This is a genomic window from Mucilaginibacter sp. P5_A6 (assembly GCF_056400585.1).
In genome coordinates this window covers 1-57,671 of record NZ_JBFUKZ010000014.1, presented here as the reverse complement: position 1 = coordinate 57,671, position 57,671 = coordinate 1, and the positions used below count along the sequence as shown (strand labels likewise).

The 57,671-nt window shown below is 42.6% G+C and carries 59 protein-coding genes (1 of these 59 running past the window's edge); 43 read left to right on the top strand and 16 right to left on the bottom strand.

The features are described 5' to 3' along the window. The 11 genes from AC1DO4_RS15910 to AC1DO4_RS15860 form a co-directional block, all read left to right on the top strand. A protein-coding gene (locus tag AC1DO4_RS15910) for a beta-ketoacyl-[acyl-carrier-protein] synthase family protein (protein ID WP_477417501.1) crosses the window boundary here: on the top strand, window positions 1–332 show its end. 886 nt of this gene lie to the left of the window's left edge; 332 of the gene's 1,218 nt are visible here — the last part of the coding sequence; its start codon lies beyond the left edge, outside the window; the stop codon is at window positions 330–332. Window positions 333–345: 13 nt separating this feature from the next. Next, the gene (locus AC1DO4_RS15905) at window positions 346–603 is read left to right on the top strand and encodes a phosphopantetheine-binding protein (protein ID WP_477417499.1); all 258 of its coding nucleotides are present in this window, start codon (window positions 346–348) and stop codon (window positions 601–603) included. A 68-nt stretch (window positions 604–671) separates the two neighbouring features. Further along, complete coding sequence (locus AC1DO4_RS15900; protein ID WP_477417497.1) at window positions 672–1,094, top strand: hotdog family protein; 423 nt, start codon at window positions 672–674, stop codon at window positions 1,092–1,094. Between the two features lie 18 nt (window positions 1,095–1,112). Next, window positions 1,113–1,784, top strand: a complete 672-nt coding sequence (locus AC1DO4_RS15895; RefSeq protein WP_477417495.1) for a hypothetical protein — start codon at window positions 1,113–1,115, stop codon at window positions 1,782–1,784. A 113-nt stretch (window positions 1,785–1,897) separates the two neighbouring features. Beyond that, window positions 1,898–2,323 (top strand): acyl-CoA thioesterase, encoded by a 426-nt coding sequence (locus tag AC1DO4_RS15890; protein WP_477401725.1) that lies wholly within the window; start codon window positions 1,898–1,900, stop codon window positions 2,321–2,323. A 139-nt stretch (window positions 2,324–2,462) separates the two neighbouring features. Then, a complete protein-coding gene (locus tag AC1DO4_RS15885; RefSeq protein ID WP_477417493.1) occupies window positions 2,463–3,713 on the top strand; it encodes an NAD(P)/FAD-dependent oxidoreductase in 1,251 nt (416 codons plus the stop codon). 5 nt (window positions 3,714–3,718) lie between these two features. Beyond that, window positions 3,719–3,976 carry a phosphopantetheine-binding protein gene (locus tag AC1DO4_RS15880; RefSeq protein WP_477417491.1) on the top strand — a complete coding sequence of 86 codons (258 nt, stop codon included), beginning with the start codon at window positions 3,719–3,721 and terminating at the stop codon, window positions 3,974–3,976. 173 nt (window positions 3,977–4,149) lie between these two features. Then, window positions 4,150–4,791 carry a flexirubin biosynthesis/transport protein LolA2 gene (lolA2, locus tag AC1DO4_RS15875; protein ID WP_477417489.1) on the top strand — a complete coding sequence of 214 codons (642 nt, stop codon included), beginning with the start codon at window positions 4,150–4,152 and terminating at the stop codon, window positions 4,789–4,791. Continuing rightward, window positions 4,754–5,386: a flexirubin biosynthesis protein LolB2 gene (gene lolB2, locus AC1DO4_RS15870; RefSeq protein WP_477417487.1), complete on the top strand. Its 633-nt coding sequence runs from the start codon at window positions 4,754–4,756 to the stop codon at window positions 5,384–5,386. Before lolA2 ends, lolB2 begins: the two co-directional genes overlap by 38 nt. Continuing rightward, window positions 5,387–5,752, top strand: a complete 366-nt coding sequence (locus AC1DO4_RS15865; protein WP_477417485.1) for an ApeI family dehydratase — start codon at window positions 5,387–5,389, stop codon at window positions 5,750–5,752. Continuing rightward, complete coding sequence (locus AC1DO4_RS15860; protein ID WP_477417483.1) at window positions 5,749–7,194, top strand: cation:proton antiporter domain-containing protein; 1,446 nt, start codon at window positions 5,749–5,751, stop codon at window positions 7,192–7,194. The genes AC1DO4_RS15865 and AC1DO4_RS15860 overlap by 4 nt, the downstream gene beginning before the upstream one ends. Here AC1DO4_RS15860 and flxY read toward each other — a convergent pair. Further along, complete coding sequence (flxY, locus tag AC1DO4_RS15855; protein WP_477417481.1) at window positions 7,175–8,476, bottom strand: flexirubin biosynthesis putative acyl-CoA ligase FlxY; 1,302 nt, start codon at window positions 8,474–8,476, stop codon at window positions 7,175–7,177. The two genes, AC1DO4_RS15860 and flxY, sit on opposite strands and share 20 nt — an antisense overlap. Then, the gene (gene acpS, locus AC1DO4_RS15850; protein ID WP_477417479.1) at window positions 8,473–8,847 is read right to left on the bottom strand and encodes a holo-ACP synthase; all 375 of its coding nucleotides are present in this window, start codon (window positions 8,845–8,847) and stop codon (window positions 8,473–8,475) included. Before acpS ends, flxY begins: the two co-directional genes overlap by 4 nt. 307 nt (window positions 8,848–9,154) lie before the next feature. On the opposite strand from acpS, the gene AC1DO4_RS15845 reads away from it, so the two are divergent. Continuing rightward, window positions 9,155–9,310, top strand: a complete 156-nt coding sequence (locus AC1DO4_RS15845) for a lmo0937 family membrane protein (RefSeq protein WP_477417477.1) — start codon at window positions 9,155–9,157, stop codon at window positions 9,308–9,310. Window positions 9,311–9,516: 206 nt separating this feature from the next. Here the strand turns inward: AC1DO4_RS15845 and AC1DO4_RS15840 are convergent, their stop codons facing one another. After that, complete coding sequence (locus tag AC1DO4_RS15840; protein ID WP_477417475.1) at window positions 9,517–10,563, bottom strand: hypothetical protein; 1,047 nt, start codon at window positions 10,561–10,563, stop codon at window positions 9,517–9,519. Between the two features lie 370 nt (window positions 10,564–10,933). On the opposite strand from AC1DO4_RS15840, the gene AC1DO4_RS15835 reads away from it, so the two are divergent. The 9 genes from AC1DO4_RS15835 (at window position 10,934) to AC1DO4_RS15795 (ending at window position 20,454) form a co-directional block, all read left to right on the top strand. Continuing rightward, window positions 10,934–11,989 carry an AAA family ATPase gene (locus tag AC1DO4_RS15835; RefSeq protein WP_477401711.1) on the top strand — a complete coding sequence of 352 codons (1,056 nt, stop codon included), beginning with the start codon at window positions 10,934–10,936 and terminating at the stop codon, window positions 11,987–11,989. A gap of 196 nt (window positions 11,990–12,185) precedes the next feature. After that, entirely contained in the window at window positions 12,186–13,067 is an 882-nt protein-coding gene (locus AC1DO4_RS15830; RefSeq protein ID WP_477417473.1) for a DUF58 domain-containing protein, read from the top strand. Continuing rightward, window positions 13,064–14,026 (top strand): hypothetical protein, encoded by a 963-nt coding sequence (locus tag AC1DO4_RS15825; RefSeq protein ID WP_477417471.1) that lies wholly within the window; start codon window positions 13,064–13,066, stop codon window positions 14,024–14,026. The genes AC1DO4_RS15830 and AC1DO4_RS15825 overlap by 4 nt, the downstream gene beginning before the upstream one ends. Then, window positions 14,023–15,027 (top strand): vWA domain-containing protein, encoded by a 1,005-nt coding sequence (locus tag AC1DO4_RS15820; protein WP_477417469.1) that lies wholly within the window; start codon window positions 14,023–14,025, stop codon window positions 15,025–15,027. Before AC1DO4_RS15825 ends, AC1DO4_RS15820 begins: the two co-directional genes overlap by 4 nt. Window positions 15,028–15,030: 3 nt before the next feature. Beyond that, the gene (locus AC1DO4_RS15815; RefSeq protein WP_477417467.1) at window positions 15,031–16,071 is read left to right on the top strand and encodes a vWA domain-containing protein; all 1,041 of its coding nucleotides are present in this window, start codon (window positions 15,031–15,033) and stop codon (window positions 16,069–16,071) included. Beyond that, on the top strand, window positions 16,068–16,829 hold the full coding sequence (locus tag AC1DO4_RS15810) for a tetratricopeptide repeat protein (protein ID WP_477417465.1): 762 nt from the start codon (window positions 16,068–16,070) through the stop codon (window positions 16,827–16,829). Before AC1DO4_RS15815 ends, AC1DO4_RS15810 begins: the two co-directional genes overlap by 4 nt. An 18-nt stretch (window positions 16,830–16,847) precedes the next feature. Next, window positions 16,848–18,683: a BatD family protein gene (locus AC1DO4_RS15805; RefSeq protein ID WP_477417463.1), complete on the top strand. Its 1,836-nt coding sequence runs from the start codon at window positions 16,848–16,850 to the stop codon at window positions 18,681–18,683. Between the two features lies 1 nt (window position 18,684). Further along, on the top strand, window positions 18,685–19,446 hold the full coding sequence (locus tag AC1DO4_RS15800) for a tetratricopeptide repeat protein (RefSeq protein WP_477417461.1): 762 nt from the start codon (window positions 18,685–18,687) through the stop codon (window positions 19,444–19,446). Between the two features lie 321 nt (window positions 19,447–19,767). Further along, complete coding sequence (locus AC1DO4_RS15795; RefSeq protein WP_477417459.1) at window positions 19,768–20,454, top strand: SIMPL domain-containing protein; 687 nt, start codon at window positions 19,768–19,770, stop codon at window positions 20,452–20,454. Window positions 20,455–21,024: 570 nt separating this feature from the next. On the opposite strand, the gene AC1DO4_RS15790 is transcribed toward AC1DO4_RS15795, so the two are convergent. Then, on the bottom strand, window positions 21,025–21,246 hold the full coding sequence (locus AC1DO4_RS15790) for a hypothetical protein (protein WP_477417457.1): 222 nt from the start codon (window positions 21,244–21,246) through the stop codon (window positions 21,025–21,027). Window positions 21,247–21,453: 207 nt separating this feature from the next. On the opposite strand from AC1DO4_RS15790, the gene ypfJ reads away from it, so the two are divergent. From ypfJ to AC1DO4_RS15715, 15 genes are all read left to right on the top strand, one after another. Beyond that, on the top strand, window positions 21,454–22,326 hold the full coding sequence (gene ypfJ, locus AC1DO4_RS15785) for a KPN_02809 family neutral zinc metallopeptidase (protein WP_477417455.1): 873 nt from the start codon (window positions 21,454–21,456) through the stop codon (window positions 22,324–22,326). Between the two features lie 409 nt (window positions 22,327–22,735). Further along, entirely contained in the window at window positions 22,736–23,173 is a 438-nt protein-coding gene (locus AC1DO4_RS15780; protein WP_477417452.1) for a very short patch repair endonuclease, read from the top strand. A 25-nt stretch (window positions 23,174–23,198) separates the two neighbouring features. Further along, entirely contained in the window at window positions 23,199–24,431 is a 1,233-nt protein-coding gene (locus tag AC1DO4_RS15775) for a DNA cytosine methyltransferase (RefSeq protein ID WP_477417450.1), read from the top strand. Continuing rightward, entirely contained in the window at window positions 24,418–26,574 is a 2,157-nt protein-coding gene (locus tag AC1DO4_RS15770) for an ATP-binding protein (RefSeq protein WP_477417448.1), read from the top strand. Before AC1DO4_RS15775 ends, AC1DO4_RS15770 begins: the two co-directional genes overlap by 14 nt. Beyond that, a complete protein-coding gene (locus AC1DO4_RS15765; RefSeq protein WP_477417446.1) occupies window positions 26,571–27,848 on the top strand; it encodes a hypothetical protein in 1,278 nt (425 codons plus the stop codon). Before AC1DO4_RS15770 ends, AC1DO4_RS15765 begins: the two co-directional genes overlap by 4 nt. Further along, window positions 27,848–28,609, top strand: a complete 762-nt coding sequence (locus tag AC1DO4_RS15760; RefSeq protein WP_477417443.1) for an HNH endonuclease — start codon at window positions 27,848–27,850, stop codon at window positions 28,607–28,609. Before AC1DO4_RS15765 ends, AC1DO4_RS15760 begins: the two co-directional genes overlap by 1 nt. 94 nt (window positions 28,610–28,703) lie before the next feature. Further along, window positions 28,704–28,946, top strand: coding sequence for a hypothetical protein (locus tag AC1DO4_RS15755; RefSeq protein WP_477417441.1), 243 nt, complete (start codon window positions 28,704–28,706; stop codon window positions 28,944–28,946). A 97-nt stretch (window positions 28,947–29,043) separates the two neighbouring features. Continuing rightward, window positions 29,044–29,358 carry a hypothetical protein gene (locus AC1DO4_RS15750; RefSeq protein ID WP_477417439.1) on the top strand — a complete coding sequence of 105 codons (315 nt, stop codon included), beginning with the start codon at window positions 29,044–29,046 and terminating at the stop codon, window positions 29,356–29,358. A 198-nt stretch (window positions 29,359–29,556) separates the two neighbouring features. Continuing rightward, window positions 29,557–29,814 (top strand): acyl carrier protein, encoded by a 258-nt coding sequence (locus AC1DO4_RS15745; protein ID WP_477402563.1) that lies wholly within the window; start codon window positions 29,557–29,559, stop codon window positions 29,812–29,814. After that, complete coding sequence (locus tag AC1DO4_RS15740) at window positions 29,815–30,693, top strand: LpxL/LpxP family acyltransferase (RefSeq protein WP_477417437.1); 879 nt, start codon at window positions 29,815–29,817, stop codon at window positions 30,691–30,693. Window positions 30,694–30,729: 36 nt separating this feature from the next. Further along, window positions 30,730–31,857, top strand: a complete 1,128-nt coding sequence (locus tag AC1DO4_RS15735) for a beta-ketoacyl synthase N-terminal-like domain-containing protein (RefSeq protein WP_477417435.1) — start codon at window positions 30,730–30,732, stop codon at window positions 31,855–31,857. 57 nt (window positions 31,858–31,914) lie between these two features. Next, entirely contained in the window at window positions 31,915–32,571 is a 657-nt protein-coding gene (locus AC1DO4_RS15730; RefSeq protein WP_477417433.1) for a hypothetical protein, read from the top strand. Beyond that, complete coding sequence (locus tag AC1DO4_RS15725) at window positions 32,568–33,773, top strand: beta-ketoacyl-[acyl-carrier-protein] synthase family protein (RefSeq protein ID WP_477417431.1); 1,206 nt, start codon at window positions 32,568–32,570, stop codon at window positions 33,771–33,773. Before AC1DO4_RS15730 ends, AC1DO4_RS15725 begins: the two co-directional genes overlap by 4 nt. A gap of 1 nt (window position 33,774) precedes the next feature. Next, window positions 33,775–34,818, top strand: a complete 1,044-nt coding sequence (locus tag AC1DO4_RS15720; RefSeq protein WP_477417430.1) for a beta-ketoacyl synthase chain length factor — start codon at window positions 33,775–33,777, stop codon at window positions 34,816–34,818. Next, window positions 34,812–35,594, top strand: coding sequence for a polysaccharide deacetylase family protein (locus AC1DO4_RS15715; RefSeq protein WP_477417428.1), 783 nt, complete (start codon window positions 34,812–34,814; stop codon window positions 35,592–35,594). Before AC1DO4_RS15720 ends, AC1DO4_RS15715 begins: the two co-directional genes overlap by 7 nt. Window positions 35,595–35,621: 27 nt before the next feature. Here AC1DO4_RS15715 and rpiA read toward each other — a convergent pair whose 3' ends face one another. Then, a complete protein-coding gene (gene rpiA, locus AC1DO4_RS15710; protein WP_477417426.1) occupies window positions 35,622–36,314 on the bottom strand; it encodes a ribose 5-phosphate isomerase A in 693 nt (230 codons plus the stop codon). 247 nt (window positions 36,315–36,561) lie between these two features. On the opposite strand from rpiA, the gene AC1DO4_RS15705 reads away from it, so the two are divergent. The 3 genes from AC1DO4_RS15705 (at window position 36,562) to AC1DO4_RS15695 (ending at window position 38,808) form a co-directional block, all read left to right on the top strand. Beyond that, a complete protein-coding gene (locus AC1DO4_RS15705) occupies window positions 36,562–37,605 on the top strand; it encodes a DUF4097 family beta strand repeat-containing protein (RefSeq protein ID WP_477417424.1) in 1,044 nt (347 codons plus the stop codon). 228 nt (window positions 37,606–37,833) lie between these two features. Continuing rightward, window positions 37,834–38,067: a hypothetical protein gene (locus AC1DO4_RS15700; protein ID WP_477417422.1), complete on the top strand. Its 234-nt coding sequence runs from the start codon at window positions 37,834–37,836 to the stop codon at window positions 38,065–38,067. A gap of 45 nt (window positions 38,068–38,112) precedes the next feature. Further along, on the top strand, window positions 38,113–38,808 hold the full coding sequence (locus AC1DO4_RS15695) for a Crp/Fnr family transcriptional regulator (protein WP_477417420.1): 696 nt from the start codon (window positions 38,113–38,115) through the stop codon (window positions 38,806–38,808). Between the two features lie 8 nt (window positions 38,809–38,816). Here AC1DO4_RS15695 and AC1DO4_RS15690 read toward each other — a convergent pair whose 3' ends face one another. From AC1DO4_RS15690 to AC1DO4_RS15670, 5 genes are all read right to left on the bottom strand, one after another. Beyond that, window positions 38,817–39,398 carry an HPP family protein gene (locus tag AC1DO4_RS15690; RefSeq protein ID WP_477417417.1) on the bottom strand — a complete coding sequence of 194 codons (582 nt, stop codon included), beginning with the start codon at window positions 39,396–39,398 and terminating at the stop codon, window positions 38,817–38,819. Window positions 39,399–39,486: 88 nt separating this feature from the next. After that, a complete protein-coding gene (locus tag AC1DO4_RS15685) occupies window positions 39,487–40,377 on the bottom strand; it encodes a hypothetical protein (protein WP_477417413.1) in 891 nt (296 codons plus the stop codon). A gap of 56 nt (window positions 40,378–40,433) precedes the next feature. Beyond that, a complete protein-coding gene (locus AC1DO4_RS15680) occupies window positions 40,434–41,654 on the bottom strand; it encodes a family 16 glycosylhydrolase (RefSeq protein ID WP_477417411.1) in 1,221 nt (406 codons plus the stop codon). Window positions 41,655–41,741: 87 nt separating this feature from the next. Beyond that, window positions 41,742–43,616 carry a glycoside hydrolase family 30 beta sandwich domain-containing protein gene (locus tag AC1DO4_RS15675; RefSeq protein WP_477417409.1) on the bottom strand — a complete coding sequence of 625 codons (1,875 nt, stop codon included), beginning with the start codon at window positions 43,614–43,616 and terminating at the stop codon, window positions 41,742–41,744. Window positions 43,617–44,084: 468 nt separating this feature from the next. Continuing rightward, window positions 44,085–45,995, bottom strand: a complete 1,911-nt coding sequence (locus tag AC1DO4_RS15670) for a 7TM diverse intracellular signaling domain-containing protein (RefSeq protein ID WP_477417407.1) — start codon at window positions 45,993–45,995, stop codon at window positions 44,085–44,087. Between the two features lie 455 nt (window positions 45,996–46,450). On the opposite strand from AC1DO4_RS15670, the gene modA reads away from it, so the two are divergent. The 3 genes from modA to AC1DO4_RS15655 are packed head-to-tail and all read left to right on the top strand — an operon-like array spanning window position 46,451 to window position 48,528. Continuing rightward, window positions 46,451–47,227 (top strand): molybdate ABC transporter substrate-binding protein, encoded by a 777-nt coding sequence (gene modA, locus AC1DO4_RS15665; RefSeq protein WP_477417405.1) that lies wholly within the window; start codon window positions 46,451–46,453, stop codon window positions 47,225–47,227. Window positions 47,228–47,242: 15 nt separating this feature from the next. Beyond that, the gene (gene modB / locus AC1DO4_RS15660) at window positions 47,243–47,914 is read left to right on the top strand and encodes a molybdate ABC transporter permease subunit (protein WP_477417403.1); all 672 of its coding nucleotides are present in this window, start codon (window positions 47,243–47,245) and stop codon (window positions 47,912–47,914) included. Beyond that, window positions 47,911–48,528 carry an ATP-binding cassette domain-containing protein gene (locus AC1DO4_RS15655; RefSeq protein WP_477417401.1) on the top strand — a complete coding sequence of 206 codons (618 nt, stop codon included), beginning with the start codon at window positions 47,911–47,913 and terminating at the stop codon, window positions 48,526–48,528. Before modB ends, AC1DO4_RS15655 begins: the two co-directional genes overlap by 4 nt. A gap of 3 nt (window positions 48,529–48,531) precedes the next feature. On the opposite strand, the gene pnuC is transcribed toward AC1DO4_RS15655, so the two are convergent. Together pnuC and AC1DO4_RS15645 are read right to left on the bottom strand one after the other, a co-directional pair. Then, window positions 48,532–49,155: a nicotinamide riboside transporter PnuC gene (gene pnuC / locus AC1DO4_RS15650; RefSeq protein WP_477417399.1), complete on the bottom strand. Its 624-nt coding sequence runs from the start codon at window positions 49,153–49,155 to the stop codon at window positions 48,532–48,534. 97 nt (window positions 49,156–49,252) lie between these two features. Next, a complete protein-coding gene (locus tag AC1DO4_RS15645) occupies window positions 49,253–50,194 on the bottom strand; it encodes an NADP-dependent oxidoreductase (RefSeq protein WP_477417397.1) in 942 nt (313 codons plus the stop codon). A gap of 88 nt (window positions 50,195–50,282) precedes the next feature. Here AC1DO4_RS15645 and AC1DO4_RS15640 point away from each other — a divergent pair, with 88 nt between their 5' ends. Then, window positions 50,283–51,134, top strand: coding sequence for an AraC family transcriptional regulator (locus AC1DO4_RS15640; RefSeq protein WP_477417395.1), 852 nt, complete (start codon window positions 50,283–50,285; stop codon window positions 51,132–51,134). Between the two features lie 220 nt (window positions 51,135–51,354). Here AC1DO4_RS15640 and AC1DO4_RS15635 read toward each other — a convergent pair whose 3' ends face one another. From AC1DO4_RS15635 to AC1DO4_RS15620, 4 genes are all read right to left on the bottom strand, one after another. Beyond that, window positions 51,355–54,216 carry a M16 family metallopeptidase gene (locus AC1DO4_RS15635; protein ID WP_477417393.1) on the bottom strand — a complete coding sequence of 954 codons (2,862 nt, stop codon included), beginning with the start codon at window positions 54,214–54,216 and terminating at the stop codon, window positions 51,355–51,357. A gap of 79 nt (window positions 54,217–54,295) precedes the next feature. Next, window positions 54,296–54,772: a DUF2059 domain-containing protein gene (locus AC1DO4_RS15630; protein ID WP_477417391.1), complete on the bottom strand. Its 477-nt coding sequence runs from the start codon at window positions 54,770–54,772 to the stop codon at window positions 54,296–54,298. A 3-nt stretch (window positions 54,773–54,775) separates the two neighbouring features. Continuing rightward, window positions 54,776–55,891, bottom strand: a complete 1,116-nt coding sequence (locus AC1DO4_RS15625) for an acyltransferase family protein (protein ID WP_477417389.1) — start codon at window positions 55,889–55,891, stop codon at window positions 54,776–54,778. A gap of 315 nt (window positions 55,892–56,206) precedes the next feature. Beyond that, window positions 56,207–57,671: PIG-L family deacetylase (locus AC1DO4_RS15620; protein WP_477417387.1), on the bottom strand; the 1,465-nt coding region annotated here is incomplete at its 5' end.

Sequence of the window (57,671 nt, the reverse complement as noted above, 5' to 3'; positions counted from 1 at the left end):
TCAACGCACATGCTACCTCAACCCCCGCAGGTGATGCCAGCGAGGCAAAAGCCATACACGAAGTGTTTGGATTGAGCAAGCCTTTGGTAAGTTCCACCAAATCGATGACTGGGCATGAATGCTGGATGGCAGGTGCAAGCGAAATAGTATATTCTATGCTGATGATGCAAAATTCCTTCATCGCGCCAAACATTAACTTCGAGAACCCGGACGAAGATTCGGCCAGGTTAAATATCGCAACAACTACTATCGAGAAAAATTTTAACGTATTTTTGTCTAATTCTTTTGGTTTTGGGGGCACAAATTCGTCCCTTATTATTAAAAAATATTGATTAACCTAACCTTATGCAATTTTTAGAGATCATAGAAAAAACAAATGCTTTTTTAGCCGAAGAGTTTGAGATCGACGTAGAAAAGATCTCTCCGGAAGCAAACCTTAAAGATACCCTTGAGCTTGACAGCCTGGATTACATTGACCTTGTGGTTGTAATTGAAAGCAATTTTAGCTTTAAGGTACAGCCCGAAGATTTTGTTGGCATCGTTAACTTCCAGGATTTTTACGAATACGTAGATACCAGGGTAAACGCTAAGGAACTGGCATAATAACCAATTGGTACCGAATATTAAATGACCGGCATTAATTAAAAAACTATTAAATCTACCTTAACCATATGTTTATTCCTCCTGCCAATACACCTGATCTTATCCCGCAAAAATTTCCATTTGTGATGATAGATGATTTGACCTGGACGGACGAAAAAAGCAGCCGCACAACATTTTGTGTAAAGGCTGATAACGTACTGGTAGAGGATGGCGAATTTAGCGCAGGCGGACTGGTAGAAAACATAGCGCAAACAGCAGCTGCAAGGGCCGGTTATCTTGCCCAAAACCAGGAAAAACCCGATTCGATAGGCTATATAGGGGCCATCAAAAACCTTGAAGTGTTTTCATTGCCTAAAATAAACGATACCTTAGAAACAGAAATTATTATTGATAATCAGATATTTGATGTTACGCTGATATCGGGAAAAGTAAAATGTGGAGAAAAAACACTGGCCCAATGCCAGATGAAAGTATTTATAATTAAACAATAAATAAATTAAAATCTACAAATGAAACCTACAAAAAAAACATGGCTGATAGCCTTTTTATTAACAGCAGTAAGCAGCTTACCTGCTGTAGCCCAAAGTACGAAAGCAGACATTTTTTCGGGCAGCGCCAGAATTACCTGGTTAGGTATTGATTTTACACAAACCAAATTTATAGGAACCGCTAACGCCAAAGTATTTGGTATTGGTAAAAGAGAAAATAATGGCGATGTAAGCCCGGAGGAATTCAGAGATGATTATACTTTAGGGTGGAACCGCCTGTTTGTAAACGAGCAAAAAAAATATGATGTGGCCGAGTCTATTCATCACAGTTCGGTTGATTATGCCATTGACGTAGCCAAAACTTCAAATGCTAAAGCAAAATTTGATAAACTTTATTCTGATAACCCAAGTGATTTTAAATTAATAGACGAGGCAAAGATAGCGTCGGTTGTAAAAGATTATGATTTTCAGAATCATGAAGGTATTGGTTATATATTTTTTGTGAGCGGTATGAATAAGGGAATGGACAAGGCAGGTGTTTGGATAACTTTTATTGATATGAAAGCAAAAACAGTATTACTTACCAAATACTATGAAGGCAAACCGGGTGGCTTTGGTCTTAAAAATTACTGGGCAAAAGCCTTTTTAAACGTAATGAAAGACGTAAAATATGATTACAAAGGCTGGAAATAACAAACCCGGTTTGTGGGAGTAAAATGAATTGGCGCTCTGTAAAAGTGCCAATTCATTTTTTTATAAAACAAGTACCGGGATAAATACTTATCACCGTAACTAAAAAAGATAAATTGCAAAAAACACTGATACATGCCACCGAGATAAGCGTGAAATTTAGCGAGGTAGACTCGCTGGGCATTGTGTGGCACGGGCACTATGTACGTTATTTTGAAGATGGCCGGGAGGCTTTTGGAAAAGCATACGGTATAGACTACCTTACAGTTTACAACAACCAATACGTAACACCAATTGTAAAAATTGATTGTAATTATAAACAGGTTTTGCGGTACGGAGATAGCGTAATTATTGAAACAGAATATGTACCCAGCGAAGCCGCCCGCCTCAATTTTAACTATCGGCTGTTAAACGCGGTTACCGGTGAGGTAGTGGTAACAGGCTCAACCGTGCAGGTATTTTTAAACCGCGATAATTTTGTGCTTCAATTAACCAATCCCCCGTTTTTTGAGGAGTGGAAAAAGAAACATTCGCTTGCTTAATTGGTATTATTATATTTAAAGGATTTAACAACCGCCATACTAACCTTAAATATATCATAAATAACATAAACGCTTAGGGTTTTAATTGACAAGCCAACAGCAATACTAACAATAAACAAACGCTAAAGAATTTAAATAAATGAATACGGAAAAAGTTGATGTGTTGGTAATTGGCGCTGGTCCGGCTGGTACAGTGGCCGCCTCTATTGTGAATAAGGCCGGTTTCAAAGTTAAAATTGTTGAAAAGCAAAAATTCCCCCGCTTTGTGATTGGCGAAAGCCTGCTACCCCGTTGTATGGAAGCATTAACCGAAGCGGGTTTTGTTGAAGCTGTGGAAGCAAAAGGCTTCCAGAAAAAATTTGGGGCAAAGTTTGTGAAAAATGGCGTGATCTGCGATTACTACTTTTCTGATCAGTTTACCGATGGCTGGAACTGGACCTGGCAGGCACCACGCGCCGACTTTGATAAAACCCTGGCCGATACCGTTGAAGCAATGGGCGTGCCCGTGCATTATGAAACTACCGTTACCGGTATTAAATTTAACGGATCGGATTCGGTTACCACTGTTGAGGATATTAATGGCAACCAAACACAAATAGAAGCCCGTTTTATTATAGATGGCAGCGGGTATGGCAGGGTGATACCTAAGTTGTTCAACCTGGAAAGGCCATCCAACATGTCGGAACGGAAAGCGTTGTTTGCACATACCAATGATATTAAGCGCCATTTGGGCGATGAACCAAACCGGATAACTATAGTAGTACATAAACCTGGTGTGTGGGTATGGGTTATTCCGTTTTCAAACGGGATCACTTCATTAGGCTTTGTAGGCAACCCGGAGTTTTTTGACCAATACCAGGGCAATAACGACGAAGAAAAGCTACGAAGCATTATAGCGTCTGAACCTTACCTGAGTGACAGGTTTGAGGGCGTTGAATTTGTTTTTGATCCTAAAATATTGCAGGCATGGAGCAGTACCACCGATACCTTTTATGGTGATGGCTTTGTGCTTACTGGTAATGTAACTGAGTTTTTAGATCCCATCTTTTCATCGGGTGTAACGCTGGCCACTGTATCCAGTCAAAATGCGGCACATTTAGTTATCCGCACCTTAAACGGCGAAACTGTTAACTGGGAAAAAGAGTATACCGAAAAGGTAATGCAGGGAGTAGATGTTTTTCGCTCCTATGTTAATGCCTGGTACGAGGGTACGCTGGATACTATCTTCTTTGCGGGGTCATTCGTGCCCGAAATAAAAAATATGATCTGTTCTGTTCTGGCGGGATATGTTTGGGATTTGGATAACCCATATGTTAAAAACCATAATAAAGCGTTAAGGAACTTAGCAAGAATTATTCAGCTAAGGGATCGGATTGATCAAAAAGTATAATAAAAATGGACAAATTAATAAATGATCTGAAAGTACAGATCATAGACCAGTTAAACTTACAGGATCTTAAACCAGAGGATATCGGCGATGACGAGTCGCTGTTTGCCGATGGCCTGGGTTTAGATTCTATTGATGTTTTGGAGCTAATAGTGCTGATGCAATCAAACTATAAAATTAAACTTTCGAAGGCCGAGGACGGACCAAAGGTTTTTCAATCGGTACGCACCATGGCCGCCTATATTACAGCTAACCAGGCTGCATAAATTAGGCACGAATATTTGTAGCAGTTTACAATTAAAACGAATTTCCCCAATTTTTTAAATAACAATGAATAGTAAAATTCGTTCTGACTTTTGTAATTAGTGCTTGTTCAAAAAATTAGCGTCAATTCGTTCCTATTTGTGAAATTCGTGTCTATTTAACTTCGATTTTAATTGTGAAAATCCATAAAGTACTTATAACGCTTGCTATATCATTGGCTGCATTAACCGCAAATGCCCAGCATCCAGGTTATACCCAGCTTACCGATCTATCCAGGTTTAAAGAACAGTTTACAGCCACGGCTCAAAAAACCACCAGCATCAAAAGTGATTTTGTGCAGGAAAAAAACCTTGGTATGCTGGCCGAAAAGATCACATCGAAGGGGAAATTCTGGTTTAAAAAAGACAACATGGTGCGGATGGAATATACTCAGCCATCCAAATACCTGATGATCATCAATAAGGACAATATCCTGGTAAAGGATGAGCAGAAAGAGAATAAAATCAATGCCGGATCAAACAAGCTCTTTAGGCAGATAAACAGGATAATTGTTGATTGTGTGCAAGGTTCTATCCTGGGCAATCCCGATTTTAAGGTTAAGGTATTCGAGAATAAAAGTAATTACCTGGTTGAGCTTTCTCCGTTATCAAAAGGGATCAAAGACTTTTTTAAAAGCATCAATATCTCTGTTGATAAAAAGGATAACTCGGTAAGTAATATCGATATGCAGGAACCATCGGGCGATAATACCACCATTCGTTTTATAAATAGAGAGATAAATGTCAACCTCCCGGATGCGCTTTTTGCTGCTAAGTAGTTGCCTGCTATTGCTGGTTAGCTGCTCTTCGGTTTATAAAAACCTGGAGCCCACAACCGGCAATTTTAACCACGTCTACAAATTCATGCCCCGGTTTTCGGTTGTACTGTACAAAGCACAGATTGATGTTACCAGCCATCATTTGAGCGGCCTGCTGCTGATGAAGGTTATGCCCGATAGCAGTACCCGCATTGTGTTTTCTAACGAGATGGGCGTAAAATTTTTTGATTTTGCATTTTTGAAGAACGGGAGCTTTAAAGTGTATTCAATTGTTCAGCAAATGGATAAGGGGCCGGTGATAAAAACCCTGATGAAAGACTTTGATTTAATACTGATGCGCCAGCAGGGCAGTCATGAACGTTATATGCTGAAAGATAATGCCCACGTGTATTATGTATTGCCTCAGCAAAAAGGAGCCAACTACTATATCACCAACATGGCCGGGGACTCCCTGTTGCGGATGGAAAAATCATCAAAAAGGAAACCCGTGGCGGGTGCCACTATGATGAACTATAAAAATGGTGTACCCGACAGCATCAGTATTGACCACAAAAACTTTAAATTTACCATCGGTTTAAAAAAAACAGAACGATAAATGCTCCGGGAATCCTTTTTTCAGTTTACAAACCCGCAAACAGACGGTAATACTTCAAAAACTACCATCACGCTGAATGCCGCACACCAGATTTTTGAAGGGCACTTTCCCGGGCAGCCTGTGGTGCCGGGTGTTTGTATGATGCAAATGGTTAAAGAAGTATTGGAACACATCCTGGACACAAAAACCAAATTGGTAAAGGCCGGAGATATGAAGTTTTTAGCCATACTAAACCCACAGGTAAACAGTATGGCCGAGATGCAAATAACCCAAACAGCAGTTGACGAAAGCACCCTTAAAGTAGATGCGCTGATTCAATACGAAGCCGCCACATTTTTTAAATTTAAAGGCGTTTTTACAAAATGAAGAAATTCAGAAGCGTGCTATTCTATATTGCCCTTATCGGGATATTCTCCTTTATAATTTATTGGCTTTTAATACATGGCAAGGATCTTGAGCAAGGTCGTCATGTGGTCTTGCTTAAAACAAGCACCAAAAGTTCTGCGAGTCAGCTTATGGATAGTTTGATGCACAACTTAACCGGTCCGCTGGCTATATTACTGGCGCAGATAGCGGTTATTATTGTTGCCGGCAATATAGCAGGTTGGGTATGCAGTAAACTTGGGCAGCCTCGTGTAATAGGTGAAATTTTTGCAGGTATCGCTTTAGGCCCATCGTTAATTGGCCGGTTTTTTCCGGGGTTTTCACATGCTTTATTCCCCGTCCAATCCTTAGGAACTTTGCAGTTTTTGAGCCAGGTTGGCCTTATCATATTCATGTTTGTGATAGGTATGGAGCTTGACCTTGGCGCCATCAAAAACAAAGCGAAAGACGCGTTGGTGATTAGCCATGCCAGTATCATTATCCCTTTTACCTTAGGCGTAGGTTTAGCCTATTTTATTTACCGGTCATTAGCGCCTGCAGGCGTCCCGTTTTTTTCATTCGGCTTGTTTTTAGGGATTTCCATGAGCATTACAGCCTTCCCGGTATTGGCCCGCATTTGCCAGGAAAGGGGTATCAACAAAACACGCCTTGGCGCTTTGGTTATCACCTGCGCTGCTGCCGATGATATTACCGCATGGTGTATACTTACCATAGTTATAGCTGTTGTTAAAGCCGGTTCGGCTATGAGTTTTGTATACACCGTATTAATGGCTATTACCTACGTGCTTTTTATGCTGAAAGCCGTAAAACCATTGTTGAAGGTGATTTACAGCCGCAATATTAAACCTGGTTATCTGGGAATCCCGGTATCAGTGTTTTTTTTAACGCTCATCGTATCAGCTTATACAACCGAGGCCATCGGCATTCATGCCCTTTTCGGGGCGTTCATGGCCGGTATTGTAATGCCCGGTAATATCAACTTCAGGGAAGTGTTTATTGAGCGGATAAAAGATGTTTCCCTGTTTTTGCTGCTCCCGTTATTTTTTGTATTTACCGGTTTGCGTACACAGGTAGGCTTGTTAAATGATGCTTATTTATGGAAGGTATGCGCAATGGTGACTTTAGTTGCCATTGCCGGGAAATTTGCAGGCAGCGCACTTGCCGCCAAATTTGTGGGCCAAACCTGGAAAAACAGCCTGAGTATAGGCGCGTTGATGAATACCCGGGGATTGATGGAACTGATTGTGTTGAACATCGGCTTTGACCTTGGTGTGCTCAACAAAGAAGTATTTGCCATGATGGTGATTATGGCGCTGGTAACCACCTTCATGACCGTGCCTATTTTGGATCTGATCAATAAGGTGTTTGGTAAAACCAAGGAGGACGAAGTACCTCAACCCACCACTATTTCCGGCGATCAATAAATTTAAATGGTTTCCGGCCCGATTCTTTGTACTGCATTTGCTGGATCTCATCATACTGCACATAGGTAACATGAGGACTCACCCGCAACCTTGCCTGTAGATTGGCCCGGATCTTCCGGTCGCACTCATCGGTATAATTAACAGGAAGGATATGCAGCAGTACTTCGTCCATTCCTATCTCGTTTGAGTAAACCTCGGCCACAAAATCCAGGATCTCTTCCATTCCGTTTAACAGATCAAAAAGGGAAGGCGGATAAAGCGTGGTCCCTTTAAATTTGATCATTTGTTTTTTACGGCCGATTATAGGCGATAACCGTAAAGTTGTACGCCCGCATTTGCAGGGTTCATCAAAATATTGACAAATATCGCCGGTTTTATAACGCAAAAGTGGCATCCCTTCAACACCTAAGGTTGTAATAGTTACCTCGCCCGGTTCGCCTGGAGCAACCTGCTGATTTTGCTCATCAAGCAATTCTACAATCAGTAGTTCGGGCTGGTGATGGCCTCCTTTGCCTTGTCCGCATTCTGTAAACGCTGTTTGCATTTCGGTAGAGGCATAAGTAGAATAGAGCTTGATGTCCCAGGCATCTGTTATTTTTTTGCCGAGAATATTCAAAGAAAAATCAGTATTCCGAATGTTTTCGCCAATACAAATAGCCTTTTTGACGGTGCTTGCATTGATATCGATATTGTGCTCTCCGGCGTATTGGATCAGCTTGTAAATAAACGATGGCACTGCAACAATAGCAGTTGGCTTTAATCTTAAAATAGTATCCCATTGTAACGAAGGTACACCTGGCCCCAGCCGGATTATGCCTGCGCCTATCATACGGATGCCTGAGTAATAAGCCAGCCCGGCCATAAACTGCCTGTCGAGTGTAAGCATCAGCTGGTATACATCATCGGGCCTGCCATCGGCACAAATAAACGAGCTGTATTCGTTATAGGTAAGTCGCTGCAGATCGTTCTCGGTAAGTGCAACAGTGACAGGGCTGCCCAGGGTGCCCGAAGTAGAGCTGTATTCGATGATTTTATCGCGGCTTACGCACATAAAATCATCATTACGCATCTGCAGATCCTCCTTAACCGTAGTAGGGATCCGTGTCAGGTCATTAAGCGTTTTTATATCGGCAATATTGATATTGTTAGCGGCAAACAGCTCTTTATAAAAAGGAGAATTCTGGTTAAGGTAAACCAATAATTGCTGCAGCTTTTGTTCCTGCATGGCAACTATCTCTTCTTTTGACTGATGTATTGGCGTATGTGCTGGTTGCGCTGTCACTTTTCTATAATTACGATGGCTGATGCTATTGTTTTAAGGTGGGTTAATGATACGGAAATTTTTAATGGTCCCTGCTCTTTTAATAATTCGGCAGTTTGCCCAATTAATGTAAGTTCGGGTTTTCCATCAGCATTATTGCTTATCTCTATCTCGTTAAAAGCAGTTCCGTTTAACCAGCCGGTACCCAGGGCCTTAAAAAACGCCTCTTTCGCCGCAAACCTGCCTGCATAATGCTGGTATTTATCGGCCTTAAGCTCACAATAGCTAATCTCTTTTGCAGAGAATACCAGTTCACGAAAGCCGCTTTCTTTGGCAATTTTAATGGCCACGCGGTCAACTTCTATCATATCTATCCCAACACCGGCAACCATCAGTTTTTATCAGGTTAAGTTTATTTATAATGCAGCGTAATCTTATTCATGATTACAACGTCATCTGCAAAAATAATATTTGCTTTGTATTTTGAAGGATATATTTAGGTACAGGATCATTTTCGCTGGCTGAGACAATATGCGTGTATGCCTGCGTTAACTCTTCCCGCCCAACGTCTCCATAATGGATACGTTACTGTACATTACACAGGGCGGCTAACGGGTCCCGGTTAACTTTTTAAAACATTTTCCCGTCAACAGGTATTATATATACATCTATGAAATCATTAACTAAAAACAAATTACCATGAACTCACTATTGTATATAATTGCCGTTATCCTGATAATTGGCTGGGCAATCGGCGTGTTTTTAACCTCTGTAGGCAGCCTCATCCATATATTACTGGTGATTGCTATAATTGCCGTATTGTTAGGTATCATCAGAAGGCCGACAGCTATTTAAGCCGAAGAAAAATATAGTTCCAACATTGGGGCTTGCTTAGTCCATTGGCAACCGTACCGGTCACAAAAGCCGCCCTGTTGCAAGCCGTTGCCGAAGCAAAAAAGCGCTGGCTAAAAAAGCCCCTCACTATATAAACAAACATTAAGCCGCTACGCAAACACGTAGCGGCTTAATGTTTTGCCCGGATTGCAATGTTGTATTAATGATTAAAACTCCACGTAAGCCAAAACTGTGTTTTGCTTCTTACTCCCATTGGCATCGGTAATAACCAAAACGCCTTTACGATATAGTGTTAACCCCTCCCAGTTATTCTTATTTCCGGGGAAAGTAGCCACCTGTTCCCATTTGCCGTCTCTTCGGTTTTTGAGCCTCATAATGCGGGCATAAGTGGTTTTAGATGATTGTAAATATCCGGCATCTTTAACCAAACTATCCCGCAGATCGGGGATAGTGTTTTTTATATTTTCTTCCTGGTGGTTGAGTTTGTCGTTATCCAGGTAGTATTTATAATCGCCGTTCCAGAAGTAGTTGATACCATAAATTGCATCTTTAGCACCAGCAGTAATATCTGTTACCCTGAAATATAGCTGAGGGGTCTTAATTGCTTCCGGCTGATTGGCAAATGAGGTATCAATTACATAGCCCTGCCCGCCGGCGGGCATCCCGTTATATTCGTAATAAGCAAGCAGCTTTTTTTTGTTGGGCAGCCAGGTAACAGCCTCAAAGCCTGCGTTGGAAATAAGTTCCGGTCGTTTTAGGCTGACGATGTGCAGCGGATCAATAATTACCTGGTTGTTAACGGTATCGAGCCTGGCTTTCAGCAGGTAGCAATTTTCATACTTATCATCAGTCTCGATAGATAAAAACGCGGTATTGTTTACAATGCTTATCGCCTCAAAGCCCTCGTATTTATCGCCCACATTATCCGGCAGTTTATCAAGGTTTATCACCTTCAGGGTTTTATAGGCTGATAATGCACTATCCTTGCCATCAACCACGCGGCTAATGCTATCGGTACGCAAACTATAGATCAAAAATTCGCCCTTTAAATTATCCTTTTTTACAAGGGTTTTATGGTCGCCATATTGTGGCAGCAGGTATACGCGGTTACCGTAGTTACACATGCCCGAATATTCCTCGCCAACTCCGCTGATTGCTTTTGGCAAGGGAATGTTTTTGTATTTATTTTGACCATAAGCAAAGGCAGAGAAACACAAGGTTGCAGCCAATAGTAACGGGAGTTTTTTACACATATGGATTATACTGATACAAAACTAAATATACATTTTATTTTGGTTGTAATGTAAGAGTTACCTGTAGGTAAAAAAAGGGGTTCGGGTTGCGGGTTGCGAGGTTCGGGGATTTGTTATTGCGGGCGATGCTTATTGCAAACGGCGATATGGCGAAGAAGATACGCCCCGCACCTCGTTCCACGCATCCCGCAACTCGAACCTCGCAACCCGAGCCCCGCAACCCGCGCCAAATTCCTCCCCGCCGCCAATAAAACCCTATATTTACAGCTAACACTAAAAGATTTAACAAAATTTAACATTTAAACGTGGAATTTTTTTAGCAGAAAAAAGTTTGTGTGTTTAAGTTTGCTCTCGAAATAAAAAAGGGTTCATGGAAGAATTAAATATTAATACCGAAAATGTTTCATCGGGCGCTGTTACCGGTAGCACATCGTATTCAACCGATATCAGGGCGCTGAACGAAATGATACAAAAGGAAAGTGCCTTTATCGATCTGCTTAAAATGGAGATGGATAAAGTGATCATTGGGCAAAAATATATGGTTGAACGTTTGCTGATCGGTTTATTAGCCGATGGGCATATCCTGCTGGAAGGTGTACCGGGACTGGCAAAAACCTTAGCCATCAATACGCTGGCCAAAGCTATCCAGGCTGATTATAGCCGGATCCAGTTTACTCCCGATTTGTTACCTGCCGATTTAGTTGGTACCATGATCTATAACCAGAAAAAGGAAGAGTTCATTGTTCGTAAAGGTCCGCTGTTCTCCAACTTCATTCTTGCCGATGAGATCAACCGTGCACCTGCCAAAGTGCAGAGCGCATTGTTAGAGGCCATGCAGGAGCGCCAGGTAACCATTGGCGATAATACCTTCCCGCTGCCAAATCCATTTTTGGTGCTGGCAACACAAAACCCTATTGAGCAGGAGGGTACTTACCCGCTGCCTGAGGCGCAGGTTGACCGTTTTATGCTGAAGGTGGTGATTACTTACCCGGATAAGGAAGAAGAAAAGAAAATTATCCGCGCCAACATATTACCCGGCGGTATGCTGAAACCTTCACCGATCATTAAGCCCGAAGAGATAGTTCGTGCACGTAAGATCGTTCGCGAGGTTTATATGGACGAGAAGATTGAGCAATACATCATAGATATTGTTTTCGCTACCCGTTTCCCCGAGCAGTTTAAACTGGCGCATTATAAAAACCTCATCACTTTTGGCGCGTCGCCAAGGGCAAGTATCAACCTGGCTTTGGCTGCCAAGGCTTATGCCTTCATCAAACGCCGCGGTTATGTGATCCCGGAGGATGTGCGTGCTATTTGTCACGATGTGTTACGCCATCGTATAGGTTTAAGTTACGAGGCCGAGGCCGAGAATATCACCAGCGAAAATATTATTACGGGGATCTTGAACGCGGTAGAGGTACCGTAAGGCATTCTCAACGCCCTCATTAACCCCGTTGCCATTTTGATGAGCCAGCGGAGGGCATGAGGGCAAGGCCGGATCTGCACAGTCCGTATAGCGAGGTGTAGGAGATTTCTCACTATCGTTCGAAATGACACTTTTTCTATTTTAATAAATTACAAATAAAAGTCTTCTCCTTTAGGAGAGGATTTAGGAGGGGTTAATGGCTAAGGATACCAAAGAGCTGCTAAAAAAGGTAAGGAAGATTGAGATAAAAACCCGTGGGCTAAGTAACCACTTATTTTCGGGCGAATATCATTCGGCTTTCAAGGGGCGGGGTATGGCCTTTAGCGAGGTGCGCGAGTACCAGCTTGGCGATGAGATCCGTACCATCGATTGGAACGTTACCGCCCGTTTTAACCACCCTTATGTAAAGGTGTTCGACGAGGAGCGCGAGCTTACCGTTATGCTGCTGATGGATGTGAGCGGATCTGAAAACTTTGGCACCCAAAACCAGCAAAAGCAGGATCTGGCTACCGAGCTTTGCGCGGTGCTTGCCTTTTCGGCCATCCAAAATAATGATAAAGTAGGGGTGATATTTTTTAGCGATAAGATAGAAAAGTTCATTCCTCCCAAAAAGGGGCGTACCCATATCCTGATGATCATCAGAGAGCTGATAGATTTTAAGCCGGAGAATAAAGGTACCAACGTTGCCGTGGCTTTGAAATATTTTACCAGCGTTATCAAAAAGAAATGTACAGCATTTATTCTTTCAGATTTTATCAGCCCCGGTTTTGAGGATGAGCTGAAGATAGCCAACAAAAAACATGATATTATTGCTTTAAGGCTGTATGATAAACATGAGGAAGAATTTCCTAACCTGGGCCTTATCCCGATGAAGGATGAGGAAACAGGCGAACTGCTTTGGGTAAATACAGCCGATGCGCATGTGCGCAATGCCTTTAAGGCCGATGGACTAAGAAGGAATGGCATGCTGAAGGATACATTTAAAAAATCTGGTGTTGATTTTACCAGCATCGGCACTCATGAATCATACGTAAAACCATTAATGACACTATTTAAAAAGCGGGAAGGCCGGAGATGATCAAGTTTTTTAAATATTCCCTGGTACTATTGCTTACAGGTACTTTTTACAATGCTTTTGCCCAGGCCCCACAGGCGGGCGCAAAGCTGGACAGGGCCACCATACTAATTGGCGAGCAAACTCAACTACACCTGAGTATTAAATTCCATGTGAAAGATAAAGTGGAATTCCCGGTACTGGCCGATTCTATTGCCGGGAAGGTGCAGATTGTAAGCAGCAAAACAGACACGGTGTTTGATAAAAACGATGTAAGCTTAGAAACTATCCATAAAAGTTATACCATTACCGGTTTTGATAGTGGTGCGTACGTAATACCATCATATGCATTTAAAACTACCGCAGGGCCGGCTTTTACTCAGCCGCTTACCTTAATGGTGCAGCCGGTAGCGGTAGATACCACCAAAGCTTTTTATGATATTAAGCAGCCGCTTGCCATAAAATATTCATTTATGGATTGGCTGCGCGATAACTGGCCATGGGTTGTTGGCGGACTACTTGTTATTTTAATTATAGCCGGCATTATTTATTACCTTAAAACAAGGCCCCAAAAGGTGGTAGTTATTGAGCCGCCCAAACCTAAAGTACCGGCCCATATTATAGCCTTGCAAAAACTTAATGCGCTGCGCGATAAAAAGCAATGGCAACAGGAACAGCAGGTAAAGCAGTTTTATATTGAACTGAGCGAGGTGATTCGTGAATACCTGGAGAATAGGTACGTCATAACAGCACACGAACAAACATCTGAGGAGATTTTTGCAAGTTTGAGGTTTATGGATATTGCTGATGAGAACAGGAACACGCTGCGCCAGACGCTTATCCTTGCCGATTTGGTGAAATTTGCCAAAGAAAAACCACTGCCTTTTGAAAATGAGCAAAGCCTGGAAAATGCCATCGGCTTTGTAAACAGAACACAGCAGGTATATCAGCCACAAACAGCTAAAGAAGAGGGGAACAAATGAGCTGGTTTAACGGAATAGAATTTGCCCATCCGGGATTTTTCTGGTTACTTATCAGCATACCTTTAATGGTTGGCTGGTACATCTGGAAACAAAAGCAACTGCAGGGTAGCCTGGGTGTGCCTGCCATAAAGGGATTTACAATAATTAAAAAAAGCATGCTGCCAAAGTTCAGGCATTATGCAATTGTGCTGCGCTCATTAGCTATGGCTGCGTTGGTTGTAGCGTTGGCAAGGCCGCAGTCGTCATTAAGCTGGCAAAACAGTACCACCGAGGGGATTGATATCATCATCGCTTCAGATATCTCGGGCAGTATGCTGGCCGAGGATTTTAAGCCCAACCGCCTGGAGGCCGGCAAAGAGATAGCCATTGATTTTATAAAAGGCCGCCCTGATGACCGTATTGGTTTGGTGGTTTTTAGTGGAGAAAGCTTTACACAATGCCCGCTCACCATTGACCATAGTGTTCTTATTAATATGTACAGCGATATTAAAAACGGGATGATCACCGATGGAACTGCCATAGGCATGGGCCTGGCAACCGCGGTGAACCGCCTGCGCGGCAGCGAAGCCAAAAGTAAAGTAGTGATATTGCTTACCGATGGCTCCAACAACTCGGGTTCGATACCGCCTATAACCGCTGCAGAAATTGCCAGGCAATTTAAGGTAAGAGTGTATACAGTAGGTTTGGGTACCAATGGCTTTGCGCCATACCCGGTACAAACACCTATGGGGGTTCAATACCAGCGCATGCCGGTAGTTATTGATGAAGGTACACTTTCAAAAATTGCCAGTATAACCGGCGGCAAATATTTCAGGGCCACCAATAACGAAACACTTAAGAATATTTACACACAGATAGATAAGTTGGAGAAAGCTAAGATTGATGTTACCCAGTACCGCAAAAAAACAGAAATGTTTTTGCCATGGGCCATTATTGCGCTGGTTTTATTATCGCTTGAATTTGTATTAAAAAACACCCTGTTTAAAGGGGCTTTAACTTAATAGATGCTACGTTTTGCACATATAGAATTTTTATGGGGATTGGTTATTATACCGGTGTTCATCATCCTGTTTTTAACAGTGAGCATCTGGAAAAAGAAAGCCATCTCATCGCTTGGGGATAAAAATGTGGTGAAGTTAATGATGCCGCAGGTTTCTATGTCGAGACCGTGGTGGAAATTCATTTTCTTTTTGGTTGCTTACGCCGTATTGATAGTAGGCACGGCCGACCCACAGATAGGTTCAAAAACCGAGGAGGTAAAACGCAAAGGTGCCGACCTGATGATACTGCTTGATGTATCAAACAGTATGCTTGCACAGGACCTTGCGCCTAATCGCCTGGAGAATGCCAAGCGGGCTATTGCCCAGCTGGTTGACCGTTTACATAATGATCGTATTGGTATCATCGTGTTTGCAGGGCAGGCCTATGTGCAGCTGCCCATCACAACAGATTACTCGGCAGCAAAGCTATTCCTCAATACCATTAACACCGATATGGTGCCCACGCAAGGCACGGCAATTGGTGCAGCAATAGATTTGGGCATGCAGTCGTTTGATTTTAAAAACGGAACAGGGAAGGCCATGATCATCATTACCGATGGGGAAAACCATGAAGATAACGCGGTGGAAGCAGCCTCAAACGCCAAAAACCGGGATGTATCTGTACATGTGGTTGGCGTTGGCTCGCAGGAAGGCGCTCCTATCCCTATTTATGAAAATGGCCGCCCGGCAGGTTTCCATACCGATAGCGTTGGTCAGCAGGTGATAAGTAAGCTAAACGAGGATATGGGTAAGGAAATATCAGCAGCAGGAGGAGGTGTTTACGTGAGGGCTAATAATACCAACAGCGGACTGGGCATTGTGATGGACCAGATCAACAAAATGCAGCGTAAAACTTTGGATACCAAGTCATTTAAAGATTTTGAAGACAGGTTCCAGTTTTTCCTGGCCATCGCTTTTGTATTACTGCTGATAGAGTTTTTTATATCAAACCGTAAAAACATGCGGCTGAGCGGGATAAAATTATTTGAAGTAAAAAAGTCATGAAGCAATTGATCATCGTTGTATTATTGGTACTGCAGGCTTCATTCCTTTTTGCCCAGCAGGAGAAAAAGTACATTAAAAAAGGTAACGAGCTTTACCTGGAAAAGAATTATAAAGAAGCCGAAGAGAATTACCGTAAATCTGTTGGAAAAACCGATAAAACGGTTGAGGGTAACTTTAACCTGGGCGATGCCCTGTACAAACAAAAGAAATTTGATGAGGCTCAGCAGCAATTTAATAAGATTGCATCTACATCAAACAATAAACAGGTTTTGGCCAATGCCTACCATAATTTAGGGAATTCCCTGTTGGAGAAGAAAAAGCTGGAAGAAAGTATTGCCGCCTATAAAAAATCGTTGCTGAATAACCCGACCGATAGCCAAACCCGGTACAACCTGGCATACGCCCAAAAAATGCTGAAAAAACAGCAGGACGATAAAAAGAAGCAGGACAAGAATAACAAAAACGATAAGAACAAAGACAAGGACAAAAAGAATAACGACGATAAGAACAAGGACGATAAAAATAAAGATAAGGACAAAAAAGATCAGGATAAAGACAAGAAAAATCAAGATAAGGATAAGAAAGATCAAGATAAAAAGGACCAGGATCAGCAAAACCAGCCGCAGCCCAATAACGTATCAAAAGATGATGCCGAACGGATGCTGGAAGCCCTGAACAATGATGAAAAGCAAACGCAGGATAAGCTGAAAAATAAAAAGCTGAAAGGCGCAAGGGTAAAAATCTCCAAAGACTGGTAAGCCCTATATTTATAACACATGAAGTTAAAGTATTACATATCGCTCCTCCTGCTGCTTTGTACCAGTGTGCTTTTTGCTGCCGATGTAAAATTCACCGCATCGGTTAGTAAAACCGAAGTGGGCACAACAGAGCAGTTTGAGGTTACCTTTAGCTTAAATGGAAACGGGGAAAGGTTTACCGCACCAGGCTTTAGCGGCTTTTTGGTGGTATCGGGACCTAATGTGTCCCAAAGCATGAGCATTATTAACGGTGCTTCATCCACAAGCATGGCTTACAGTTTTGACCTGGTGGCCGTTAAGCCGGGCACTTACACCATTGGGCCGGCAACAATAGTTGTTAACGGCAAAATGCTAAGCACCCAACCCATAAAAATAAAGGTTGTTAAGGGCACGACAGCCGCTTCGGCACAGCAGGCGGCAGCGGCTCAGCAACAACAACGGGGAGGGCAGGTTCAAAGTATTACATCGGGGCGGTCAAGGGATATTAACAAAGACCTGTTCATAAGGGCCGATGTAAGTAAAACCAACGCTTACATAGGCGAGCAGCTTACCCTAAGCTACCGCCTGTATACCCGGGTAGCGCTGGTAGGTAATGAACTGGAAAAAATGTCGGACCTGAATGGTTTTTACAGCCAGGAGATTAAAAATCAAGACCCCAACAATGTTCACTGGCGAATAGAAACCATAAAGGGACTAAAATATAATGTTACCGAGATCAAGCAGAACATTCTTTTTCCCGAACATGCCGGTAATATCACCATCGACCCGATGATCATGAATTTTATCGTGCGGGAGGCTGTACAATCTGCCGATCCCTTTGATGCCTTTTTTGGCGGCGGCAGCTATAATGATGTTAAATACAAAATTAAAAGTATCCCGGCGGTTATCCATGTAAAACCACTTCCCGAGGCCGGTAAGCCAGCAGGTTTCAGCGGCGCGGTAGGCCGGTTTTCTATCAATACATCGGTAGATAAAAAAGAGCTTAAAGCCAACGAGCCGCTCAACTACAAGATCACGGTAAGCGGCAAAGGAAACCTGAAGCTTTTGAAGCCGATGGCCCCCGAGTTCCCGGCTGATTTTGAAAAGTATGATCCCAAGGTAACCGACACCATTACCGATAATGAAAACGGCGAATCGGGTACCCGCGTTTATAATTATTTGCTGATACCCAGGCATGGCGGCAGCTTTAATATCGACCCGATCAAATTCTCGTACTTCGACCTGTCGGCAGGTAAATATGTAACGGTACAAACCAGGGGCTTCCCGATAAAGGTTGCAAAAAGTGCTACCGAAAATAATGTAACCTCCTTAGGCGATTCTGATAAGCAGGATGTTAAACTGCTGAATAAGGATATCCGCTATATAAAAACCGATGCCGGCGAGATTGCCAAAAATAAAGATGGTTTTTATGGTTCGCCCTTATATTACTTTCTGTTGATGTTTGGTCCGCTATCGTTTGCGGGTGCTTTGGTATATGGCAAATGGTACGAAGTGGCCAACAGCGACATGGTTAAGGTAAAAAGCCGCAAGGCCGGTAAAATTGCCGCCAAGCACCTGGCCAGCGCGAAGGCCCAGTTATCGGCAAATAATAAAAGCGCCTTTTACGAAAATGTGTTCAGGGGCCTGTATGGTTACCTGGGCGATAAGCTGAACATTGCCGCTGCCAACCTTAACCGCGAAAAGATTGCCACCGAGTTAAAAGCCCGGTCGTTAGATGAACCAACTATCAACGAATTGCTGGAAACATTAGACCTGTGCGATATGGCACGCTACGCGCCGGTTTCGGGTATATCAGAACAGCAGATGTTTGACAGGGCAAAAAACATGATCAATAACATTGAAGAAAAAATATAACATGCTGAAGCGTTGTATCTACCTGTTGCTGCTCATTATATCGCCATTACTGGCTTTTAGTAATGACGATGCCACCGCTTTGTTCAAAAAAGGGAACGATCTGTATCAAAAGTCAAAATACAAGGATGCCGCGGCTGCCTACCAAAAAATGGTAGACGATGGCTACCATTCATCAGCCCTGTATTTTAACTTAGGGAACGCTTATTACAAAACCGGCGATATAGCACCGGCTTTGCTTTACTACGAAAAAGCGCGCAAGCTATCCCCGGGCGACGAGGATATTCGGGTTAATATTCAATTTGCCAATTCAAAAACTGCAGATAAGATTGAAGAGCCAGCTGAGTTTTTTATCAGTAAATGGTGGCATGGCTTTATACTGGCTTTCCCTGCGGATACGCTGGCGGTGCTGAGTGTATTGCTTTTCCTGGCGGGATCGGGTTTGTTAATCCTTTACCGTTTTACTGGTTCTGTGGGTATAAAAAAAGCATCTTTCTATTCGGCTATAGTATTGTTGATCCTGGGGATGGGCACCGTTTTTATCGCCGGCAGGCAGGCCCGTTATTTTGAGGCCCATCACGAAGCCATTATTTTTACCCCCTCGGTAACAGTAAAAAGCGCACCTGTAGATTCATCCAAAGTTGTTTTTGTACTGCACGAAGGCACCAAAGTCAACATACTTGAAAGCAACAGCAAATGGGTAAAAATACGATTGGCTAATGGCAATGAAGGTTGGATTGGCAGCGGGGATGCGAAGGAAATATAAATCCACCATGTCATTGCGAGGCACGAAGCAATCGCAAACTATGCAGGTCGGATTTGCAAAGCTACACATATCCCGCCGTCATTGCGAGGTACGAAGCAATCGCAAACTATGCAGGTCGGATTTGCAAAGCTACTCTGTAAGTCGGGGATTGCTTCGTGCCTCGCAATGACGATCTATTCTAAAAGATGAAACTTTTTCAAACAAACCACCCCTTTTTTCCTTCCATAGCTGTAGCTCAATAAATAATTAACCTTACCTGTTACATATTAAACCATTGGCACGTTACCTAAGTCATAACACACAAAATATATAACATCACACATGAAGAAGCTATTTATCCTTGCAACCCTGCTAACATTTACTTATTCGGCCTTTGCGCAAACTGTTGATCTGCGCCGCAAAATAGAAGTTACCGGCACCGCCGAGCAGGAAGTTACCCCCGATATCATCAACGTTACCATTTCGCTGCAGGAATATATGGATGGTAAAAAACACATCCAGATCTCGGACCTCGAAGCCCAGCTCGAAAAAGCCGTTAAAGATGCCGGTATTCCCGCTGCCGACTTTACAGTGAACAACGTTTCGGCCTGGAATAATACCTTTCAAAAGAAAAAAGCACCTGATTTTTTGGCCGGTAAACAATATGGTCTGCGTATCCGCGATCTGAACAAATTTAACCAGATTGTATCCAAAATTGACCCAAAAGGTATACAGTCGACCAATATTGACAGCTACGATTATTCAAAGATCAATGAGTTAAAAAACGAGCTGAAATTAAAGGCCCTGCTTTCGGCCCGCGATAAAGCTTCATTCCTGGTGGCAGGCTTAGGCAACAAGCTGGGTGACGTACTTAATATAGCTGAAAGCGACAATAGCAGCTTTCCGCAACCTCGCCAATACAACACCATGGCGTTCAAATCTGCCGTGGCAGATGCCCCGGAATCCGACATCGACTTCAAGAAAATCAAAATCAGCCTGCAAATTAGCGCGGTTTTTGAGATAAAGTAAAAGCCCAACAACTTCCGAAGAGTTTTGACTGGCTAAACGTCCTGCCTATTATTAGGTAGGGCGTTTCTTTTTTTATAGGCTGCCAGCCCCCTCTAAATCTCCCCCGGTAGGGGAGACTTTTTGACTTTCAATTTTTTTTAGCCCTCCCTTCCGGGCTACCGTGTATCCTATCTTTTGGACCTCATCAATTATTAAAACCGATTGTCATTTCGAACGAACCAGAGTGGGAATTGAGCGCAGGCGTGAGGAGAAATCTCTTCTACACCCTGCTCGAAAGCATGCATGGTTGACTGTCTGTCGCATAAGATTTCTCTTTCGCGCCCCCTCTTTCCCCCTTTCGCTCAATGACATTTTCTTTTATTAAAAAGATGTGTACACACGGTAGGATTTACAGAGTAGCTGTGCAAATCCGCTCTGTATTTTGGGGATTGCTTCGTCGTACCTCCTCGCAATGACGATCACGAGATGATTGTGGTACCCATACATGTCATTACTTTTTTTTCCAGCTCGGCTGGTCGTACCTCGTACAATGACGGGCTTTTTACTTATTTATTAGGAATCCGAAAGCATTCATTTTTCCCAAAGTGTCAGCAGAACAGCTTCCGGCGAAAACGGGCAAAACAATGCCGGCCTGTGCGGCTGCAGGGCATAGGAAGTTTTTGCATGTGGGGAGGCCAAGCGCGCCGGGGCAAAATAATTCCAGCCCAGGTTTTGCCCGTTTTGCAGGGCAAAGGCCTCGAGCGCAAAGAAGCATTTCTGCTGACTTGAATTTTTTGGTCCTTTTTGTTTCAAGACAAAAAGGACTTGGCCCTCCCGCGGCCAAGAGCGGGCCGATGTTGGCCATTACCACAAAGTAATTTAGCACCCAAATAGCCGCTCTGTACAGTTGGGGATTGCTTCGTGCCTCGCAATGACGGGTTTTTTGTTGGTTTTAGATCGCGTATCCCCCTCAAACATTACTTTACCAATAAACGTTAATCAAAAACAAATAACAACACTATGCAATGGTTTGGCAGGCGCGAAAGCGATAACGTAGAGGATGGCCGCAGCGGTGGCGGCGGTCGCGGTTTTGCAGTGGGCGGCGGTATTGTTGGCCTTATAGCGGCAGCAATTTATTTTTTTACCGGGGTAGATCCCTCCAAACTGCTTAACCAGGTTGGCGGCAACAGCCAGCCCCAAACCGAACAGGTGGACGGTACCCACCCTACCGATAGCGCCGGCAGGTTTGTTGCCGTGGTACTGGCCGACACCGAAGATATCTGGACTAAACTTTTTACTGATATGGGCAAAAACTACGAAAAGCCCCGGTTGCGGCTTTTCCGCGATGGCGTACAATCGGGTTGTGGCAATGCCAGCTCGGCAAGCGGTCCGTTTTATTGCCCGGAAGATGCGAGGGTATATATCGACCTTTCTTTTTACGACGAACTCAAGAACCGTTTCGGTGCCGCCGGCGACTTTGCCCAGGCCTACGTTATAGCGCATGAGGTGGGTCATCATGTACAAAACCTGCTGGGTGTTACCGCAAAAGTCGACCGCGCCCGCAACCGCCTGAGCGAAAGCGAATACAACAAGCTCTCGGTAAAACTCGAACTCCAGGCCGACTTTTACGCCGGCGTATGGGCCCACTACGAGCAAAGCATGAAAAAAGTGCTCGACCCCGGCGACATCGAAGAAGCCCTCAACGCCGCCAACGCCATCGGCGACGACCGCCTGCAACAGCAAACCCAGGGCCGTGTAGAACCCGACAGCTTCACCCACGGCACCAGCGCCCAACGCGTATACTGGTTTAAAAAAGGCTACGAAACCGGCGACGTAAACCAGGGGAATACCTTTGCGGATGATAGGTATGCTGCGTTAGTCATTGGTCATTAGTCATTGGTCATTGGTGAGGTGGTGGTAAAATCCGGCATTCTGAAGGGAAAATGACTTTTTACAAGATTTGTCATCCTGAACGCAGTGAAGGATCTATTCGTCGATTGTACAGGGCGAAGAAGCATGGCTCTAAGTTCTACAGAGTACCCATTCAAAGTCCTTCGTCCGAACGTCCTTTGTCCAAAAATCCTTTGTCCATTCCTGGCATTCCCGCTGATAGAAGCGGTCAGGCTATCCGTTCATACGCCTTCAAGGCCTTAAGCGCGAGGCAGGTATCCACTTCTATCCTTAATGCGAAAACAACACCCCTCGAAAAGTCCTGCCGAACTTGTTTCGGCATCCCACATGCAAAGTAGCCGGCTGCTTTTAAAAAACCATTCCTTCCCCCAGGATTTTTTAATTTTACATTATGGCCGATGTACACTCAAAAGAAACCCGCAGTTATAACATGTCGCGGATTAAAGGCAAGGATACCAAACCCGAGCTTTTAGTACGTAAGTTTCTGCATAAAAACGGTTTCCGTTACCGTCTGCACGTAAAGGATTTGCCTGGCAAGCCCGATATAGTATTGCCCAAATACAAAACAGTGATTTTTATTCATGGATGCTTTTGGCATGGACATGAGGGATGCCGGTTTTATGTTGTGCCCAAAACCCGAACTGAATGGTGGCTAAATAAAATTAACGGCAATACAGCTAACGACACCAAAGCAGAAAGTTTACTACAGGCCGATGGCTGGAGGGTTATTAAAATATGGGAGTGTGAGTTAAAAAAAGCAATGAGGGAAGATACTTTGAAAAATATTATTAAAATATTTAAGGACGATAATAGAAATTTGATAAATTAGTGGTTTTTTCTTCCGTAATTTATGCGTGCATTTTATAGACTTATTTGCGGGCGCTGGTGGCCTTTCAGAGGGATTCAAACGAGCGGGGTTTACTCCTATTGCTCACGTTGAATCAAATACTGCAGCTTGTTTTACTTTAAAAACAAGGCAGGCATATTATTATCTAAAATCTAAAGATCAAATTCAAGTTTATTATGATTATTTAAAGGGTAATATTAACAGGAAGGAGTTATATGAAAATATTCCCGGTGAAATATTAGATTCAGTCATAAATCAGGAAATTGGTCAAAATACCAATGAGGCTATTTTTAATAAGATAGACAATTTAATTGGGAATGCCGAAGTGGATCTAATTGTGGGTGGACCTCCTTGCCAGGCTTACTCAATTATGGGTAGGAGTGCGTTAAAGCATAAAAAAAACGATCCCCGCAAAGAGCTTTATAAGGAGTATGGCAAATATTTATTAAAATATAAACCTAAGCTTTTTGTGTTTGAAAATGTTCCCGGACTTAAAAGTTCTGATAAGGGTAAACATTATAAAAATCTAAAAAAATACTTTCGATCGATAGGTTATAGAATAGATGAACGGCAATTGAATTCTTGGGATTTTGGCGTAATTCAAAATCGAGAAAGATTAATAATTATTGGATGGAGACAAGACATTGATTTTGAGTATCCGGTTTTTGAAAAAAATGAAGAAAAAAGGTCGAGTACTGACTTATTTAGTGATCTGCCACCATTAAAACCTAATCAGGGTTTCCGTTGGTGCAACTATGAAACACCTACAAACGAATACTTGGGCAATAGTCTTATCAGAAATGGGATTGATTTTGTGACTCAACATATTACAAGACCACATAATGATAATGACCTTAATATATACAAATTAGCTATTGAGCAATTATCTAAAGGAATAAGGATAAAGAACAGTGAAATTAAAGAAGAACTAAGGACACAGAAAAATACAACTGATTTTTTAGATCGCTTTAAAGTTGTTGGTCCGGTTCCACATACAATGATTGCCCACATAGCAAACGATGGACATCATTTCATACATCCCGATATTTCACAACTACGTTCTATATCAGTTAGAGAAGCTGCAAGAATACAATCTTTTCCAGATGACTTTTATTTTGAGGGCATTAAGGAAGATAAAAACCGGACAGCCTCTTTTAGACAAATTGGGAATGCTGTGCCGCCATTAATGGCAGAGATGGTAGCGAAAAAGATAAAAATATATTTCGATGGCAAAAAATAATCCTACATTCAAACCAAGAGCCCGCTTAATATTACAACTTGGTGACCAGCTGATTAAGAACGAAAGTATTGCCATATTAGAACTTGTAAAAAACTCATATGATGCAGATGCATCTTACGTAGAGGTTTCTATGAAAGATTTAGATTCACGCCTCTTTGGTGTTATCACAATTGAAGACGATGGTGAAGGCATGGATAAATCAACCGTCCAAAATGTGTGGCTAGAATTAGGAAATGATAACAAAAAAAAGCTTGTTGAAGCGAATACTAAAACCAAAAAATTTCATCGTCTCCCAATCGGCGAAAAAGGAATTGGAAGATTTGGACTGCATAAATTAGGAAATGAAATTACGATAACATCTAAGAAAGCAGGAAAAAAAGAGGTCTATTTTTCGATAAATTTTCGGGAATTTGAAGAAAAGGCATATCTAAACGAAATACCAATTATCATTAAGGAGAGAGAGGCCGAAGTATTTAAGAACGGTACAACTGGAACGCTAATCGAAATATCGAATATTCATAATGAATGGGATAGAACTTCTGTAAGGAAAGTTTATCGGTCGCTATTAAATCTAAATTCTCCCTTTAATAAAAAAGATGCATTTAAAGTAAAATTTAAACTTGACAAGAAAGGGTGGATAGATGACCTTTTAAAGTTTGAACAAATAAAGTCTTATAGTTTATATTATTTCAAAGTAACTGTTGAAGGGAATAAAATATCAGAGTTTAAATATGAATTCAGACCCTGGACAACCTTAGATAAGGTAAAAGGAAGAGCCGTCAATATTGACGATCAGCCGATAAAAGCCGAATTAACTTTGAATTATTACGAAGATGTACTTGACGAAAAGACCCAAAAAATAAAAAAACAATTAGTTCCATTAATTTTAGATGAAAAAAAAATAGGCCCCATAATTTTTGAAGGTTATATTTTTACTTTGTCTCCCAAGCTTTTAAGCTATGCGCTGGCTACAGGAAAGGACGACTTGAGAAACTATTTGAGTGATAATGGTGGGATTAGCATTTATAGAGATGGGCTTCGAATTAATGAATATGGGGATCAGGGTAATGACTGGCTTAATCTTGACATAAGAAGGGTAAATACCCCGGGCGAAAAAATCAGCAATAACCTAATTCTTGCTACAATTGAGCTTTCCCGCGAAAAAAGTAAGGGTTTAATTGAAAAAACAAATCGTGAAGGTTTTATTGATAACGAGCATTTTAGAAATTTCAAAAATTCAATAAATTATGTAATTGATAAAATTGAGGAATTAAGAATTGACGATAAAGAATCGCTTAATGAGCACTATAATAGCCCAAAGATTAGTGAGCCTGTTATAGAAGAACTCGAAAAATTAAGATATACAGTAAAAAATCAGGTAGATAATGAAGTAGTCAGAAATAAATTGCTTAAAAATTTAGATACTGTTGAAAAGGAATATAATCGGGTTAATGAAATACTATTGACATCCGCTGGTGCTGGGTTAAGTTTAAGCATTGTACTTCATGAGGTCGAAAAAATAACTTTAGAATTAAATTCTGTTGCCAAAAAAGAATTGGCATCAATAAAAATTTTGAAGCTCTCAGAACATCTTACCGATTTAATAAAAGGATATGGCGATATAATTAGACAATCTAAGTACGGCAAGGATGATTTAAAACCCCTATTAAAGGGAGCATTGTTTAATGTTGAATACAGATTGGAAAATCACAATATAGAAGTATTAAATAACACTAAAGTGTTTATTGGAGATTCTACAATAAGTTGCTCAAAAAGATTAATTTTAGGTTCAATATTAAATATTTTGGATAATTCTATTTATTGGCTTGATAGAAAAGAATATCAACTTAAAGATGATAAATACCAAAAAAAGATATTTGTCAGTATTATTGATGATGATAATTTTATTAAATTAATCTTGGCTGACAATGGCACAGGATTTACTATGTCTCCTTCACATTCTATTAAGCCTTTCATTTCCAAAAAAAGTGGAGGAATGGGTTTAGGTTTGCATATTACCAATGAAATAATGAAGGCACATAAAGGTTTTTTAGAATTTCCGGAGTTTGTAGAATTTAATATCCCCGCCGAGTTTAAAGGTGGAGCTTTAGTTGCCTTATCATTTCCTAAAATAAAAAAATGATCTTACCAAATAATGGCAAAGTCGTCATCATTGATGATGTTCCAGCTGAAGTATCAGGGTTAATGGGTGCTTTGTCGAAAGAAAAAATTCCGTTTCACTATTATCAAGCCGAGGACGGCTCTGATTTGCCTGATAGTCATTTAGATAACATTCGATTAATCTTTTTAGATTTGATGCTAATTAATGATGATGAAAATACGAAAGATGCCGTTGTTATTGGAGCAATTGCAACCAGATTGAAGCAAATACTATCAATTAAAAACGGGCCTTATGCATTAGTTATTTGGAGTACAAAAGAAAAACAATATAAAAACAAACTTGCTAAAGAGTTCAAAGGCAATCTTAGAAATTACAAACCGTTAATGACCCTAAGTATGGATAAGGCAAATTCTCATAATTTGCCTCTAATCAAGAAAGAACTCAAGAAGAAATTATTAAAGTTTAAATCGTTTAACAGTTTTCTGATCTACGAATCGTTGGTAAACAATTCTGTTGGAGAGTTAACCAATGAGTTTTCTTCTGTTTATCCTATCGATGAACAATGGGAACAAAATGTTCAAGGAATGTTTTACAGCTTGGCCGAGGGAGTTGCTGGTAGAAGCGTTTCAGGATATTCCTCAAGTAAATTATTAAAAACAGCCTTCTCATCATTGTCAATGACGTTTAATGACACACTTGAAAAAAATATCCACTCACAACAAACGGTAACGTCGTTAAAGAAAATCTCGCTTAACCCTTTAAAAACGGTTTTAGAGACAGCTTATCTAAATACAAAGCTTCATTTACTTTATCAGCCTAACGGCCTTGAACATAGGCATACTGGCAATCTATATTTTATAGATGTTGACTCTCATGACATTAATGAGATGATGACATTGAGTGTTTTTAAAAGTCTACAAATTTTGGAACAGGCAAAAAAGAATTCGAGTAAGTTGATTGAACTTGACGTAACACCATTGTGTGACTATGCTCAAAACAAAGCAAAATATACAAGATTACTTCCTGGCGTAGCATTCGCGTTAGGCGACACATCTATAGAAAACTATTTAACGAAGTTAAAGCCAGAATATACATATTTATTGTGTCCTCCAATTATTATTGACAAAATACCACATTGGCTTTTTTTTGATTACCGCTTTTTGATTTCCAGTACAACTAATAATTTGACAAATAGGATTAAAACAAAATATAGATTGAAATCTGAAATAGTAAATGATATTCAAACCAATTTAGGTAAGCACATAAATAGACCGGGTATTATATCATTAAAATAATGAAAATAGATTGGACTCACGATCAACTTATTTTGGCATTTAATCTTTATTGTAAACTTGGCTTTTCCAAAATAAAATATACCCATCCTGCAATAATAGAATTATCAAAGCTAATTGATCGGACACCATCGGCAGTTGCATTTAAACTTGTAAACTTTGCCCGATTGGATCCAGAGCTACAAAAAAGAGGTGTCAAAGGCATGGATCATGGGAGCAAAGGAGAAGAGATAATCTGGGCAGAGTTTAATAATAATTGGGACGAACTTGCGTATCAAAGCGAATTATTGTTAGCCCGATATAAACATATGCCTGTTTATGAATTGGCCGATATCGATTTAATTGAAATTCCGAGGGAGGGATTAGAAAGAGAAGCATTAGTGAAAGTTCGTGTTAATCAAAGCTTCTTCAGAAAAACAATATTAGCGTCGTATGACAACAGATGCTGCATTACAGGCATCTCAATACCTCAATTACTTGTAGCAAGCCATATAATACCGTGGGCTAAAGACAAAGATAACCGGGTAAACCCCCACAATGGACTGTGTTTAAATGCCCTTCACGACAAAGCATTTGATAAAGGTTTGATTACAATTACTCCTGATTTTCAAATTAAGGTGTCGCCATATTTATTGGAAACAAAAAATAAGGAAACATTGAGCTTCATTTTAAATCTACCAAAACAAGGCATGGTAAAACCACAACGCTTCGTACCATTAAGCGCCTTTTTAGAATATCACAATACAAATATTTTTAAAGCCTGATGTGATGATCTCCCCGGCCATGCAAAATATAGAAATGGGTAAGATTTTTTATTAAAATCGTTAATTATCAACCATATTTGTCTTAAATTTATACATGGGCTTTTTTAAAAACTTCGGTATCAATTACCAATCATTAACAGAATTATCAGAAATTGAGTTGACTGCATTGGTTAACAAAATGTCGCGCGAAGACCTGGTTGAATGGCTCTCATGGAATGACCCGAATGGAATTTACAATGATGAACAATCTCTAAAAGAATTAGGTAACATAATCTCACTTGAAGAAGGTAGGGAGATATTGCTAAGGCAGGTAGAAGAAAATCGGGTCATTGTATAACTGTCTGTGATTCATCTTGTAGGGTTAGTAATTTAAAATCGGCTAAAGTTCACTTATCTCCGATTGCCCAACCCAACCCATCCCGCTAAATTGCCGCATGGCAAACATCCAATTCAATTACCTGTACCGCGATGGTAGCAACTATAAAAAGTACGGCTCGGTAACCTTCGTCAACTCCGGCAATATCAGCCTTAAGGAACTTTCCACCCTCATCCAATCCAAACTAATCGACCAAACCTGGTTTTACCACAACCACTGGCATTTGCCCGATCTCCGGGATATTTTCGATCCTGAAGTTGACCCCACCTGGCATGAGTTTGAAAACGTGGTGTACACTGCCGATAGGGCGGACATTAAAAATCAACTATCGGATTTTATAGGTTTGGTGAAAAATACTGATTATGCTTACTGACCAGCCCTCCTTCGAATAATAATAATTTAACAGTAAATTATTTAAACAATAAAAGCGCGCATACACAAAATATGACTGAATGTTTTTAATATTTTGTATTTTCGGGGATTAATTTTATTAATCAGGTGTTATTATTTTTTTCCTAAATGTGGAATTGCGTGTTAACCCATTGCCGGCTTAATTAATTTAAACAATACCATGCGAACTGACGAGATTATTGCGAAAATAAATTCTTTCCTGTCTGAAGAATTTGAGGTAGATATAGATACAATTACCCCCGGCGCGGTTTTAAAAGATACCCTTGGCCTTGATAGCCTGGACTATATTGATCTTGTGGTGGTAATTGAAACCAATTTTTCGTTTAAAGTACAGCCCGAGGATTTTGCCGCTATTGTTACCTTCCAGGATTTTTACGATTACGTAGCCATTAAAGTACAGCCAAAGGAGCTTGTTTAAATGTCGTCCTGGAAAGGAAAATCTAAAGGGAAACCCTGGGGGTATTCCATTTTTCTGGCTATCTTAAAACTGGCGGGTGTTGGCCCTGCTTACTTCCTTTTAAGGTTTGTTTCCTTTTACTATGTTGTTTTTTCGTACCGGTCGTCAAAAAGCATCTATTACTATTTCCACAGTCGGCTGGGGTATTCGCGCATAAAAGCCTTGTTTAAGGTTTATCAAAACTATTACATTTTTGGCCAAAGCATTATTGATAAGGTGGTTGTAATGTCGGGCATGCCCAATAAATTCACCTTTGAGTTTGATGGCAGGCATAACCTGGATGAAATAGCCGGTATGGGTAAAGGCGGTTTGCTGTTAAGCGCCCATATAGGCAGCTGGGAAATTGCAGGTAACCTGCTTAGCACTATTGATACCCGCATTAACATTGTGATGTATGATGGCGAAGATCAGCAGATAAAGGCCTTTATGGAAAAGGTAACCGGCAAATACAGCGTTAACATCATTGTGATTAAAAACGACCTTTCGCACATCTTCAAAATAAACGAAGCTTTTCAGCATAACGAACTGGTATGCATGCATGCCGACAGGTACCTGGAGGGCAATAAAACCATCACCAAAAATTTCCTGGGGCGGGATGCTAAATTTCCCCTGGGTCCGTTTGTTTTGGCGGCTAAATTCAAGGTGCCGGTAGCTTATGTGTTTGCCATGAAGGAAACTAAGTTTCATTATCATTTTTATGCCAGTACAATAAAGGAATATTTACATTTGGGCAAAGAAGCCGGGATGGAGCAAATGACGGGCGATTTTGTAGGCGAGATGGAAAAGTACGTGAAAAAGTACCCCGAGCAATGGTATAACTATTATAACTTTTGGCAATAAAAACAAGTTGATGAGAGGAACTGTTCAAATAAAGTGATGAAACCTGTTTTTATTGTTGCCGATAATATCCTGTCGCCGGTTGGCGATACTGCTGCCGAAAACTTTGAAAGGCTAACCCAAAATATTTCGGGCGTTAAACAACATGCAGGTGGCCACAGGTCGGATGTGCCTTTCTATGCTGCCTTATTTGATGATGATCACCGGTTTATAACAACCGAAAATAATTATACCAAATTTGAGCAACTGCTTATCGCCTCGGTTACCGATGCTTTAAAAGATAGCGGGGTTGACAGTGCCGATAAAAAAACGGTACTCATCATCTCCACCACCAAAGGCAATATCAGCATGCTGGAAACCGCTGCCGATGACCCGGAACTAAATCACCGCATTGCGCTTACCACCTCGGCAAAATTAGTTGCCGATAGCCTGGGTTTTGTAAATCAGCCATTGATTGTTTCGCATGCCTGTATCTCGGGCCTGGTAGCGCTCATTACAGGTTTGCGTTTATTGCAGACCGGCCAGTATGAAAACGCCGTTGTTGTGGGTGCCGATGTGATCACGAGGTTTGTGCTGTCGGGCTTTCAATCGTTCCAGGCCGTAAGTCCTGAACCCTGCAAGCCATTTGATGCCCTGCGCGATGGTATTAACTTAGGCGAAGGCGCGGGTACGGTTATCCTGTCGTCAAACGCCAGATATGCCAATGGCATAAAGCTGGCAGGTGGTTCAATAAGCAATGATGCCAACCATATCTCCGGTCCATCCAAAACCGGCGAAGAGCTTTTTTACGCGATAGAAGCCGCTTTAAAAAGTGCCGGTGTTGAGGCAGATGCTATCGATTTTATATCGGCCCACGGCACCGCAACCCTTTATAACGACGAGATGGAAGCAAAGGCAATAAACCTGGCGGGGATGCAGGCTATCCCGGTTAATAGTTTAAAAGGATATTACGGGCATACCTTAGGTGCGTCGGGTATTATTGAAACCATTATAGCCGCCCACTCTTTAAAACAAAATGTAATTATCCCCACAAAAGGGTTTAGTCAACCGGGGGTAAGCCAGCCCATTAATGTTGCCGCCGAATTGCAATATTTGCCTTTAACCAACTGCCTTAAAACGGCATCGGGTTTTGGGGGATGCAACGCGGCAATTGTACTTACTAAATAAAAGCCGAAAGCAAAATGCATAAAGCCGAAAGCAATTAAATATAAATAGCAACAAATATTGATAGCGAACCAACATATCACTTCTCATTGCGTAATCAGCCATAATGTTGTTTACAGCAATGGCAAGCCTTTGTTTGAAAACAAGGAAACGGACGCTACTGCTTTTCTGCTTTCGGTTTACCAGTTTTTGGAGGTAAAGTATCCTAAGTTTTACAAAATGGATAACCTGTCGAAAATGGGTTTGCTGGCTGCCGAAGTTTTATTGAAAGATAAACCAATCGATGGGCTGTATAAGGAAAACGAAACAGGTATTGTATTAAGCAATGCCAACTCCAGCCTGGATGCCGATATTAAATATTATGAAGGGGCTAAAACTGTTGCCAGTCCGGCGTTGTTTGTTTACACATTGCCTAATATTGTTATCGGCGAGATCAGCATAAAAAACAAGTTTAAGGGCGAGAACGCTTTCTTTGTTTTTGAAACTTTCGATGCTGCGTTTATAGCCCAGTACGTAGCATATTTGCTAAATAATAATATATTGCAGGCCTGCATCTGCGGCTGGGTGGACCTGCTGAAGGAAGATTACAAGGCCGTTTTGTACCTGGTAGAGAAACGGGAAAGCGATACTTCGGTACCGTTTACTGCAGAAAACTTAAACAAAATTTACCTGTCGGATACAGAAAAAACCGGCGAAGATATTGGGAGCATAAAATGAGTAAAACTGTTTTTGTAGCGGGGGTAGGTGTAATATCCGGCATTGGCAACAATACCGCCGAATGCCTCAGCGCGCTCCAAAACAGCCAGGCAGGTATCGGGAAAATCAGGTACCTGGAAACTGCTCACAAAAATGATTTTCCGGTTGCAGAGGTTAAACTAAGCAATGATGAACTGGCAAAACTATCGGGCTTTGGTCCGGATATGAGCAGAACAGCTATGCTTAGTTTGATAGCTGCAAGAGAAGCATTGGCTAACGCGGGCATTGAAAATTTTGCGTCTTTACGTACAGGTTTTATATCGGCCAATACCGTTGGCGGCATGGATAAAACTGAAGACTTTTTTGCTCAGTTTATGACTAACCCCAAAGCCGGTCGCCTAAGGGATGTAGTTAACCACGAATGCGGCAAGGTTACCGAACTGGTGGCAGATGAACTGGGTATAAAAAACTACGTGAGTACCATTAGTACTGCATGCTCATCATCGGCCAACGCCATTATGTACGGCGCAAGGCTCATCAAAAACAATATACTGGATGTGGTTATTGCCGGCGGCACCGATGCCCTTACCCGTTTCACGCTGAACGGTTTTAACACCCTCATGATACTGGATAATCAATACTGCCAGCCCTTTGATGCCAACAGGAGAGGATTGAACCTTGGGGAGGGCGCGGGATACGTCACTTTGGTATCTGAACGGGTTGCGGCGAGGCTAAAAACGGATCTGTACGGAACCCTAAGCGGCTATTGTAATGCCAACGACGCTTACCACCAAACAGCTTCATCACCGGATGGAACGGGCTCCTTTATGGCCATGCAAGGCGCCTTAAAAATGAGCGGTTTAAAACCCCGGGATATCGGCTACATTAACCTGCATGGCACCGGCACCCAAAACAACGATAACTCCGAAGGGACAGCCATAAAACGACTGTTTGAGCCGCATTACCCTAAAATGAGCTCTACCAAATCGTTCACAGGGCATACGCTGGGCGCATGCGCGGGTATCGAGGCGGTATTTTCGGCCTTGTCGGTTCAGCAGGGATTGATCTATCCAAACCTGCGCTTTGAAACCCGGATAGCCGATCTGCCTTTTGAACCCGAAACCAGCTATAGTAAACAGCCGGATTTAAAACATGTGCTCTCCAACTCCTTTGGCTTTGGCGGTAATTGTTCATCGTTGATATTTTCAAAATTGCAGGATTGATATGTATATACGTGCAACAGGAAATATATCGCCCCAAAAAACATTCGGAAACGTACCGTTCCTGGCCGAGGTTGTTGCTTATGAAGGTAACCGCCTAAGCTGCATTACACCCGATTACAAAGAGCTCATAGATCCCAAACTCATCCGCCGCATGAGCAGGGTGATTAAAATGGGGGTTGCATCAGCCATGGCTTGTTTAAAGGAGGCCGGACTAACCTCGCCGGATGCCATCATTACCGGCACCGCTTATGGCTGCCTGGAAGATACTGGCGTGTTCCTGAGCAAAATGGTTGAGCGGGAAGAAGAGCTGCTTACGCCTACATCGTTCATACAATCAACCCATAATACCATTGGTGCGCAGGTAGCGCTGCTGCTGCATTGCCACGAATACAATAATACCTTTGTAAACTGCGGCTCATCCTTTGAGTGTTCGCTGTTAGATGCGCAAATGCTGTTGCAGGAGGGCGAGGCAAACAATGTACTTGTTGGGGGTATTGACGAAATTACGGATATCAGCCACGGGATATTAAGCCGGTTTGGCCTGTATAAACAAGGCCCGGTTAATAATCTTGATCTATACAAATCAACCTCAAAAGGGACCATTGCCGGCGAGGGTTCCACATTTTTCCTGCTCACGAATGAGGCCTCAGGAAATGACCTCGCGAAGCTGGATGCTATAACTACCTTTTATAAACCAGGCAGCTTTACAGCAATTGAACAACAGATAGCAGCTTTTTTATCGGCACAAAATATCAGTATCGATGATATCGACGTTATCATAACCGGCAAAAATGGGGATGTTAAAAATGATGCCGTGTACAATCATTTAGGTGAAACCCTGTTTAATAAAAACACGGTTATTAACTACAAACATTTGTGTGGTGAGTATCCAACGTCTTCAGCTTTTGCTTTGTGGTATGCGGCCCAAATCATCAAAACAAATAGCGTACCGGGAGCAGAGCACACGGCTCCGGTAAAAAAGGCGCTCATTTACAATCACTACCAAAACAGCTATCATTCCCTAATGTTGCTATCGGCGTGCTGACATTCAAAAACACCAATATTGCATTGATTGTCCTGCTGGCTTTAGCCATTTGGGTTGATAAAATGTATGGTGTAAGCTGGCTGGTGTATGTAGTCATCATATTTATTTATGCGCTCATTGTCGCCTACGGCTGTTATTTTGTACGCTCCGGTTTTTTTATGCCGATGTACTGCTCGGCAAAAACTACCGAAAAGGTAATTGCAATTACTTTTGACGATGGCCCGGTTGCGGAGGGGACACCTGAGATTTTAACGATATTAAAGAATGCCGACGTTGAAGCAGCTTTTTTTTGCATTGGTAGCCGGATGGCGGGTAATGAAGCGATCATTAATCAGTTGGATGCGGAAGGCCACATTATAGGTAACCATAGTTTTACGCATGCTATGCTGTTTGATATGCTCCCGGCAAAACGGATGTTAGCAGAGATGCAGCAGATGGACAGTGATCTGTACCGGGTCATCGGCAAAAAGCCAAAGCTATTTCGCCCGCCTTTTGGCGTGATGAACCCTAATTTGAAAAACGCGATAGTTAAAGGCGGATATTCGCCCATTGGCTGGAACGTACGCTCTTACGATACCATGAGTAAAGACGCCGATAAGCTGCTTGAAAAAGTTAGTGCTGCAATTAAGCCGGGAGCTATATTCCTGTTTCATGATACCTGCAAAAACACCATTGCTATGCTGCCCCGGTTTATTGAATTTGCCCAATCAAAAGGGTATAAAATTGTACGGGTAGATAAAATGCTGCGTCTGCAGGCTTATGTCTCCCAGGGGTGACAATTTATTTCTTTACTGATTATATGATTATAGATAAACAGGTGTTATTATACTTATTCCCAGTTTTCCTGCAATTATAGATTTGGTGGCCATTCTATAAAACAGCGAATGATCAACAATTCCGGGAATTAATCTTAATTGTGTGTTTACTTTTTCAGGCTCTATAAGAGTGGCAAAATGTATGTCCGCCAGCAAATTGCCATTTTCTGAAATAACCGCGCCGTCCTTTTGGTTACTCATGCGTAATTTTACAATAGCGCCGGGATAAGCCAATTTCAACCGGTGAAGAACCACCTGTAAAGCCTGTGGTAATATTTCAATTACAACAGGATAAGTATTATCAAGTTTGTTTGCAAACTTTCTTTCATCTCCCATTAAAATAAATTCATCGGCCATTGAAGCAAGTATCTTTTCGGTGGTATGGATCCCGCCCCCACTTTTTAAGGCATTAAGTTCCGTGTCGAACTGATCGCAGCCATCAAAGTATATATCTACGTGCTTTAATAGTGACGGGGATTGTACCCTCAACCCATTGTCCAACAATGCAGTTGTTGTTTTGAAAGATGATGAGGTAAAAATAAGCGAGTCGGCCAGGTCTTTTTTCTCGCATATCAGATTTATTAAGTGTGAAACCGTTGTACCGGCTCCTAAGCCAATGGTTTGCCCTGCCTGTATAAATTCCATCGCTGCTTTTGCAGCCTCAACTTTGTAATCGGTCATGATTTTTAATATAGCTTGTTAAATTAAACAAGCTGCCGCAATTAAGGTAATTATACCGATAAAAATAAGTTTATTGGGTATGATGAAAGAAAACAGGGCCGCTAATAAATCAATTAGCTGTTTACAGCAAGGGGATGTTGAGCTAAGAAACTTTCTAATCACTAATAGCGCAAATAAAATAAAACTTACCCTGTCTGCAACGAATTGGTTTGTATAGCAGTCTTCTATATAAACCAATTTAAAGCATATGAAAAAGTATTTATTATTGTTTTTCCTTGCCGGCCAAACTGCGGCTGCTTTAGCACAGGATAATGAAGGTAGAACACCATATCTTACTAAATCATTGGCAAACGATGCTATCAATAGCGTAATTGTAAACACATCGGCAGGTGGTATTATAGTGAGCGGCAGAAGCGGCGAGACTCCCAGGGTTGAAGTTTACATCAGGGGGAATAACGGTCGTGAGCTATCAAAAGATGAGATCAAAAAACGGCTGGATGAGGATTACGACCTGAGTGTTGCTGTTACCGGGCATGAGGTGCGCGCTATCGCAAAAAACAAGCACGAAAATTTTAACTKGAAAAAGTCGATCAGTATTTCGTTTAAAATATATGTGCCAATACAAACAGCTACCGATCTTAAAACCAGCGGCGGGGGCATAATTCTCGATAATTTAAAGGGCAATGAAACCTTTACTACCAGTGGCGGGGGCTTGCAGGTTGACAAGCTTTACGGGACTATCCGTGGTACCACATCGGGTGGTGGTATAATTGTATCCAACTCGGGCGATAATATTAACCTTCAAACCAGCGGTGGCGGCATTATTGCAAAAAACTGCACCGGTAAAATAAAACTTGAAACCAGTGGCGGCGGATTACGCCTCGAAAATTTAAAGGGAACTATCAACGCGCACACCAGCGGTGGCGGGGTTGATGGTACTAATATTGAAGGCGAATTAATCACTGGTACATCCGGCGGGGGAATTGACCTTAAACAAATGAATTGCAGCTTAAACGCCTCTACCAGTGCCGGGAGCCTGCATGCGCAAATTAATAAGGTAGGTAAATACCTGAAACTGGACGTAAGCTCTGGCAATATCGACCTGGAACTACCATCAAAACAAGGGCTTGATCTTGATATCAGGGGTGATGCCATCGGCCATCATCAGTCCCGGATAAGTAACTTTAACGGCCAGTGGGAAAAAGACCATATAAAGGGAAGTGTAAATGGGGGTGGTATACCCGTAAGTGCAGATGCCTCCAGCGGGAATATTAGTTTAAGATTCAATTAAACAAGCAAATTCAAATCAACATGGCCAAAGCCTCAGATCGACAGATACGGGGCTTTTTGTTTTTAATGTATTTATAGAAATCAGGTTCTTTTAAATAAAACTGTTTCATTGCAGGAGTAATAAATACTCTGCTTCTTTTAATAAATACTCCCATTTTATATTGCATGTGTAATATTTTATTGCGATTTTTGTTTTTTAATCATTAAAAAATATTACAGGAGCAATGCCATGAAAAAATTTAGTTATGTTTTAATGCTGATAGGGATTACTATCATTATTATTGGTTTTTTAACCTTTACCAATTTAACTACAGTTAACGCAGTTGATTCACATAACTGGACAGTCAACATTAATGGTTTAAAATCTTTCCCGTGGCCTGTGTTTGCCGGATCGGTAATTGTAATCCTGGGAATTATTTTTAATATGGCTACATGGGAACAACCAAAAGGGCGTTACTTTTAATAATTTAGCGCCAGAAACCAAACGGTGAAAAACAAGCATACATAAATGGCGAAAAGCAAAAACATCTGTGATTTAAAAAGCTGCTTTTTATGCATGCATTGCTTAAAGGATTGGATCCCGGTTATTGAAACTCATCGCCAAAACCATATTGTAAAAAAGGGAGAGGCAATTTTTAAAGAAGGCGACCCGGTAACCGGCATTTACTTTGTTTATGAGGGTAAAATAAAGGTTCATAAAAAGTGGGATGCAGAAAAAGAGTTGATAGTACGCTTCGCGCAAAAAGGCGATATAGTGGGTCATCTGGGCATGGGGGATACAGGATATTACCCTGTATCTGCTACAGCTATTGAAACCGGCGTGATCTGCTATATCAGTATGGATTTTCTTGAATCAACGTTAAACGTTAACAATAACTTTGTGATAAAGCTGATGCGGTTTTTTGCCAATGAGTTGCAGGAGTCGGAGAAGAGAATGCGCAACCTGGCACATATGCCGGTAAAAGGGCGGGTTGCGCAAGCCCTTATATCTTTACAAAACAAGTTTGGTGTAAATACAGATGGTTTTATCGATATCGATTTGAGCCGACAGGATCTGGCTGCTTTTACCGGGGCTGCTTACGAATCACTGTTCCGTACTATCAACGACCTGGTTGATGAAAATATCATAACAATAGCAGGGAAAAATATCCTGATTAAAAACGAAGATCTGCTGTTGAAACTAACAGAAGAGACCGGGGGCTGACCTGCCGCTTATCGCTGGTATCTGCGCCATAACATATACCATTTTTTATTGTTGGGGTATTTGCGGTGACTGGTCATGTTGTTAACCAGGATGGCTACAAGCAATAATATGGTTGCCCCGGATAGTACCGGGTTTAATACATACAAAAATCCTAAAGCCTGTATTTTGGCCGAGCCAATATTGGCTATCAATGCAGTAGCTCCGCCCGGTGGGTGCAGCGTTTTGGTTATCTGCATTAATACAATAGACAGGGAAACAGCCAGTGCCGAAGAAAGCCATATTTCATGAGGGATTATTTTGTGCATAGCAACACCGACAAGAGCGCAAATAACATGCCCTCCAATTAAATTTCTTGGCTGAGCCAGCGGGCTATTGATGATGCCATAAATTAATACCGATGAAGCACCAAAGGAACCAATAAGGAATAAATTATCAGCAGTGCTAAAATAACGGCTGCTAAAAAAACCGATAATGCCTATTCCTAAAAACGAACCGATAAAGGTCCATAGATGCTCTTTATAATCAACAAGCGTTTCTTTGTAAACAATATAACGTGCAGTTCGCACGTGCCGGTGTATCTTTCGAATCATAATTTATAGATGGAAGCAAAAATAGTTACTTTCAATTATAAATTATTAAACAACAGGCAAAATCAAAGCTCCGCAAAACAAGCACCCTTTACCACCCCAAACTCAATCCGCCGGATACCCGGAAACCCTTTCTGGTAACCTCGTTCAGTTGTGTTTTATCCACCTGCCCGCTACTTAGGTAAAGCTCATCGGTTCCGTGGCCGGTTTGCCATGTAAAATAACCGCCTCCAAGGTTTATGGCGATGTGATTGGTTATACCATAACTCAGCTTGCCACCGGCCTGTATGCCGTAACCATTGGCATGGTGATGATAGCTAACCGGGTGCTGAAAACTGGTAATCAAATTCCAATCGCCATTACTGTTATAGCTCACCTGGTGATAGGTTAGGTCAGCTTTAAATTTTAGCTTATTTGTGATCAGGGCAGATGATGTTAACCTGAAAAAAACACCTTTCCATTGCGGCGTGTAGGAACTGTTGAGATCCGGGAACATTGCGCCGCGGTTAAGCAGCCGAAGCAATTCCTTACTTTCACCGTAACCAACAAAGGGTATTAAACTAAACCGGCGGGAATTGAAAATGACATACCCGGCTCCTAAATTCCACAAGCTGGTATTGCCTTTATTGGCATTAAAGGTTTGATTATAGGTGGTATTACTTCGGTTATCGGCGTCATAGTCAGCATCGTTTACTGTGCCCGATGAAATAAACTGCCGGGAGTAATCAGCATAAACAACAAGGCGTTTATAAAAATTCCAGTTAGCGGACGCGGCAATTTGTTGCCCCCCAACCTTCATCCATTTAAGCTCGGAAAGAACATTTGGATTTTGCCCGCTGAGGTTGCCTGATATCGACCAATGAAAGTTTTCCTGCTGGTACCCTGTTGAAATATCCAGCTGCAGGCTCTTTTCTATCGACTGGGCATGCAGCAGCCGAACACCGTGCATCAGTACAAAAAGAAAACCTATAAACTTCTTCATCAGGTAAAAAATTAGCCTGCCCTTATAGCTAAAGGCAGGCTAAAGGTAAAGGATAACTATTGATTTATGCCAAATGATTCCCAGCCCGAAGCGGTTGCACGGGTGCAGGTCATGGCTTGTGTGCCGTTTTCGCTGGAGATAAATTTACCATTATTGCCACGCAAAGTAACTTTTCCATCGGTAGTAGGCACCCAGTCGAATTTTTCCCAGTCGCCTATCGAAGTTCGGTTACAGGTAATGGCCTGGGTGCCGTTTTCTGATGACACATATTTGCCCATGCTTTGCAAGGCAACCTTGCCGCCGCCAGCATCAACTACGGTGAAGGTTTCCCATGCCTGTGCGGTTGCACGGTTGCACCACATTGCCTGCGTGCCGTTCTCGCCGCTTACATATTGGTTGTTAAAGCCCTTAAGGGTAATGTTTGAGCCGATAGGAGGAGAAGTTGTACCTCCCGAAAGATTGTAAACACGCACATAATCAACCACCATATTGCAAGGCAAAGCGCCATCATTAATGGTATTGCCGGGCAGATCGCCGCCTATGGCCAGGTTAAGGATAATAAAAAACGGTAAATGGAACGCTCCTGTATTGTTGATATTATTGGCAATATTACCGGTTACATACAGGGTATTATCAACATACCATTTGATGGAACTGGCATCCCACTCCACCGCATAGGTATGGAAACCGGTTGGTGTAGTAGTAGTGCTGCCGCCATATTGGGTATGTCCGTTAACATACCAGTGCATGGTGCCTAATATCGTGTTAGAGGTATTTACCTGTTCCATAATGTCAATCTCTCCGCATTGCGGCCAGTTTACCGTACCTATGTTGGCACCCAGCATCCAGAAGGCGGGCCATGTTCCTTGCACGGCAGGCAGCTTAATGCTGGCCTCAATACGCCCGTAAGTTGGCTGGAATTTGCCCGCGGTGGTCAGCTTGGCCGAAGTGTAAGGCTGACCGCCTACGGTTTCCTTACGTGCAGTAATGGTTAAATAACCACCCGATACTGTAGCATTGGCCGATTGGTAATATTCCTTCTCGTTATTCACATTCGGGTTACCATTATCAATGTTCCAGTTGGCGGTGTTTACACTGCTGCCGTTAAATTCATCGCTCCAAACCAGTGTTGCCGCTCTTGGCGTAGTAGTTTGATTGCTTTCGGCAGTTGCTGTGGTGGATGTTTGCCTGTTAGCGTCCTTTTTGCAGGCAAAAACGAGGGTAGCCATGGCCATAACAGCGAAGGCACCTTTTGCATAGTTTAGAAGTGTTTTCATAATGTTGGTATTTTGTATAATAATTGGTTGATAGCGTGTTTTTTGATGGCTAATTTAAATTCCCGGCTTCCGCTCATCGCCATAAGCTTATTGATTTACGCCAAAAGCTTCCCATCCCGATATGGCGGCCCGGTTACAGGTCATGGCCTGGGTACCGTTCTCGCTGGAGATGTATTTGCCATTGTTGCCCTTCAGTGATATTTTGCCATCAGCATTAACTACCCAGTCGAATTTCTCCCAGTCGCCTATAGAAGTACGGTTGCAAGTGATGGCTTGTGTTCCGTTTTCTGAGGATACGTATTTGCCCATGCCCTGTAAGCCTATTTTGCCTGCACCGGCGTCAACCACGGTAAATTGTTCCCATGCAGATGCTGTTGGGCGGTTACAGTTCATGGCCACGGTACCATTTTCGCTGCTTACATATTGGTTATTGATGCCTTTCAGGGTAATCACCGAACCAATTGGCGCACCGGATGTTCCGCTTGATTGTGTGCCGCTCCACTTAAAGGTAGCCACAGCACCAGCCGCCAATGAATAGGTAAATGATTCTGCGCCCCATTTAACTTTAAAGCTAACGGCAGATGAGCCGTTGTTAAGGGCGATAAGCACCTTACTGCCATCAGAGTTTTTAAAGGCCACATTCTGGATACTGCCCGAAAGGTTGGACGAAATGCGTACAGCTCCCGGTCGTACAAAACGGGCGGCGTGGCCAATAATATAATAACCAACATTGCGGGTAATGGATGTTCCGCTTACGGTGATACCACCAAGGCAGGTACTGCAGCCACCAGCAGTATGTGGGTTGTTGTTGGGGTCGGCAGCCAGGTTCCATTCCAATACGTTGCGGCTCCAGTTGCGGGTACCGCCAATAATGAGGGTATTTACATGCCATGACAAATCGCCGCCAAAATTGCTTGGCGCGCCAACCCATTGCTCGGTGAAGTACACGTTTTTGTTAGGGTAGGCATTATGAACGGTTGTTAAGGCACCGATATCGCCCGCATACAGGTGAAAAGCCGAACCATCAACATAAGGGTTTGCGCCGGCATCGCCTAAAACCGTGGTGGCATAGCTGGGTACATCGGCATTATGGTCATACGCAATGATCTTTGTGGCAAAGCCGGCTGCCCTGATCTGCGGACCAAGATTGTTTTTAATAAAATTAGCCTGCTCTGTTGCCTGCATCACCATACTTGGGTTGTTGTAGGGGTTTAGCGGCTCGTTTTGCGGGGTAATGGCATCAATAGTAATGCCTTGTGCCTGCATAGCCTGCAGGTATTTTACAAAATAGCGGGCATAGGCATCATAGTAAGCCGTATTTAAGCTGCCCCCTGTGTAACCGTTGTTGCCTGTTGTATTAACTTTCATCCAGGTTGGGGCCGTCCATGGGGTAGCAATAATTTTGATGGATGGATTTATGGCGATGATCTTTTTCAGAATAGGCAGCATGTCCTGGTTTTCCTGGCTGATGCTGAAGCTGTTCATGTTCACATCGCCGGCTACCTGGTCGTAAGTAAAATCGCTGGAACTCAGATCAGAGGCACCGATGCTGATTCGTAAATAACTGATGCCGATCTGCCCGTTCGCTGTGCCGAAAAGTTCGCTTAAAACAGCGGCCTGGTTGCCGCCCAGGCCATTCAATAACCCGGCGCTGCCCCCTGTTAAGGTAAAGCCGAAGCCATCAATGCCCTGGTATGTGGTGTTTTCGTCAACAGTTACGGTTGTAGCGTTGGTGCCGGCATCGGCAGCAAAATTAAAACTGGTTTGGGCCTGCAAAAGCTTCGATTGATCGGATGTGGTGACCCAGGTATTTACTACTTCGTTTGCAGCGCGTGCTACGGTTCCGTTGGTATCCCGGGCTTTTGCCGCCCCGGTACCGGCATCCTTTTTACAGGCAAACAATAAGGCCGCGGGTAGCAGGGTGAGGGCTGCCAATCGCTTTAAATTGTAATTGATGTTCATAAAATTATTATTTGGTTTAATTGATTGCACACAAAATTCCATAGCAAAAAGGTCGGCTACGCAGTGCTAAATCGCTTTATTGATTTAACCAATGCTTAAAATGCGATAGATTGAACGTAGGCAAAACAGCATCGCTCAAAACAATTTTTCAGGACGACAGGCTTATGTATGGTTTATAATTGTAGACCAAATTTAGGTTATTTAAAACGAAATAATCAAATAAAATTTACATAAATAACTGATTAATAGTATTTTATGTTAATTTTGATACGCTTGAAACGCAGGTGTAAGAATGGGAAAATACGCCTTTAAATGCTTTGGCAAAGGATTTATAAAGTGAAGGATTTTTTTGTGATACGCTTGTATCGCAGTTAATTTAAAAGAAAATAACCGGGGGTATATCTGGATAGGGTAATAGGTTTATCAGCAAGATGCAAAATTAAACGCTCTTCGTTTCCTATATACAACTCAATCTGCCGAATTATCAATAACCAATTTACTCCACCCCTTCGATCCCGCGTTCTTGATCTCCTTTTTACGGGCCTCCATCGCCTTTTTAATGCGCGTACTATACGCCCAGCAGGTGCTTTGGCGGATAGACAGGATCTCGGATAGTTTATGTGACGAGATTTTGCCCTTGGTGGAGTACATCAAAAAGATCATGTAAAAGGCCTTATTGATGGGGATGCGGGTGTTTTGTAAAATGGTATAAGCTATTACCGATTCTTCGTATCCGCATTTAGAGCAACGGCGGCTGTAAGGCAAATGCCCGCCGCCATAGTGCGCCCCGGTGCATTTGCGGCAGGCGTAAGCGTTCTCCCATTTAAGGTCAGACAGGAATTTAAAACAGGTTTCCCTATCGGGATAGATCTTGCTGAACTCGTCAAAATCCACCTCGGCCGACATTACACGGTCGTGTGTTACTTTTTCAATATTGTTGTGGAGGGTAACGTTATCTTTTTCAAGCAGTACATTCATGCGCGAAATCTCCTCGGCCTGTTGCTGCAGCAGGTCGTTAACAGATCGCAGCTCCTCGTTCTGCTCAGCTATCATGGATGATTTTTCAACCAGCTCTTTGGTGCGTTGCTGCACCTGCACTTCCAGGCGTTTATTTAGAACGTCTTTTAATTCCTCATTCTGCTTCATTTGTTTAATGATGGCCTGCTGGGCATCATCTTTCTCCTTTTTCAGTATCCTTACCTTATCGCCAATGGCGAAAGAGATAAACAGCATCTCGGTAATAAAGCAAACACTCAGGCTGTAGTAGGCCAATTCGGTAACCGGCAGCACCCACCAGTTTAAAGCAATGCAGCTTTTTATAATAAAGCCTGTAAGCAGGAATGAGTATCCAATTACAAAAAAACGCGCGGGTTTGTACCCGGTGGCCCAGGTATAGCAACCGGCATAAAAAGCCAGCAGCAGGGGGATAAACTCGATAATTTTATAGTTGAACCAGCTTTTGTTTATGGTAATACAAGCCAGGAAGAACAGGCAGCGCAGGGCAATTACCAGGCTGGTGGCCTTGTATAAGCGGGGCGCGTTTACCTTTAAATTGAGCAGGCTCTGGGTAAACAGCACCGCGAAAATACTGGCGGCAAACAAAGCTATGCCGTAGGCGTACTGGTTCCAGCCCGGGTTGTTTGGCCAAATGTATTGGTAAGCAATGCCATCGGCACACATTTCGTAAAGCCCTATGCTGATGTTATAAGCTATGTAATACAGGTATTGCACCTTGCGCATGGCTATAAACATCATGAAGTTGTACAGACCGAAAACCAATATCATCCCATAAAAAACACCAAAAAAGAAATATTCATCCAGCGCGTAACTAATGAACCAGCTCACGGTACGCAACACCATGATCACGTTTACGGAATGGTGCGACCTGATGCGGATATAATAAACAGCATCCTCATTTTGGGGGTTATTTAAATTAAGACTGAAATTTTTATGGTGATAAAACCGGGCCGCAAACGGACGGCTGCTGCCTAAGAATGTGGCACTGTATTTATTTTGAGCATTGGGCGAATAAACGGTAATGCTATCTATCGTTTGGTCGAAAAACTCCAGCAGCCAGTCGTTTTGGGTATAAGGATTACCCTTTATTTTTATGCGGTACCAATAGGCCGAATTAACATTCCTGGTAACCGGGGTGGGCTCTTTATTTACCAGGAAAAGCCTGTTAAATTCGGCGATGCTGGCCTCGTTAAATTTAAGCCGCCCCGTAGTATCTTCAAAGCAATAAACCTGTTTATACTCAAATATTTGCTGCTTAACCTTGTCATTTAATAGTACTGCAGTTTGTGCTGATATATGATTTATAAAGAAAAAAAGTAACAGGAAGACCGGGGTAAAGTATCTCGATAAAAGTTTATACATGCGCAGATATCGGGGTAATTATCTTTCGTACCCGCAGTTTGGTTTTGCGGGCACGAAAGCAGGTTAGTTTGGTTAGCGTCAGGCCGGATACAATGATAATATATTTATTTTTATAATCCTATTAAAGGTATATAATACAGTTATTTAATGTGATTTTTAGGCCAATTTTGCACACTTTTTGTTCATCTTTTATACACTTTTTATAAAGTAGTCCAACTTATCAAACATAAATAATAAAGCGCCTGCATTGAGTATAGGGGCTGCCGGCTTTAAAGCCGGATGATAGAATACAAACGCAATTATATTACCGTTAGTTTAAGTATAAATACCGTCGGACTTACAGGTAATTATTATAAATTAATTACCACGTAACAAGTATATATTTGTAGTGCTTTAGCATTAAATAATTGTTTTATCTGAAATTGATGCCGGCCTAATAAACAGCTACAAAACCAATGAAACGCAAACAACATATTTACCACCCATTTAAAAAAATAGTCTTTTTTATTGCCTTGTGCATTATAGCGAATTTGCCCGCATATGCCCAAAATGTACGGGTGGCGACGGCTGCTAACCTGCAGTCGGTTATAGAGGTATTGCAAAAAGATTTTAAGAAAAAAACCGGGATAGTTATTGAACCGATCATCGGTTCATCGGGCAAGCTGGTGGCACAGATCAGTAACGGAGCTCCCTTTGATGTATTTTTATCTGCCGATATGAGCTTCCCCGAAACCCTGTTTAAAGGCGGCTTTGCCACAAAAAAGCCGGTTATTTACGCAAAGGGCAGCCTCATCATCTGTAGTTCGCAAAATATAGGTTTCGAGAACTGGGAGCGTCTTTTACTTACTCACCGCACAAAAAAAATAGCTATTGCTAATCCTGCAATTGCCCCTTATGGTAAAGCTGCCGAAGAGGTATTAAAACGAAAGGGCGTTTTAGATGATGTAAAATCCAAAATTGTTTATGGCGAAAGCATATCGCAGGTAAATACCTACATTACAACCGGGGTGGCTGATGTTGGCTTTACCACACAATCGCTTATAAAAGATACGGAGCATAAAACCGCTTTGTATTATAAGGTCATCAACCCTAAAGATTACGCGCCAATATTACAGGGGATGGTGATATTAAAACATGGCGCAGGTAACCCTGGCGCCGAAAAGTTTTACCGGTATATATTGAGCCCGGCAGCTAAAAGTATTTTTGCAAGCTATGGTTACCGTGTACAATAACCCCTATTTTTGTTGATGGACCTTTCACCAATATGGCTTACTTTAAAATTAGCCGGCATTACAACAGTTTTGCTGCTGGTTATTGGCGTGCCGTTTGCCTGGTGGCTTTCGCGGGGAAGATCATTTTTTAAGATTATTGTTGAAGCTGTAATTACCATGCCCCTGGTGCTGCCGCCATCGGTATTGGGGTTTTATTTGCTGTTGGCTTTTAGTCCGCGGCACGGCCTGGGTAAATGGTTGCATGATAGCTTCGATGTGCAGTTTGTATTCTCGTTCCAGGGATTGGTACTGGCATCGGTAATTTACAGTATGCCTTTTATGGTTGGCCCGGTGAAATCGGCTTTACAGCAATTGCCTGCTGCTTTGGCCGAAGCATCATATACCTTGGGGAAAACCCGATGGCAAACATTTAAAAGCGTTTTACTGCCCAATATTAAGCCATCATTGTTAACAGCGGTGGTGCTCACTTTTGCCCATACCCTTGGCGAGTTTGGGGTGGTACTGATGATAGGCGGCAACATACCGGGCGTAACCCGCGTGGCTTCAATCGCTGTTTATGATTCTGTTGAGAAAATGGATTACGCAGCAGCTAATAATTATTCGCTTATTTTGTTTTCCATTACGTTTGTGCTGGTGATAGCTGTTTTTGTGTTTAATAAATATCAAGCCAAAAGCCCCTTAGGATGATCAGGCTAACTATCGAAAAAAAACTAAAAGCCTACCATGGGCAGCAGGTATTGCGGATTGATAAACAATTTGCTACCGGCAGTATCACCAAAATATATGGGCCATCCGGTTCGGGTAAAACCACGTTTCTGAAAGTTATTGCAGGGTTGACAAACCCGGAAAAAGGAATAATTATTGCCGACGGCATTACCTGGTTTGATGCTGCGGCAAAGGTTAATTTACCCACGCAAAAAAGAAATGTAGGCTTCGTTTTCCAGCAATATGCCCTGTTCCCCAACATGACGGTGAGGCAGCACCTGGAATACGCCACCGCCGATGAGTCATGGATAAAACGATTGCTGTTATTAGGCAAGCTGGATAATTTAGAAACACATAAGCCAGAGTATCTATCGGGAGGTCAACAACAACGCTTAGCCATCCTGAGAGCCCTGGCCACGAGGCCAAAACTGCTTTTAATGGATGAGCCTTTCTCTGCCCTCGACCCTAAAATGAAAACAGAACTGGTAGCCGGATTAAAAATAATTTTGCAGGAGCTGGGCTCAACAACCCTCATTGTAAGCCATAACCCGCAGGAACTGGATGGCTGGGTTAATGAGGAAATGGTTTTTGAGTAGATACTATACTTCCCCTGCGGGTTTCAAAACCCTATACTCCTTATACCAGTCAATGTAACCCATGATGGCTAAAACCAGGAAAATAATATACAATATGGCGGTTACATACAGGCTTTTGTAAATGTACAGCGGCACATAGCAAATATCAACAAATATCCAAAGCGCCCAGTTTTGCAATATCTTCCTGGTCATCAGCAACTGGGCCATAAAACTTACCGCTGTGCAAAACCCATCAATATAAGGCACTTTTGAAGATGTATATTTTTGCAGGAATAAGCCTAACAGCCCCGATAAGATTAGGGTGGCCAGTATAGTGCATACATACTCTTTGGTATTAAGGCTGATAACCGGCTTTTCCTTTCGCTCTTTTTTGCGGAGCCAGTAGTACCAGCCGTATATGCCTGTTCCCAGGAAATAAATCTGCAGGCCCGCGTCGCCAAATAATGCGCTTTCATAAAAAACCACCATGTAGGCAGTTACACTTATGATGCCCATTAGCCAGTTCCAGATGTTTTGTTTGGCGGCCAGGTAAACGCAGGCAATACCCGTTAGTGCCCCCAACCACTCCAGGTAGCCGGTTTGCTTAATTTCCTGGATAATGTGGCGGCCTATTGAGATGGGATCCATTTACATCAAATATATAAAAGGAAGGGGCAAACGCGTTAAAACCTATTTAATTAGTCTGTCAGGATATCTCCGATAGAGCTATATCCGGTTTGAGGGCTTACAACGTCAGCGTAACCTTCCCTATAGTCCTTCCGCTTTCCAGGTGCAAATGTGCATCGGCCATTTGATCAAAAGGGAAGGTTTTTGATACATGCGATCTGATAAAGCCTTTTTCTAGTAAGCCGGCAATAATCTGCATGTCTTTATCACGCGGTTGTACCCTCATTGTATAGCCATTAGCACCAGCCGCTCGCGCTTTTTCGGTTACACCTTCGTTTAATCCGGATGGGATACTGATTATGGTACCGCCTTTTTCGATTATAGTTAATGAGCGGTCAATATATTCGCCTCCGATGGCATCTAATACAAAATCGATGTTCTTTACCGCGTTTTCAAATGGCTGCGCCTTGTAATCGATGTGTTCATCGGCCCCTAAGGATAAAACAAAATCTCTGTTGGCAAGGGACGAAGTACCTATCACGTATGCACCAAGGTGTTTAGCCATCTGCACGGCATAATGGCCTACCCCACCTGCCGCCGCGTGGATTAATACCCTGCTGCCCGCTTTTATACTGCCGTGTGTTGTTAAAGCCTGCCAGGCGGTGAGTGCGGCAAGGGAGGCAGCTGCAGCTTCGTCATGACTGATATTTGCCGGCTTTAATGCCAGTTCATCAGCTTTCGCTGTTACGTATTCGGCATAGGCTTTACCTAATTTAGGAAAGGCTAACATGGCAAACACTTCATCCCCTGGTTTGAAATTAGTCACGTCGGCGCCAACTTCGGTAATAACGCCCGAAATATCCCAGCCTAAAATGGCGGGCATTTGATCTTTTATTAATCCGGCCACGCCTTTGCCCGAACGGGTTTTTACATCAACCGGGTTAATGCTTATAGATTTTAACCGGATCAGTACCTCATCAGCCTGAATTGACGGGATGGGTATGTTTGTGGCTTTCAAATTTTCAACGCTGCCAAAATCTTTTAAAATTATTGCTTTCATTATCTTTCTTTAATTTGATAGGTCAAAGTTATACCGTAAAATGAAATTAAATTGGTATAATATTTCTATAATTTGGTATTTTCGTACTATGATAAAGGAAAATTTATATGAACCTTTTTCTATTGCCTACAAAACAATAGATGCATGCCCCAAGCTTGCACATCAGCATAGCTTTTTTGAATTGATCTATATTATCTCTGGTACTGGTAAACAGTGCATCAATAAAAATAGTTTCAGTTATCACGCCGGGCACATGTTCCTGATAACACCAGAGGATTGCCATTCACTTGATATTGAAACCACTACCAAACTTTTCTTTTTGCGGTTTAACGATATCTATTTAAAAAACAATGGCATATTAACAGAAAACGTTCAACGGCTGGAGTATATATTGCATAATGCCAATCACCAGCCGGGCTGTATTCTTAAAAATCAGCCGGATAAACGTTTGGTTGGCCCGATGGTGGAGGCCATTATTGGCGAGTACGAGAATAAGGATATTTACAATAAGGAACTGATACAACAATTAGTAAACACACTGATTATAGTTGTTGCCCGTAATATTGCCCGCTACCTTCCCGAACAGGTGAATATGGGTACCGAAGAAAAGGCGATGGATATTTTGCAATACATTCAAAGCAACATTTATTATCCCGAAAAACTGAAAGCAGGGGTGATCAGCAGTAACTTCAGTATTTCGGAGGCCTATATGGGGCGGTATTTTAAAAAGCATGCCAGCGAAACGCTGCAGCAATATATTACCAATTATAAAACCAAACTAATAGAGCACCGCCTGCAATTCAGCGATAAGCGCCTTAATGAAATTGCCGGCGAGTTTGGCTTTACCGACGAAAGCCATTTTAATAAGTTTTTTCGGAAGCAAAAGGGTAACAGCCCAAAGGAATATCGTAAATCGGTACAGCTGGCCCGCGCATTATAGTGCCTGTGTAACAGTTACATGTAGTAAGCGTCTTAATACAAATTTCTGATTACATTAGCTGATATGATCTTAAAAACGTGCTGCCTCCTTGCGTTGTTATTTGTTTGTTCGGGCGTTTACAGTCAATCGGCAAATAACGATAGTCATAGCTCTTGTCTTCAAACAAAAAACGCCCTGCCAGGATCATCCGGTAGGGCGTTTTTAAATATCACGCGGGGAATTATTTTTTCTCCGGCATCAGTATTAATTTTATAAGGTTTTTACCGCTAAGGTATTTGTTGGCACTTTCCCTGGTGCTTTGAACGGTTATCTGTTCAAGATTACCTACATGTTTCAGGATCTCATCGGGGTTTTCACCATTTTGTAGTGATGAAGCCAGGTATCCTGCCCAAAAAATATTTTCCTTCATTTGTTCGCGGGTTGTACGGGCTTCCTCAGCAACAAATTTCTGGATATCTGTTGGCTGGGCGCCGTTTAATTTAAGCTTGGCTATCTCATCCAATGTAGATGCTATCATTTTGTCCACATTCTCGGGCGCGCATCCAAAATAAACGGTGATGGTATATCTGCCGCTTGGAATTTTATGATAACCAGCCCTTACACCAGGTGCGTAAACGCCGCTTTCCTGTTCGCGTAAACGCTCAATCAGTTTAATATTCAGCACCTCTTCAAGCGCATCCATCTGGAGGTTATTAGCTTCGTTGTATTCATAATCTCCGCTGAAAACCAATTGAACGCTGCTTTTTTCTGCCACCCCTTTATTTACTATCTTGGTGATCTCGCCTGCCGGCGGCTGAATTTTAAGGTTCTTATAAGTTTCTTTACTATTGGTTGATGGCAGGCCTCCTAAATAATGCTCCAGGTAAGGTTTTACAGTTTCTATATCAAAATTACCTACCAATGTAAAAGTAAAGTTACTGGCATCGGCAAACCTGCTTTTGTAAAAAGCGTATGCTTTATCAAGCGAAGCGGTATTTAATCTTTCGGCTTTGGTTACCATTCCCCTAAAATTATAGTTGCTTAAAACGGCCGATATAGTATCCTGGAATACGCTCGGTGGATCAAGCCCCCTATTGGCCAGCACCGATTTAGTTTGGGAGATTGTTGATTGCCAGATATCATTATCCTTACGTGGCTGCGTAAAATACAGGTAGATGAGTTGCAAGGCGGTTTCAAAATCGGCGGGTGATGAACGGCCAGTTATTCCCTGGGCAAACTCGCTGATGTAAGGAGTAATGCTTACATTTTTACCGGCGAGCTTTTTATCAAGCATACCCTGGTTAAACTGTGCAACACCGCTGCTGCTTATGATAGACGACGCCAAATTGGCCGATGTGAAATCATCATCGCTTGCCAGTGATGAACCACCAAAGGCGTAGCCATTTATCAGGATCTGATCGTTTTTGTACTCTGTTGGTTTCAGTACTACCTTAAGGCCATTACCCAATGTGAGGGTAGTGGTACCAATAGCCGAATCTGGCACTGCAGAAGTAACTTTAGTACCTTCGGGTAATTTGCTTAACAATGGGTCTGATGATACATTGTCAACATAAGCCGTAACGTTTTGGCCCGCGCTGCTTATCCATTGCAGTAAAGTGCTTTCGGATGGTAAAGCGGCTTTGTCCTTTTCGGGTCCTTCAACAATTACCACCCTGTTTTGATCGCCAATGAATTTGCCGGCCAGGGCATTCATTTCGGACAAGGTTATTTTACCAATGTTGTTTACATAAAAATTGTATTCGTAGTCAATACCCGGTATAGCTTCGCCCTCTAAAAAGTGCTGCTGGTATTCGCGTACAAAATTTACCGATCTTGTTTTATCCCTTTCTTTATAGGCATTGCCCATTTGCACAAGAGCGTCTTGCTTGGCGCGCTCCAGTTCGGTAAGTGTAAACCCAAATTTACGGGCTCTTTCAGTTTCGGCTACTACAGCTTTAATTGCACCTTCCAGCTCACCTGGTTTTGCTACCGCGATGGAGGTAAATGCATCCTGTTCGCCTAAAAAGCCACCATAGCTCGACCGGCCAAATAAAAACGGCGGATTTGGTTTTTGCAGCAATTCGCCTAAGCGCGAATTTAGCATTTGGTTAAACAGCTGTACCCTAACGCTCTGCATGTAGTCGTTAGTGTTTTTAATAGTTGTGCCCGGATGTTTTACAACAATTTGGGCAAGAGTGTAAGGAAACTCCTTATCTGTAGCTATTTTAACAGCGGTACCTGGTGTGGCAGGCACGGTATATTTTACACGTGGTTTTTCGGCAGCAGGATTTTGCAATCCCGAAAAATTTTGTTTTATCAGCGCCTCTACCTGTTTAGGATCAAAATCGCCAACGGCAATTACCGCCTGCAGATCCGGGCGATACCAGTCATGGTAAAAGCTTTTGATGGTTTCGGGCTTAAAGTTTTTAAGGATAGCTTCCTTGCCTATTGGCAGGCGTAAAGCATAACGCGAGTTATTGAGCAGTACCGGCAGTACCTGCTGTTGTAAACGTTCCTGTGCATTTTTTCCGCGTAAGCGTTCTTCCTCTAAAACAACACCACGCTCTTTATCTATCTCGGTAGGGTCAAAGCTCACATAGCCCGCCCAGTTGGCCAGTATTTTGAAGCCATTGTTAAAAATCGCTGCGGTGTCGGTTGGTATTGGTAACTGGTAAACCGTTTCGTTAAATGAAGTATAGGCATTTAAATCGGCGCCAAATTTTACACCCGATTTTTGCAGGTAATCAACCATCTGATTTTTAGGAAAATCGCGGGTGCCATTAAAGGCCATATGCTCGGTAAAATGCGCAAGGCCCTGCTGGTCGTCAGTCTCTAAAACCGATCCTACTTTATTTACCAGGTAAAGTTCGGCTTTGTTTTTGGGTTCGACATTTTGCCTGATGTAATAGGTTAATCCATTGGGCAATTTGCCAATGATAACCTGTTTATCAATGGGTAATACATCGCCTTTTACAAGCAGTTGCGCTGCAACGGGTTTGCTTTTTGGCGATGGGGCCGGCCTTTTTTTTACTTGTGCAAAGGCGCTTCCTGTGGCTATAAGCAAAGTTAAAGCTGCAACAGAAAGCTGTTTGTTTAAATTCATGATATTAATTAGGAATATTTTTATGCTAAGATGCTAAACGAAACTATTAGTTACAAATTATTGGCTAACAAGGCCGTTTTTATTTTTTTGCCATTTCATCCTTCATCATTTGTTCAAGCTCTGCCTGGTGATCTGTAAATACCTTTTGACCCCACTCGCCGCCCTTTTGAAATAGTATGGCTTGCTTTTCGGTCATTTTTATACCTGCAGGTGAAGAAAGAAAATCTGCTATCTGGGTTAGGTCAGCCTCTGAGTACTCCTGGGCATAAATTGGAATGAATGCTTTTTTTACATCCTCAAAGGTTACATACTTGTTGATGAATTTATTCATCGCGTTTTTGAATGCGGTCCTTTTATCGATGGGTAATCGCTGGGCTTGAGTCTCTATAAGCGTGCCGAACATTTTTTGCAGGTTGGTCTCTATTCCTGATGCAACAAGCATCCGTTCTGCTGCTTTAAGGTGCGATGGCGTAAAGGTGGTAGTTTGCGCTTTTACTCCTGTAATACTAAATAATAGTGCCCCGGTTAAGGTGATTAGGGTCAGTTTAAATTTCATATATTATATTTTGATAAATATTTTTCTAATATACAATATCCACATCACCAGCCATAATATAATAACCGTAAATATTGCGCTGGCCAGTGACGCGTTTATGGGAGAGAAATATGGAGCAAAAAAGGTTTGATAAATTGACGATCCCCCGATTTTTATCATCCCCATATAATGCGGGATAAAGCCGGATAATACGTAAGCCGTAATGGCATTTGTGCCAAAAACCACAAACGGGTAGGTGAATTTTTTATGCCCGTGCACATCAATAAGCCAATAGCTAAGGGCCAGCCCAATGGTAGCCAGGCCGCCGGTATAAAGCACGAATGAGCTTGTCCAAAGCGCTTTATTGATGGGGAAAAACAGATCCCATATTAAGCCTGCGATAACTGCTATTACACCATAAGTAAACATCCAGCTTACTTTTACACTCTCGTCGCGGTCTTTATGTTTTAACCACGAACCTACGCGTATACCGAACAGGCCGGTAGCCACGGCGGGTAAGGTTCCCAGCAAACCTTCGGGGTCCCAGGTGTGCGATTCGCGCCAGAGGTGATTGGTAGTAAATACCAATCGGTCTACCCAGGCGCCCATATTGGTTTCTGGCTCCAGGTTAGCATAGCCTACTCCCGGTACAGGGATAAAGGTCATGATGATAAAGTAACCGATAAGCGCACCGGCAAAAATCCAGTCACGGGTTTTTTGTGATGTTTTTAAATATAGGATGGTGCAGATGAAATAAACCAGGGCGATGCGCGGCAGTACACCCGGCAAGCGCAGATGAGCTAAACCACCATCGGGATGAAAAATCAACTGGGTGATCCAGGGAATGGCGATCAGTATAGCAGTACGACGCAGCGCGGTTAATATTAACTTGCCGTGGGGCATAACAGCCTTTTTGCTCTCCATGGCGTAAACCACTGACACCCCAACCATAAAAAGGAAAAAAGGAAATACCAGGTCGGTAGGTGTGCAGCCATTCCATTTGGAGTGCTCTAAGGGTGCATAGATATGGCCCCAATCGCCGGGGTCATTAACTAAGATCATGGCAGCTATTGTGGCGCCGCGAAAGACGTCTAAAGAGAGAAGCCTTACGGGCTTTTCGGTAGTAATTGTTGCACTCATTCGTCTGCAATTGTTATTTTATAAATATAGCGATGAGTTTTTAAACCCATCGCTATGATTCACTAATATTACACAGGCTATTGCCTGTGTCGCTCACGGTAATTTTTCCTGCGGATAAAAAGTCCATTGCCTTCTGTTGCGTTTTGTATGTTTATGACAATTCGTAATTTCCTGATTGTTAGATAGATGCGATTTTTTACTGTTTCACCTGTTGCGAACGCAACAGTTTTGGATATTTAAAAATGGATACACACAGTATCTCCCGGAGAAAATCTTTCGAACACTCCAGGTTTCAAACTCATTGCTACAGTAAAATTAAAATATATAACGCTTAAACGCTTCCATGGCCTCATACTCCGCCATGCCTAAGCGGTCATAACGTTTCGCGGTGTCGCGGGTACGGTCTTCGGCCCTTACCCAGAACTCCCTTGCGTCATCCCCCGGGAACACCGGGCGATCCTTTTGAGACTGGTGCTTGAAGATGGCGTTCCGCTTGCGGATCACTTCCTCAGGAGAAAGTGGCACCGACATTTCAATCTCGTAAGTTTCAAACTCGTGCCATGCGCCGCGGTACATCCACAGCCAGCAATCCTTCACCCATTCCTCGGTAGCTTTCAGGCGGTTTAGGGCAGCCAGGATAATGTTGAAACAAACCAGGTGCGTACCGTTGGGGTCAGCAAAATCGCCGGCCGCAAAAATCTGGTGCGGCTTTATTTGCTGCAGCAGTTCCATGGTTAACAGAATGTCTTCCTCGCCCACCGTGTTCTTCTTGGTTTTGCCCGTTTCATAAAAAGGCAAAGCCATAAAGTGGATATGGTCATCAGGCAAACCCGCGTAACGGGCACCCGAGATGGCTTCTGTTTTGCGGATAAAACCTTTCACATTGCGGATCTCGCGGGTATCAATCTGGTTGGGTTGCTTCTGCGGGAAAAAGGCACGCATCTCCTGATATAAGGAGCTCAGGTGACCGCTATCCTCGCCGATGCTGTTGGTAAAATCAATAGCAAACTCCATGTAACGCAACACATCATCATCCCAAACAGCGGTATTGCCCGATGTCTGGTAAGCTACATGTACATCATGCCCCTGGTCAACCAGGCGGATAAAAGTACCGCCCATGGAAATCACATCATCATCCGGGTGCGGGGAGAAAATGATGGAACGTTTTTTGGCAGGCAAAGCCCTTTCCGGGCGCTGGGAGTCATCGGCATCCGGCTTGCCGCCCGGCCAGCCGGTAATGGTATGCTGAATCTGGTTAAAAATATCAATGTTGATGTTGTAAACCGGTCCCTGCTCTACCGCTAACTGGGCCATACCATGGTTATTATAATCCTCTTCGGTGAGTTTCAATACCGGTTTGCCGATGGTATCGGCCAGCCAGATCACCGCTTTTTTCTTCAATACTTTATCATCCCATGAACAATCTTTTACCAGCCAGGGGGTATCAAAACGGGTCAGTTCAGAAGCCGCGGCCGCATCCAGCACAAACTCCACATGCTGGGATAGCTGCAGGTAGGTAGCCGGTACCTCGCCCGAGATCTCACCCTCCACCGCTTTTTTAATAATAGGTGCCTTCTTGGCGCTCCAAGCCATCAGGATGATCTCGCGGGCTTTAAAAATGGTGCCAATACCCATGGTGATGGCTTTGGTAGGCACATTGGCCTTGCCGCCAAAATCACGGGAAGCATCATTACGGGTCAAATCATCCAAAGTAACCAGGCGGGTACCCGAGTTGGGTGCCGATCCCGGCTCGTTAAAGCCGATGTGACCCGATGTGACC

Excerpts from the sequence above, each read along its gene's own strand:
- AC1DO4_RS15905 (WP_477417499.1), top strand. The coding sequence starts at position 346 with ATGCAATTTTTAGAGATCATAGAAAAAACAAATGCTTTTTTAGCCGAA.
- AC1DO4_RS15900 (WP_477417497.1), top strand. The coding sequence starts at position 672 with ATGTTTATTCCTCCTGCCAATACACCTGATCTTATCCCGCAAAAATTT.
- AC1DO4_RS15895 (WP_477417495.1), top strand. The coding sequence starts at position 1,113 with ATGAAACCTACAAAAAAAACATGGCTGATAGCCTTTTTATTAACAGCA.
- AC1DO4_RS15885 (WP_477417493.1), top strand. The coding sequence starts at position 2,463 with ATGAATACGGAAAAAGTTGATGTGTTGGTAATTGGCGCTGGTCCGGCT.
- AC1DO4_RS15880 (WP_477417491.1), top strand. The coding sequence starts at position 3,719 with ATGGACAAATTAATAAATGATCTGAAAGTACAGATCATAGACCAGTTA.
- lolB2 (WP_477417487.1), top strand. The coding sequence starts at position 4,754 with ATGTCAACCTCCCGGATGCGCTTTTTGCTGCTAAGTAGTTGCCTGCTA.
- AC1DO4_RS15865 (WP_477417485.1), top strand. The coding sequence starts at position 5,387 with ATGCTCCGGGAATCCTTTTTTCAGTTTACAAACCCGCAAACAGACGGT.
- AC1DO4_RS15860 (WP_477417483.1), top strand. The coding sequence starts at position 5,749 with ATGAAGAAATTCAGAAGCGTGCTATTCTATATTGCCCTTATCGGGATA.
- acpS (WP_477417479.1), bottom strand. The coding sequence starts at position 8,847 with ATGGTTGCCGGTGTTGGGATAGATATGATAGAAGTTGACCGCGTGGCC.
- AC1DO4_RS15845 (WP_477417477.1), top strand. The coding sequence starts at position 9,155 with ATGAACTCACTATTGTATATAATTGCCGTTATCCTGATAATTGGCTGG.
- AC1DO4_RS15840 (WP_477417475.1), bottom strand. The coding sequence starts at position 10,563 with ATGTGTAAAAAACTCCCGTTACTATTGGCTGCAACCTTGTGTTTCTCT.
- AC1DO4_RS15835 (WP_477401711.1), top strand. The coding sequence starts at position 10,934 with ATGGAAGAATTAAATATTAATACCGAAAATGTTTCATCGGGCGCTGTT.
- AC1DO4_RS15830 (WP_477417473.1), top strand. The coding sequence starts at position 12,186 with ATGGCTAAGGATACCAAAGAGCTGCTAAAAAAGGTAAGGAAGATTGAG.
- AC1DO4_RS15825 (WP_477417471.1), top strand. The coding sequence starts at position 13,064 with ATGATCAAGTTTTTTAAATATTCCCTGGTACTATTGCTTACAGGTACT.
- AC1DO4_RS15820 (WP_477417469.1), top strand. The coding sequence starts at position 14,023 with ATGAGCTGGTTTAACGGAATAGAATTTGCCCATCCGGGATTTTTCTGG.
- AC1DO4_RS15815 (WP_477417467.1), top strand. The coding sequence starts at position 15,031 with ATGCTACGTTTTGCACATATAGAATTTTTATGGGGATTGGTTATTATA.
- AC1DO4_RS15810 (WP_477417465.1), top strand. The coding sequence starts at position 16,068 with ATGAAGCAATTGATCATCGTTGTATTATTGGTACTGCAGGCTTCATTC.
- AC1DO4_RS15805 (WP_477417463.1), top strand. The coding sequence starts at position 16,848 with ATGAAGTTAAAGTATTACATATCGCTCCTCCTGCTGCTTTGTACCAGT.
- AC1DO4_RS15800 (WP_477417461.1), top strand. The coding sequence starts at position 18,685 with ATGCTGAAGCGTTGTATCTACCTGTTGCTGCTCATTATATCGCCATTA.
- AC1DO4_RS15795 (WP_477417459.1), top strand. The coding sequence starts at position 19,768 with ATGAAGAAGCTATTTATCCTTGCAACCCTGCTAACATTTACTTATTCG.
- ypfJ (WP_477417455.1), top strand. The coding sequence starts at position 21,454 with ATGCAATGGTTTGGCAGGCGCGAAAGCGATAACGTAGAGGATGGCCGC.
- AC1DO4_RS15780 (WP_477417452.1), top strand. The coding sequence starts at position 22,736 with ATGGCCGATGTACACTCAAAAGAAACCCGCAGTTATAACATGTCGCGG.
- AC1DO4_RS15770 (WP_477417448.1), top strand. The coding sequence starts at position 24,418 with ATGGCAAAAAATAATCCTACATTCAAACCAAGAGCCCGCTTAATATTA.
- AC1DO4_RS15765 (WP_477417446.1), top strand. The coding sequence starts at position 26,571 with ATGATCTTACCAAATAATGGCAAAGTCGTCATCATTGATGATGTTCCA.
- AC1DO4_RS15760 (WP_477417443.1), top strand. The coding sequence starts at position 27,848 with ATGAAAATAGATTGGACTCACGATCAACTTATTTTGGCATTTAATCTT.
- AC1DO4_RS15755 (WP_477417441.1), top strand. The coding sequence starts at position 28,704 with ATGGGCTTTTTTAAAAACTTCGGTATCAATTACCAATCATTAACAGAA.
- AC1DO4_RS15750 (WP_477417439.1), top strand. The coding sequence starts at position 29,044 with ATGGCAAACATCCAATTCAATTACCTGTACCGCGATGGTAGCAACTAT.
- AC1DO4_RS15745 (WP_477402563.1), top strand. The coding sequence starts at position 29,557 with ATGCGAACTGACGAGATTATTGCGAAAATAAATTCTTTCCTGTCTGAA.
- AC1DO4_RS15740 (WP_477417437.1), top strand. The coding sequence starts at position 29,815 with ATGTCGTCCTGGAAAGGAAAATCTAAAGGGAAACCCTGGGGGTATTCC.
- AC1DO4_RS15735 (WP_477417435.1), top strand. The coding sequence starts at position 30,730 with ATGAAACCTGTTTTTATTGTTGCCGATAATATCCTGTCGCCGGTTGGC.
- AC1DO4_RS15725 (WP_477417431.1), top strand. The coding sequence starts at position 32,568 with ATGAGTAAAACTGTTTTTGTAGCGGGGGTAGGTGTAATATCCGGCATT.
- AC1DO4_RS15720 (WP_477417430.1), top strand. The coding sequence starts at position 33,775 with ATGTATATACGTGCAACAGGAAATATATCGCCCCAAAAAACATTCGGA.
- rpiA (WP_477417426.1), bottom strand. The coding sequence starts at position 36,314 with ATGACCGATTACAAAGTTGAGGCTGCAAAAGCAGCGATGGAATTTATA.
- AC1DO4_RS15700 (WP_477417422.1), top strand. The coding sequence starts at position 37,834 with ATGAAAAAATTTAGTTATGTTTTAATGCTGATAGGGATTACTATCATT.
- AC1DO4_RS15695 (WP_477417420.1), top strand. The coding sequence starts at position 38,113 with ATGGCGAAAAGCAAAAACATCTGTGATTTAAAAAGCTGCTTTTTATGC.
- AC1DO4_RS15690 (WP_477417417.1), bottom strand. The coding sequence starts at position 39,398 with ATGATTCGAAAGATACACCGGCACGTGCGAACTGCACGTTATATTGTT.
- AC1DO4_RS15685 (WP_477417413.1), bottom strand. The coding sequence starts at position 40,377 with ATGAAGAAGTTTATAGGTTTTCTTTTTGTACTGATGCACGGTGTTCGG.
- AC1DO4_RS15680 (WP_477417411.1), bottom strand. The coding sequence starts at position 41,654 with ATGAAAACACTTCTAAACTATGCAAAAGGTGCCTTCGCTGTTATGGCC.
- AC1DO4_RS15675 (WP_477417409.1), bottom strand. The coding sequence starts at position 43,616 with ATGAACATCAATTACAATTTAAAGCGATTGGCAGCCCTCACCCTGCTA.
- AC1DO4_RS15670 (WP_477417407.1), bottom strand. The coding sequence starts at position 45,995 with ATGTATAAACTTTTATCGAGATACTTTACCCCGGTCTTCCTGTTACTT.
- modA (WP_477417405.1), top strand. The coding sequence starts at position 46,451 with ATGAAACGCAAACAACATATTTACCACCCATTTAAAAAAATAGTCTTT.
- modB (WP_477417403.1), top strand. The coding sequence starts at position 47,243 with ATGGACCTTTCACCAATATGGCTTACTTTAAAATTAGCCGGCATTACA.
- AC1DO4_RS15655 (WP_477417401.1), top strand. The coding sequence starts at position 47,911 with ATGATCAGGCTAACTATCGAAAAAAAACTAAAAGCCTACCATGGGCAG.
- pnuC (WP_477417399.1), bottom strand. The coding sequence starts at position 49,155 with ATGGATCCCATCTCAATAGGCCGCCACATTATCCAGGAAATTAAGCAA.
- AC1DO4_RS15645 (WP_477417397.1), bottom strand. The coding sequence starts at position 50,194 with ATGAAAGCAATAATTTTAAAAGATTTTGGCAGCGTTGAAAATTTGAAA.
- AC1DO4_RS15640 (WP_477417395.1), top strand. The coding sequence starts at position 50,283 with ATGATAAAGGAAAATTTATATGAACCTTTTTCTATTGCCTACAAAACA.
- AC1DO4_RS15635 (WP_477417393.1), bottom strand. The coding sequence starts at position 54,216 with ATGAATTTAAACAAACAGCTTTCTGTTGCAGCTTTAACTTTGCTTATA.
- AC1DO4_RS15630 (WP_477417391.1), bottom strand. The coding sequence starts at position 54,772 with ATGAAATTTAAACTGACCCTAATCACCTTAACCGGGGCACTATTATTT.
- AC1DO4_RS15625 (WP_477417389.1), bottom strand. The coding sequence starts at position 55,891 with ATGAGTGCAACAATTACTACCGAAAAGCCCGTAAGGCTTCTCTCTTTA.